At 36.2% G+C, this 57671-nt stretch carries 52 protein-coding genes, 3 pseudogenes and 2 riboswitches (1 of these 57 running past the window's edge); of the genes and pseudogenes, 32 read left to right on the top strand and 23 right to left on the bottom strand.

Going from position 1 to position 57671, the window contains the following annotated elements; genetic code table 11:
- The 4 genes from ACODS7_RS09385 to ACODS7_RS09370 all read right to left on the bottom strand — a co-directional run.
- Positions 1 to 815, bottom strand: the 5' portion of a protein-coding gene (locus tag ACODS7_RS09385; protein WP_016079702.1) for a NupC/NupG family nucleoside CNT transporter. It extends 397 nt beyond the left edge of the window; 815 of the gene's 1212 nt are visible here — the first part of the coding sequence; it begins with the start codon at positions 813 to 815; its stop codon lies beyond the left edge, outside the window.
- A 364-nt stretch (positions 816 to 1179) separates the two neighbouring features.
- Complete coding sequence (locus tag ACODS7_RS09380) at positions 1180 to 2913, bottom strand: C40 family peptidase (protein ID WP_243168341.1); 1734 nt, start codon at positions 2911 to 2913, stop codon at positions 1180 to 1182.
- 210 nt (positions 2914 to 3123) lie between these two features.
- Entirely contained in the window at positions 3124 to 4008 is an 885-nt protein-coding gene (locus tag ACODS7_RS09375; protein ID WP_080117270.1) for a D-amino-acid transaminase, read from the bottom strand.
- Between the two features lie 512 nt (positions 4009 to 4520).
- Entirely contained in the window at positions 4521 to 6449 is a 1929-nt protein-coding gene (locus ACODS7_RS09370) for an LTA synthase family protein (RefSeq protein ID WP_000665343.1), read from the bottom strand.
- A 545-nt stretch (positions 6450 to 6994) separates the two neighbouring features.
- On the opposite strand from ACODS7_RS09370, the gene ACODS7_RS09365 reads away from it, so the two are divergent.
- A complete protein-coding gene (locus tag ACODS7_RS09365) occupies positions 6995 to 7360 on the top strand; it encodes a YkvA family protein (protein ID WP_050844728.1) in 366 nt (121 codons plus the stop codon).
- A gap of 50 nt (positions 7361 to 7410) precedes the next feature.
- Complete coding sequence (locus ACODS7_RS09360; RefSeq protein WP_001139059.1) at positions 7411 to 7902, top strand: metal-binding protein; 492 nt, start codon at positions 7411 to 7413, stop codon at positions 7900 to 7902.
- A gap of 70 nt (positions 7903 to 7972) precedes the next feature.
- On the opposite strand, the gene ACODS7_RS09355 is transcribed toward ACODS7_RS09360, so the two are convergent.
- Complete coding sequence (locus tag ACODS7_RS09355; RefSeq protein WP_016079707.1) at positions 7973 to 8290, bottom strand: magnetosome magnetite crystal formation protein family; 318 nt, start codon at positions 8288 to 8290, stop codon at positions 7973 to 7975.
- 296 nt (positions 8291 to 8586) lie between these two features.
- Between ACODS7_RS09355 and lldP the strand changes: the two genes are divergently transcribed.
- Positions 8587 to 10248 carry an L-lactate permease gene (gene lldP, locus ACODS7_RS09350; RefSeq protein ID WP_016079708.1) on the top strand — a complete coding sequence of 554 codons (1662 nt, stop codon included), beginning with the start codon at positions 8587 to 8589 and terminating at the stop codon, positions 10246 to 10248.
- A 9-nt stretch (positions 10249 to 10257) separates the two neighbouring features.
- A riboswitch (TPP riboswitch) is annotated at positions 10258 to 10374 on the top strand.
- A 169-nt stretch (positions 10375 to 10543) separates the two neighbouring features.
- Here the strand turns inward: lldP and ACODS7_RS09345 are convergent.
- Both ACODS7_RS09345 and ACODS7_RS09340 read right to left on the bottom strand, forming a co-directional pair.
- Positions 10544 to 10867: pseudogene (locus ACODS7_RS09345) on the bottom strand (transposase).
- Positions 10868 to 10870: 3 nt separating this feature from the next.
- Positions 10871 to 11692: an IS110 family transposase gene (locus tag ACODS7_RS09340; RefSeq protein ID WP_243168340.1), complete on the bottom strand. Its 822-nt coding sequence runs from the start codon at positions 11690 to 11692 to the stop codon at positions 10871 to 10873.
- Between the two features lie 411 nt (positions 11693 to 12103).
- Between ACODS7_RS09340 and ACODS7_RS09335 the strand changes: the two genes are divergently transcribed.
- A complete protein-coding gene (locus ACODS7_RS09335; RefSeq protein ID WP_000717611.1) occupies positions 12104 to 12406 on the top strand; it encodes a hypothetical protein in 303 nt (100 codons plus the stop codon).
- Positions 12407 to 12886: 480 nt separating this feature from the next.
- On the opposite strand, the gene ACODS7_RS09330 is transcribed toward ACODS7_RS09335, so the two are convergent.
- On the bottom strand, positions 12887 to 13156 hold the full coding sequence (locus ACODS7_RS09330; protein ID WP_230690617.1) for a transposase: 270 nt from the start codon (positions 13154 to 13156) through the stop codon (positions 12887 to 12889).
- 45 nt (positions 13157 to 13201) lie between these two features.
- Here ACODS7_RS09330 and ACODS7_RS09325 point away from each other — a divergent pair.
- Both ACODS7_RS09325 and thiC read left to right on the top strand, forming a co-directional pair.
- Positions 13202 to 13273, top strand: a pseudogene (locus ACODS7_RS09325) (L-lactate permease); the annotation flags it as partial.
- A gap of 71 nt (positions 13274 to 13344) precedes the next feature.
- Positions 13345 to 13460: riboswitch (TPP riboswitch) on the top strand.
- A gap of 112 nt (positions 13461 to 13572) precedes the next feature.
- A complete protein-coding gene (thiC, locus tag ACODS7_RS09320; protein WP_243168339.1) occupies positions 13573 to 15333 on the top strand; it encodes a phosphomethylpyrimidine synthase ThiC in 1761 nt (586 codons plus the stop codon).
- Positions 15334 to 15587: 254 nt separating this feature from the next.
- Here thiC and ACODS7_RS09315 read toward each other — a convergent pair whose 3' ends face one another.
- The 3 genes from ACODS7_RS09315 to cydA all read right to left on the bottom strand — a co-directional run bounded on the left by ACODS7_RS09315 (position 15588) and on the right by cydA (position 19690).
- Positions 15588 to 16946 (bottom strand): arsenic transporter, encoded by a 1359-nt coding sequence (locus tag ACODS7_RS09315; protein ID WP_243168338.1) that lies wholly within the window; start codon positions 16944 to 16946, stop codon positions 15588 to 15590.
- A gap of 370 nt (positions 16947 to 17316) precedes the next feature.
- Positions 17317 to 18342 (bottom strand): cytochrome d ubiquinol oxidase subunit II, encoded by a 1026-nt coding sequence (locus ACODS7_RS09310; RefSeq protein ID WP_000544183.1) that lies wholly within the window; start codon positions 18340 to 18342, stop codon positions 17317 to 17319.
- Complete coding sequence (gene cydA, locus ACODS7_RS09305) at positions 18335 to 19690, bottom strand: cytochrome ubiquinol oxidase subunit I (protein WP_243168337.1); 1356 nt, start codon at positions 19688 to 19690, stop codon at positions 18335 to 18337. Before cydA ends, ACODS7_RS09310 begins: the two co-directional genes overlap by 8 nt.
- Before the next feature lie 254 nt (positions 19691 to 19944).
- Here cydA and ACODS7_RS09300 point away from each other — a divergent pair, with 254 nt between their 5' ends.
- Both ACODS7_RS09300 and ACODS7_RS09295 read left to right on the top strand, forming a co-directional pair.
- Entirely contained in the window at positions 19945 to 20094 is a 150-nt protein-coding gene (locus ACODS7_RS09300) for a hypothetical protein (protein ID WP_000283180.1), read from the top strand.
- Positions 20095 to 20185: 91 nt separating this feature from the next.
- Complete coding sequence (locus tag ACODS7_RS09295; protein ID WP_048564243.1) at positions 20186 to 21268, top strand: hypothetical protein; 1083 nt, start codon at positions 20186 to 20188, stop codon at positions 21266 to 21268.
- Positions 21269 to 21317: 49 nt separating this feature from the next.
- Here ACODS7_RS09295 and ACODS7_RS09290 read toward each other — a convergent pair whose 3' ends face one another.
- Positions 21318 to 22202, bottom strand: a complete 885-nt coding sequence (locus ACODS7_RS09290) for a LysR family transcriptional regulator (RefSeq protein ID WP_029443623.1) — start codon at positions 22200 to 22202, stop codon at positions 21318 to 21320.
- Positions 22203 to 22337: 135 nt separating this feature from the next.
- Between ACODS7_RS09290 and ACODS7_RS09285 the strand changes: the two genes are divergently transcribed.
- Positions 22338 to 24338: a YhgE/Pip domain-containing protein gene (locus tag ACODS7_RS09285; protein ID WP_029443622.1), complete on the top strand. Its 2001-nt coding sequence runs from the start codon at positions 22338 to 22340 to the stop codon at positions 24336 to 24338.
- A gap of 40 nt (positions 24339 to 24378) precedes the next feature.
- On the opposite strand, the gene ACODS7_RS09280 is transcribed toward ACODS7_RS09285, so the two are convergent.
- From ACODS7_RS09280 to ACODS7_RS09270, 3 genes are all read right to left on the bottom strand, one after another.
- On the bottom strand, positions 24379 to 24759 hold the full coding sequence (locus ACODS7_RS09280; protein ID WP_243168336.1) for a VOC family protein: 381 nt from the start codon (positions 24757 to 24759) through the stop codon (positions 24379 to 24381).
- Between the two features lie 40 nt (positions 24760 to 24799).
- A complete protein-coding gene (locus ACODS7_RS09275; protein ID WP_243168335.1) occupies positions 24800 to 25957 on the bottom strand; it encodes an acyltransferase in 1158 nt (385 codons plus the stop codon).
- Between the two features lie 164 nt (positions 25958 to 26121).
- A complete protein-coding gene (locus ACODS7_RS09270) occupies positions 26122 to 27339 on the bottom strand; it encodes a dicarboxylate/amino acid:cation symporter (protein ID WP_243168334.1) in 1218 nt (405 codons plus the stop codon).
- A 223-nt stretch (positions 27340 to 27562) separates the two neighbouring features.
- On the opposite strand from ACODS7_RS09270, the gene ACODS7_RS09265 reads away from it, so the two are divergent.
- Genes ACODS7_RS09265 through ACODS7_RS09255 form a run of 3 tightly spaced genes read left to right on the top strand, consistent with a single transcriptional unit; the run spans position 27563 to position 29508 of the window.
- The gene (locus ACODS7_RS09265) at positions 27563 to 27865 is read left to right on the top strand and encodes a PTS sugar transporter subunit IIB (RefSeq protein ID WP_029443620.1); all 303 of its coding nucleotides are present in this window, start codon (positions 27563 to 27565) and stop codon (positions 27863 to 27865) included.
- Positions 27866 to 27879: 14 nt separating this feature from the next.
- Positions 27880 to 29181 (top strand): PTS cellobiose transporter subunit IIC, encoded by a 1302-nt coding sequence (gene celB / locus ACODS7_RS09260; protein ID WP_000617789.1) that lies wholly within the window; start codon positions 27880 to 27882, stop codon positions 29179 to 29181.
- A 9-nt stretch (positions 29182 to 29190) separates the two neighbouring features.
- On the top strand, positions 29191 to 29508 hold the full coding sequence (locus tag ACODS7_RS09255) for a PTS lactose/cellobiose transporter subunit IIA (RefSeq protein ID WP_105434357.1): 318 nt from the start codon (positions 29191 to 29193) through the stop codon (positions 29506 to 29508).
- Positions 29509 to 29667: 159 nt separating this feature from the next.
- Here the strand turns inward: ACODS7_RS09255 and speD are convergent, their stop codons facing one another.
- Both speD and ACODS7_RS09245 read right to left on the bottom strand, forming a co-directional pair.
- Complete coding sequence (gene speD, locus ACODS7_RS09250; RefSeq protein ID WP_029443617.1) at positions 29668 to 30039, bottom strand: adenosylmethionine decarboxylase; 372 nt, start codon at positions 30037 to 30039, stop codon at positions 29668 to 29670.
- 27 nt (positions 30040 to 30066) lie between these two features.
- Entirely contained in the window at positions 30067 to 31167 is a 1101-nt protein-coding gene (locus ACODS7_RS09245; protein ID WP_029443616.1) for a polyamine aminopropyltransferase, read from the bottom strand.
- A 401-nt stretch (positions 31168 to 31568) separates the two neighbouring features.
- On the opposite strand from ACODS7_RS09245, the gene ACODS7_RS09240 reads away from it, so the two are divergent.
- The 5 genes from ACODS7_RS09240 to chbG all read left to right on the top strand — a co-directional run bounded on the left by ACODS7_RS09240 (position 31569) and on the right by chbG (position 35784).
- A complete protein-coding gene (locus tag ACODS7_RS09240) occupies positions 31569 to 31871 on the top strand; it encodes a PTS sugar transporter subunit IIB (protein WP_001023569.1) in 303 nt (100 codons plus the stop codon).
- Between the two features lie 16 nt (positions 31872 to 31887).
- Positions 31888 to 33195: a PTS cellobiose transporter subunit IIC gene (gene celB / locus ACODS7_RS09235; protein WP_001168820.1), complete on the top strand. Its 1308-nt coding sequence runs from the start codon at positions 31888 to 31890 to the stop codon at positions 33193 to 33195.
- Between the two features lie 182 nt (positions 33196 to 33377).
- Complete coding sequence (locus ACODS7_RS09230; RefSeq protein WP_000989050.1) at positions 33378 to 33701, top strand: PTS lactose/cellobiose transporter subunit IIA; 324 nt, start codon at positions 33378 to 33380, stop codon at positions 33699 to 33701.
- Positions 33702 to 33704: 3 nt separating this feature from the next.
- The gene (celF, locus tag ACODS7_RS09225; protein ID WP_000145741.1) at positions 33705 to 35030 is read left to right on the top strand and encodes a 6-phospho-beta-glucosidase; all 1326 of its coding nucleotides are present in this window, start codon (positions 33705 to 33707) and stop codon (positions 35028 to 35030) included.
- Positions 35031 to 35079: 49 nt separating this feature from the next.
- The gene (gene chbG, locus ACODS7_RS09220) at positions 35080 to 35784 is read left to right on the top strand and encodes a chitin disaccharide deacetylase (protein ID WP_016079721.1); all 705 of its coding nucleotides are present in this window, start codon (positions 35080 to 35082) and stop codon (positions 35782 to 35784) included.
- A gap of 38 nt (positions 35785 to 35822) precedes the next feature.
- Here chbG and ACODS7_RS09215 read toward each other — a convergent pair whose 3' ends face one another.
- The gene (locus ACODS7_RS09215) at positions 35823 to 37004 is read right to left on the bottom strand and encodes a chromate transporter (RefSeq protein WP_029443615.1); all 1182 of its coding nucleotides are present in this window, start codon (positions 37002 to 37004) and stop codon (positions 35823 to 35825) included.
- 179 nt (positions 37005 to 37183) lie between these two features.
- Here ACODS7_RS09215 and exsM point away from each other — a divergent pair, with 179 nt between their 5' ends.
- A complete protein-coding gene (gene exsM / locus ACODS7_RS09210; protein WP_243168333.1) occupies positions 37184 to 37597 on the top strand; it encodes an exosporium regulatory protein ExsM in 414 nt (137 codons plus the stop codon).
- A gap of 184 nt (positions 37598 to 37781) precedes the next feature.
- On the opposite strand, the gene ACODS7_RS09205 is transcribed toward exsM, so the two are convergent.
- From ACODS7_RS09205 to tagO, 3 genes are all read right to left on the bottom strand, one after another.
- Positions 37782 to 40457 (bottom strand): sigma-54-dependent transcriptional regulator, encoded by a 2676-nt coding sequence (locus ACODS7_RS09205; protein ID WP_016079723.1) that lies wholly within the window; start codon positions 40455 to 40457, stop codon positions 37782 to 37784.
- Positions 40458 to 40561: 104 nt separating this feature from the next.
- On the bottom strand, positions 40562 to 41299 hold the full coding sequence (locus ACODS7_RS09200) for a polysaccharide deacetylase family protein (RefSeq protein WP_243168332.1): 738 nt from the start codon (positions 41297 to 41299) through the stop codon (positions 40562 to 40564).
- Positions 41300 to 41499: 200 nt separating this feature from the next.
- Complete coding sequence (gene tagO, locus ACODS7_RS09195) at positions 41500 to 42573, bottom strand: UDP-N-acetylglucosamine--undecaprenyl-phosphate N-acetylglucosaminephosphotransferase TagO (RefSeq protein ID WP_000378306.1); 1074 nt, start codon at positions 42571 to 42573, stop codon at positions 41500 to 41502.
- 539 nt (positions 42574 to 43112) lie between these two features.
- On the opposite strand from tagO, the gene ACODS7_RS09190 reads away from it, so the two are divergent.
- Both ACODS7_RS09190 and wecB read left to right on the top strand, forming a co-directional pair.
- A complete protein-coding gene (locus ACODS7_RS09190) occupies positions 43113 to 44438 on the top strand; it encodes a UDP-glucose dehydrogenase family protein (RefSeq protein ID WP_098629315.1) in 1326 nt (441 codons plus the stop codon).
- Between the two features lie 74 nt (positions 44439 to 44512).
- Entirely contained in the window at positions 44513 to 45628 is a 1116-nt protein-coding gene (wecB, locus tag ACODS7_RS09185; RefSeq protein ID WP_000140121.1) for a non-hydrolyzing UDP-N-acetylglucosamine 2-epimerase, read from the top strand.
- Between the two features lie 36 nt (positions 45629 to 45664).
- Here the strand turns inward: wecB and ACODS7_RS09180 are convergent, their stop codons facing one another.
- Together ACODS7_RS09180 and ACODS7_RS09175 are read right to left on the bottom strand one after the other, a co-directional pair.
- Entirely contained in the window at positions 45665 to 46795 is a 1131-nt protein-coding gene (locus ACODS7_RS09180) for an LCP family protein (protein ID WP_243168331.1), read from the bottom strand.
- A gap of 82 nt (positions 46796 to 46877) precedes the next feature.
- Positions 46878 to 47513, bottom strand: a complete 636-nt coding sequence (locus tag ACODS7_RS09175) for a YigZ family protein (RefSeq protein ID WP_016079727.1) — start codon at positions 47511 to 47513, stop codon at positions 46878 to 46880.
- A 236-nt stretch (positions 47514 to 47749) separates the two neighbouring features.
- Between ACODS7_RS09175 and ACODS7_RS09170 the strand changes: the two genes are divergently transcribed.
- The 12 genes and pseudogenes from ACODS7_RS09170 to ACODS7_RS09115 all read left to right on the top strand — a co-directional run.
- Positions 47750 to 48592, top strand: coding sequence for a DegV family protein (locus tag ACODS7_RS09170; RefSeq protein WP_016079728.1), 843 nt, complete (start codon positions 47750 to 47752; stop codon positions 48590 to 48592).
- A gap of 172 nt (positions 48593 to 48764) precedes the next feature.
- Positions 48765 to 49079: a winged helix-turn-helix transcriptional regulator gene (locus ACODS7_RS09165; protein ID WP_000400857.1), complete on the top strand. Its 315-nt coding sequence runs from the start codon at positions 48765 to 48767 to the stop codon at positions 49077 to 49079.
- Between the two features lie 148 nt (positions 49080 to 49227).
- Positions 49228 to 50655 carry a C40 family peptidase gene (locus ACODS7_RS09160; protein WP_243168330.1) on the top strand — a complete coding sequence of 476 codons (1428 nt, stop codon included), beginning with the start codon at positions 49228 to 49230 and terminating at the stop codon, positions 50653 to 50655.
- A gap of 126 nt (positions 50656 to 50781) precedes the next feature.
- Positions 50782 to 52131, top strand: a complete 1350-nt coding sequence (gene comFA / locus ACODS7_RS09155; RefSeq protein ID WP_098138776.1) for an ATP-dependent helicase ComFA — start codon at positions 50782 to 50784, stop codon at positions 52129 to 52131.
- Positions 52131 to 52835 carry a ComFC family protein gene (locus tag ACODS7_RS09150; RefSeq protein ID WP_080681879.1) on the top strand — a complete coding sequence of 235 codons (705 nt, stop codon included), beginning with the start codon at positions 52131 to 52133 and terminating at the stop codon, positions 52833 to 52835. Before comFA ends, ACODS7_RS09150 begins: the two co-directional genes overlap by 1 nt.
- A 126-nt stretch (positions 52836 to 52961) precedes the next feature.
- Complete coding sequence (gene cspC, locus ACODS7_RS09145) at positions 52962 to 53159, top strand: cold shock protein CspC (RefSeq protein WP_001990088.1); 198 nt, start codon at positions 52962 to 52964, stop codon at positions 53157 to 53159.
- A 323-nt stretch (positions 53160 to 53482) separates the two neighbouring features.
- Positions 53483 to 54025, top strand: coding sequence for a ribosome hibernation-promoting factor, HPF/YfiA family (gene hpf / locus ACODS7_RS09140; protein ID WP_000671193.1), 543 nt, complete (start codon positions 53483 to 53485; stop codon positions 54023 to 54025).
- A 410-nt stretch (positions 54026 to 54435) separates the two neighbouring features.
- Positions 54436 to 54918, top strand: coding sequence for a DUF2712 domain-containing protein (locus tag ACODS7_RS09135; RefSeq protein WP_000023374.1), 483 nt, complete (start codon positions 54436 to 54438; stop codon positions 54916 to 54918).
- 117 nt (positions 54919 to 55035) lie between these two features.
- Complete coding sequence (locus ACODS7_RS09130) at positions 55036 to 55605, top strand: hypothetical protein (protein WP_001211060.1); 570 nt, start codon at positions 55036 to 55038, stop codon at positions 55603 to 55605.
- A gap of 31 nt (positions 55606 to 55636) precedes the next feature.
- Positions 55637 to 56425, top strand: a complete 789-nt coding sequence (locus ACODS7_RS09125) for a hypothetical protein (RefSeq protein WP_000120050.1) — start codon at positions 55637 to 55639, stop codon at positions 56423 to 56425.
- Positions 56412 to 57107, top strand: a complete 696-nt coding sequence (locus tag ACODS7_RS09120) for a hypothetical protein (protein ID WP_029443608.1) — start codon at positions 56412 to 56414, stop codon at positions 57105 to 57107. Before ACODS7_RS09125 ends, ACODS7_RS09120 begins: the two co-directional genes overlap by 14 nt.
- A gap of 71 nt (positions 57108 to 57178) precedes the next feature.
- Positions 57179 to 57640, top strand: a pseudogene (locus ACODS7_RS09115) (hypothetical protein); the annotation flags it as partial.
- Between the last annotated feature and the right edge of the window lie 31 nt (positions 57641 to 57671).

Below are 57671 nucleotides of genomic sequence, written 5' to 3'. Positions count from 1 at the left end.
AATCCATTTAATAAAGCGATTAATGCGATGAAAGCCATTAACATTGCTGCTACGTTAATAACAAGTTGCATACCTTCAGATGCACCGCGTGCAGCTGCATCGATAACGTTTGCATCTTCACGTTCTGTAGAAAGTTCAACGTTATTATCTACTTTTTCTGTCTCTGGCATGATTAGTTTTGCAATTAATAAGCTTGATGGAGCTGCCATAATTGCAGCTGCTAATAAGTGCTCTAACGGAATACCCATTGCTGCATAGCCGACAAGAACAGATCCAGCAACAGCTGTCATACCGCTTACCATAATAGTGAAGAATTCACTATTTGTTAAGCGTGCTAAGTAAGGTTTAATTAAAATTGGAGCTTCAGTTTGTCCTAAAAATACAGTCGTTACTGAGTTTAAGCTTTCTGCTTTAGAAGTGCCAAGAAGTTTACTTAATGCACCACCAACGACGCTAACAAATTTCTGCATAATACCGAAATGATATAAGATTGCTACTAATGAACTAATAAATACGATTGGAAGTAGTGCTTGAATAACGAAGATAAATCCCCAAGGGCCTTTTGCGTTGACTAAATCCCCAGCAACGAACCTAATTCCCTCGTAAGAAAAATTAATTAATCCTTGAACACCATCAGCAGCGTGTTTTAAACCTGCTTTACCAGCATCCCATCGTAACACGATAAATGAAAATGACATTTGTAATGCTAGCGCAATTAAAATTGTGCGCCAATTAACAGCTTTGCGGTTGGAAGATAGTAAGAAAGCAATTGCTAATACTCCAATCACGCCGCCAATTCCCCATAAAAGATTCATGCAGTGTATGCTCCTTCCTCATAGTAAAAAAGTGTATAAACCAGTTGTCTATACTTTTGCGAATATACATCTTAAGTAACTTATCATAATGGACATCGGAGGTCAAACGTCTAACGAAAAGTTTAAATAAAAAGAAAATTCTTCAAAAAAACACATATGAAATGAATGGACATGAAATAGGTTATGTTTTTTATGAGAATATATACATTATGATAACGTTATGGATTATTTTTGCAGAATAAAGTGTATGAAATGGAAGAATGGATACATTATTTTTATAGAGAGAAGGTAGGAGAAAGGGAGTAATATGTTGAACTCATAGCAAAAAGCCTTCTAGTAAACTAGAAGGCTTGGAAACTATTAATTAAGGTGCTTTCGTGTATCCTAAGAAGTGGCTCTTCCAATAAGAGTTACTTAATGAAGCGATTGCTACACCTTTATCTCCAGCTTGGATAAATGATCCGCCCCCAAGGTAAATACCCATGTGAGAAGGACCTGATTTATAAGTGTTTTGGAAATAAATTAAGTCACCTGGTTGTGGATTTGAAGTTTGTGGTAGGCTACTCCAATATCCTGCAACACTTTGACGGCTAATGTTATGACCAAATTTCTTAAATACGTGGTAGATGTAGCCACTGCAGTCTACGCCGTTAGCAGAAGTTCCGCCCCAAACGTATGGTACACCTTGCATTGATTTTGCATATGCAAGTACGGAAGAACTGTCGCCACTATTATTGCCTGTATTATTATTGTTGTTATTGTTTTGATTGTTATTTTGGTTATTGTTAGGCTTATTATCTACTGCGCCTCCAACTGGTGTTTTAGATAGGTAACGTGTTCCGATATAACCAGCTTGACCGTTGTAGTTAATTTTGCTCCATCCAGAGTTTTCAGAGATTACTTGAACCTTCTGACCTTGTGGAAGTGCGCCTATGATTCTATAATTTGTACCTTCGCCGCTACGTACATTTAGTGCAGAAGCATTAATGTAGTAGTCGCCAATTGCACCTTGGTTAGGTTGTTCAGGTTGTTTTGGTTGCTCAGGAGTAGTGCCACCTTTAACGAATTTTACAAATTCGCTACTAACAAAGCCTGTTTTTCCTTGGTAATTTACTTTAAACCAACCGTTTTCAGATCCAACTACGTTTAATGTTGTACCGTTTAAAACGCCACCAATTACACTATGGTAAGCGGCAGGGCCTGTACGAACACGTAAAGATGTAGCGTTAACTACGTAAGAACCGCCAGTTTGAATAGTTCCATTATTATTGTTTTGCTCTTGTTTGTTGCCTTCTGTAACGTTTTCGTTAGAGCCGCCTTTTGTTACGTAGTCTTTGCTTATATAAGCAGTTTGTCCTGCGTAATTGATTTTGAACCAATCTTGAACTTCGCCAACAACTTGTACTACTTGTCCTTTTGTAACAGAACCTACAGTTGTGTGAGAAGTACTAGGACCTGTACGAACACGAAGGGAAGATACATTTACTGTATAGTTTCCGCTTGCTGGTTTTACTTCTTGGTTGTTATTATTCGTGTTGTTGTTTGAAGAACCCGCATTAGAAGAAACGCCAGATACGAATTCGCCACTTACATAACCTACTTGTCCATTATGGTTAATTTTCACCCAACCATTTTCTTGTCCAATTACGTTTAAAGTTTGTCCTGCATATACACGTCCAGAAACAGAACTAGAAGTGTTAGGAGCTGTACGTACACGTAATACATCAGCAGTAACTTTATTGTTTCCACCTGTGCTTACATTGTTGTTTGTTGCTCCACTTTTTGATACAAATTCGCCACTAACAAAGCCTGTTTTTCCGTTAATGTTAATTTTGAACCAACCATTTTCTTCGCCAATCACGTTTAGTGATTGACCGTTATAAACGCGTGAGATGATGTCGTGAGAAGAGCTTGATCCCGCACGAACATGTAATACGCTCGCGTTTACCGTATAAGATGAGTTGTTTGATGCAGAAGCTTGGACAGTTGTAGCAGCTTTTTGTGTATTTTGTTCAGGTGCAGCTTGAACACTATCAAGTGTAGGTGCTGCTCCTCCTGCTACAGACACTGCCGCAAGACCGGCAAGATACTTTTTCATAATTTGTCGATTCCTTTCTGTCTGTAATGTAGTGAAGAAATATTTACCAACTGTTAAAAATTCTAAAGAGCATGTCGATTACTGTCAAGACTTATATAGGAATCTGAATATGACAAAAAGATTACAAGAAAAAAATCAAGGCATAAAATTCCACCTTGATTTCCATTTAAATGCATATATTGAATATGAAAGGACAGAAATTATTAGTGTTTAAGAAGATGACATATTGGATTGTAACAAGATTTTATTAAAAGATTTTTGCAGTTTTTTGGTGATAGGTCCAACTTGCCCATCTTGAATTGCGGTTCCATCAAGGTGGGTCATTGGTAAAATTTCAATCGTTGTGCCTGTGAAAAAGCATTCATCTGCTTGATAAACGTCACGAACGCTGAAAAGTTCTTCCTGTACAGGTATGTGAAGAGTATTCGCTAAAGAAAGGACATATTGACGAATAATGCCATTTAAAATAAGGTGATTGGCTGGATGTGTGTAAAGAGTTCCGTTTTTAATTAAAAAGAAGTTGGAATGGCTTCCTTCCGTTACAATACCATTCCTTACGAGAAGTGCCTCTTTACAGCCTTTCCGTTCAGCTTTCGTAGCAGCTAGTACGTTTGGTAATAAATTTAATGATTTAATGTCACAGCGTAGCCATCGAGTATCGGGTTCTGATATAGCGCGTATACCATATTCGATCCATAACGCTGGTCTTTCTTTTTTTGTAATATAGGCATAAATCGTCGGAGGGTTGTCATATGAAAATATATGTGTGCGAGCTTGTACACCGCGAGATACTTGCAAATAAATTGTGCCATCTTCGTGGAAATGGTTTCTTTCAATTAATTTGTAAAGTAAAGTGATGAGTTCAGCTTTTGAGAAAGGGAGCGATAATTCTATTTCTTCCATGGATCGATATAATCTCGTTATGTGCGGATCTAATAAGTGAAAGTTTCCTTTATATAGGCGAATAACCTCGTAGACACCATCTCCGAACTGCGAACCTCTCTCTTCAAGTTCTATGTACGTTTGTTGTTTTGTTGTATCAATAACTTCATCATTCCAAAGTACAAATTTTTCGTATGCCAATTTCCGTCCCATCCTTTCGTAAGTACGTAAGTAACGTGAAACTTTCATTCATGCGAGATAAGAATCACTATAGTAATTTTTATGTAAGTAATTCTCTACATATGCCCGTAAATGCCTGATTGGTGAGGGCTGATTAAAGTTTCACTTTACAGCATTTTGTATATACAAATTCGAAAATAAGAAATGAGAATCCTGCTTTTAAATAAAAAAAAGCAACATTCTTATGGAATGCTGCACAAGGAGGGTAGCTATCTTTCATAGGGACATTGTCTCGTTGAATGCTTTGTGTATGGAAACAAAACATGTTGAAAGACAATTATAAGAAAGTAGAAACAAAAGATTTACACATTTCTTTAAGGGATCTTACGAAAGATGAGAGATAAGAAATATGTAGAACCTTGTTTACATATTTTATTATAGAGATTCTTCATTAACACTATGTGAATATTTGGTAAAGGTTATGTAATTTTAAAGTTAATGAATATAAGTAGTTGTATGGAAGAAAATAAAAAAAGAGGCTGAGATTACTCAGCGCTCTTCTTTTCTTCTTTAATAGCTGTTTTTACTTCACCAGTTTTAATCTTATTACTTTCAGAGAAGCGAAGTAAGTCACCTTCAATGATTTTATCAGACATGTTCAATTCATTTTGGGCACGATCAATTAGTGGTTGAGATTCTTCTTTCGGTAATTGTACTACTTCGCCAGTAGCACGGTCGTAGAATGTACTGTTTGTGTACATGTATTTATCTGTAACGAAGCTACCGTCACGAAGAACAACAAATCCTTTATTATCAGGTGAGAATACATCATGACCGAATCGAACGTCATTCGTAGAATCTACACCAAGTAAGTTTAGAATAGTTGGTTTAATATCAATTTCACCAGTTGGTTTCGAAATTGTTTTACCTTCTTTTTGACCTGGAACGTGAATAAACATCGGTGTTTTTTGTAAGTTCATATGGTCAAATGCAGTGATTTCTTCTTTTCCTAAGAACTGTGCCATTGCACGGTTATGGTTTTCAGAAATACCGTAGTGGTCACCGTAGAATACGATTACGGAGTTGTCGTAAATACCTTCTGCTTTTAGACGCTCAATAAAGTGTTTCATTGCTTCGTCTAAGTAACGAGCAGTTACCATGTAACGGTCAAATACGCCATCACCAGAATTATATTCGTCGATTAATTTTGTACTGTCATCGTAAGTGAATGGGTAATGGTTCGTTAAAGTAAGGAAGCGAGTATAGAATGGTTGCTTCACTTCTTTCAACATATCAATAGATTGATCGAAGTATTCGATATCTTTTAATCCCCAGTTTAATTTTGTTTCCGGCGTAATCTTGTAATCAAGCTCGTTGTAGTAACGATCATAACCAAGTGCTGGATACATAATGTTACGGTTCCAGAATGTTGCGTTGTTTGCGTGGAATACCGACGTGTGATACCCTTGCTGACGTAAAATTTCTGGAGTTGCTGTATATTCATTGTTACCGTGTGTGAAGAATACAGCACCGCGGTCTAGTGGATATAAAGAAGTATCTACTAGGAATTCAGCATCAGATGTTTTACCTTGCCCAGTTTGATGGAAGAAGTTATCAAAGTAATAACTTTCTTTCGTAAATTGGTTTAAGAATGGTGTAACTTCTTGTCCGTTAACTGTTGCGCCAATTAAGAATGTTTGTAATGACTCAAGAGAGACAACAATTACGTTTTTCCCTTTTGCAGTACCGAACATATTTGGATCTGGTTTACTTTGTGTTGTTTTCACGTAGTTTTCTGTTTCTTGTAATTTACTACCGTCAGCGAATGCTTTTTGTGAACTTGATTTCGCTTGTAAGCCAAGATCGTATACTTGGTGTACATATAATCCTAAGTTTTTAACAAGCATAACGCGGTCGAATGAACGTGTTAATAGTTCTGGACGTTCAGCTTCTGCAAGCCCTAAGTTTGCGAAGAAAATAGCAACTGTTGATACGAAGTATAGAGAACGCATCGGGCGTGCTACACGCTCTGTAGGTGCAAAGTTTTTCATTTTCTTCAACAGAACGAAGAATATGATAATGTCTGCAAATGCAAGAATAATTTTGTAGTTAAATAATTCTTTCACACTAGAACCTAAACTTCCGAAGTTAGATGTTTGTCCGAGTACTGGTAAAGTAACGAAGTCATTGTAGAATCCGTAGAACATTACGTTACCAACAAGAACGATTGTTAAGATAAAATTAATTCCTAGTGCTATATAGTTACGTTTTTTCCCTTTTGCAAATAATGCAAGACCAACAAGCAGTAATGATGCTGCTAATGGGCTAAGGAATAAAATGAATTCTTGCATGAAAGATTCAAGTTTTAAATCAAAGCTTGTGCGTGTAATAATGTAAGTTTTCAGCCATAAGGCTAAAGCTACGAATACAGTGAAACGCACATTTTGAAATTGTGATTTCAAGGTTTCTTTCATTCATTTCCACCCTTTCTCTATCAGGCTTGGTCGATTTTGGAGCGAAAAATGCTAAAATAAAAAATACATAGTTTTCTTGGCCATAATTAAAGGTTCTATATTCACCCATATACGACTATAACTATGCATACCCTTTTGGTTTCTTTTGTTGCTCATAAGCATAACGTCATTTCTGTATTATACAACAAAATTCATTTCTGAGAAACACTATAACATTTTACATTTTTTGTATAAGATTTGTCACTACCAGAGAAAACTTTAACATTCGTTTATATGTCCGTCAACTAGAAAATATAACAAAGATAGAGCAGAATGTTAAGTAGAAGTGAAAATTTTCTTTGTTGAGAAATAAGAAATGAAGATGGGTAAGGGTTATCTAGAAATCTATTATATGAAGGAAATCGTGTAAAAATTAACGAACACTTGTTCTTTTTCGGTTTGTTTGTTACAATGAAAGTTCATTGATAGGTTTTGTGTAATTTCCATGAACTTTTACTGATAACATATTGTAGCTTATTTCTTTTTAAAAATAGGGAGGCTTTTTCATGAAACAAAAATTTTCAGTTGAAGCGTTTTGGAAGAAAGTAAAACGTGTTGCAAAGCAAGCAGGGCAGTCGGTCATTTATACAAGTTTATTACTGTTTTACGTTTTGCAAAGACCCGATGTTCCAAAACGAGTGAAAATTATTGTAATTGGAGCACTTGCTTATTTTATTGCACCGATTGATGCGATTCCAGATTTCATTGCTGGAATTGGCTATACGGATGATTTAGGGGCGTTAACGGCCGCACTAATACAGGTGTCGTTATACGTCAATGAAGATGTGAAAGATAAGGCACGAGTGAAGTTGGCAGAATGGTTTGGTTCGGATATAGACACAGCATTTATCGATCAGAAATTAGGTCAATAGGTGAAACCTGTCATAAGGTGACAGGACGAACGTAAGCGAGGAAGTGCATTATGCCATCAGGAAGAACGCATACGAAAATAAACTTAATATCCCTTCCGGTTGTTTTGTTTTTGCTCTTTTCGTATGGATTAACAAATTTTGATTTTTTATTAACTTTTGCAATTGGTTTTTTAGTAGGTACTTCATTTTTAACACCAGATTTAGATACGTACAGTAATGCTTATAACAAATGGGGTTTCTTACGTATATTTTGGTATCCTTATAAGAAAGTAATGCCACATCGATCTTTCTTTACGCATACGATTATACTTGGTGATGTGATTCGTATTGCGTACATGTTAATCGTCTTTTCTCCATTTTTATTCCTATTAAATGTAATCGCACTGGATGGTAATTTAATAGAAATTGCGAAGAAACATGAGGTTGAAATTGTAACGTTCTTAATGGGAATTGTTGTGGCAAGTACGCTTCACATTATAGCGGATAAAGTGAATACGCGCCGAAAGAAAATGATGAGAAAAAAGAAGAAACGCAGAAGATAAAGTGAACGAATCGGGAAAAGGACCCTTGCAATTTGCAAGGGTCCTTTTTTAAACAAACGTTTGTTTAAAATTAAGCTTTCAGTACTTTAATTCCTTTTACAATGTTCCAGATGAAGTAGTATAAGCTGATGATTCCGCAAATAGCTAAGACAATCATTGATCCAATTCCAAGTGTTATATCTGCTTGGTCAGATCCCATGCCCATAATTCCTAAAATGACTACGCCGATAAATGTAGCGATACTTGGAATGATGTGTGTCCATAGAGCACGTTTTGCATGTGGCTTTGTTTCAGCGTCCCCCACAATCCAAACGATAATTGGGAATAAGATAGGGGCAAATAGTACACTAAAGTACGATAAAGCAGCTAATATTTTGTTTCCATTCATATATATCACCTCATAAATAATGTCCGTTGTTATACTATTATTATGCAATAATTTTTGCAAGCTTTCTATCGATGAACATTACAGGAACATGACGATTTTGTAAGATTTTTTTGTTAAATGATAAAATTTTCAAAAAAATCTTTTTTAATGGAAATTGTTATGGTACAGTATAAATGAAAGTTGTTGAAAACGTTTTCTTAAACGTTTTTTTATTTTAGGCTTAAAGGTATGATGACCTGATAGTCTATTGATGAGGTTATTCTATTTAAAAGGGGATTCTTTAGGGGGAGAGAACAATGAACACATGGACACAAGTTTATGATCCGTTCGGTAATATTTGGATTTCAGCAGCAGTCGCACTTATTCCGATTATCTTTTTTTTCTTAGCTTTAGCGATTTTTCGCATGAAGGGGTATGTGGCAGGATTTATTACAGTTGTACTTACAGTTTTAGTAGCGTTATTCGCTTATAAAATGCCTTTCACGATGGCAATGGCAGCAACCGGGTACGGTTTTTTGTACGGGTTATGGCCGATTGCTTGGATTATCATTATGTCGGTATTTTTATATAAAATTTCTGTGAAAACAGGTCAATTCGATGTGATTCGTGCATCGGTATTATCGATTACGAATGATCATCGTCTACTCGTTATTTTAATTGGATTTTCATTTGGAGCATTTTTAGAAGGAGCGGCAGGATTTGGAGCACCAGTAGCGATTACAGCAGCGCTTCTTGCGGGTCTTGGGTTAAATCCTTTATACGCAGCAGGTCTTTGTTTGATTGCAAATACTGCACCAGTGGCGTTCGGAGCGATGGGAATTCCGATTACAGTTGCTGGACAAGTGACAGGTATTGATCCACATAAAATTGGACAAATGGCTGGACATCAATTACCGTTCCTATCATTATTTGTTCCATTCTTCATCGTATTTTTAATGGATGGATTTAAAGGGATAAGACAAACGTGGCCTGCATTACTTGTAGCGGGTAGTTCATTTGCGATTACGCAGTTCATTACAGCGACATTTTTAGGGCCAGAACTTCCGGATATTACATCGGCACTTGTAAGTTTAATTAGTTTAGCGCTGTTCTTAAAAGTTTGGCAGCCGAAAGAAATTTATCAATCCGGGCAAGCAAATAGTGAAGTAGCAGCAACAACGACAGCAGCATCGATGCCGAAATTAACGTTTGGAAAAGTAGTAAAAGCATGGTCTCCATTTATCGTATTAACGGTTATGGTAGTCATTTGGAGCCAAAGTTTCTTTAAGGCATTATTCGCTCCAGGAGGGGCTTTAGCAAGTCTTGTATTTAAGTTTGAAATTCCAGGTCTGCATAATCTAGTAATGAAAGCAGAACCAATTGTAAATAAACCAACGCCTTACGAGGCAATTCTGAAGTTCGATGTATTATCGGCAACTGGAACAGCGATTTTAATTGCTTGTATCATTTCCATGTTTATTTTGAAAATGAATGTAAAAGATGCAGTAGTGACATTTAAAGAAACGTTAAACGAATTAAAAATGCCAATTCTATCTATCGGATTCGTACTAGGATTTGCATTTATCGCAAACTATTCTGGTCTATCTTCTACGTTAGCGTTAGCATTAGCCGGAACTGGCGGACTATTCCCGTTCTTCTCACCATTCTTAGGCTGGATTGGCGTATTCCTAACAGGGTCTGATACGTCTGCGAATGCACTGTTCTCAAATTTACAAGCCATTACAGCGCAGCAAGTCGGCGTATCTGAAGTGCTTCTCGTTGCAGCAAATACAACAGGCGGTGTAACAGGGAAAATGATTTCCCCGCAGTCGATTGCGATCGCTTGTGCAGCAGTTGGTCTTGCTGGAAAAGAATCGGATTTGTTCCGTTTTACAGTGAAGCATAGTTTGTTCTTCGTAATTATTGTTGGTATTATGACTTATGTTCAGGCTTATTATTTAACGTGGATGATTCCATAAACAACAAAAGAAATAAACTAGGGGTGCCTAACGTATGCGTAGGCTGAGAGAGAAGCGCGTGAACTTCTTAACCCCTTTGGACCTAATCTGGCTCGTACCAGCGTAGGGAAGTTAACGGCTTTACATAATGATGTCTTTATGAGCCAGGTCCTTATTTTTTTATGGACCTGGCTCTTTTTATGGAAGATGCGCAAATTGGGAATACCGACAGTAGTGGATAGGGTTGTTCAACAAGCAATCAGTCAAGTGCTTGGTTCAATATTTGAAAAACAATTTAGCAAATCTAGTTACGGCTTTAGACAAGGGCTCTTTTATGTTTGTATTTCGGAACTTCATCATATTTCTTTAAATAATAAGCACGGTAAGTAGCTTCACGAAGTTGTACAGAGTTGGCAGCTTCAACCATGTAATAACGAAGATACTGGTTTCCCGTTCGTGTCATGGGTGTTCGTTCCGATTCAAAGTTTCCAGATTGCGATTTTTTCTAGTAAAGACCGGTGTATTTGGCCAATTGTGCTTCGTTCTCAAAGCGTTCAATTTGTCCAACTTCTGCAATGATTCCCGCGGCGTATACGACTCCAATGCCTGGAACACTTGTTAAATATCTCGCTTCTGGAATGGCTTAGAATAAAGCAGTAATGCTTTTTTCTATCTCTTTGATTTGTTTTTTCAATGTTTGAATCAATCGTGCATAAGTGGCTAATACAACGTCCACAGAGTCTTGAACGACCTTACCTAGTCGGTAGGAGTCACGTATGGCTTTCTTGATGGTTTTCGCTAAATCTTCTGGGTCGCTAAAGCGTCCTTTCCCCTTTTTCTGAAGAAGAGTAGCGAGTGCTTCTAGATCCATTTCTGCGATTTCATCCAACGAAAGGGAAACTGAGAGTATTTCCATCATCGTCGCACCAAAAACAGAGGTATTTAACTCTTTCGATAACGTATTACATTTGTAGTAAAGGTTCTTCAGAAAGTGTTGCTTACATTCTGTTTGCTGGTGAACGAGTTGATATCTAGATCGTGTTAAACGTTGAAGGGCAACGTATTTTTCCTCCTTGATAAGAAACTTATTATACCGTCCGATTCGTAAAAAATCGGCAATACGGAAAGCATCTATTTTATCGGTCTTATCTTCTTCAAAGAGTTTTTTATACCGATGGATGGCTTTTGGATTTTGTACGACCACTTCCACGTCTAAAGCCCTCAAATCCTTATCTTCCGTTAGGAACATGGAAGGATGGAAACTATAGACGGAAGTAGATTCCATACCAATGACAATTTTTTTATAGTTGTACAACTGATGAAAATGGAGAACATCCTCCTTAATGGCGTTGGCACCATTCACATCGTTTGAAAGACAAATTTCTTTCAAAACAGTGTCATGACTGTCAAGAAAACATACATCAAGTTTTTCAGAGCTTACATCAATAGCTACGAATAATCTCAAAGAAAGGACCTCCTTTCTTTGAATAGTATTTGGAATGAGCTTGGATACTGTGGGATCTCCCTAGAGTCCAAAACATAGCCACAACCTCGCGTATGAGTATTCAATGATTGCCTTCATCTAAGCTGCCCTCCCCACTATGAGAGGTAAGTGAAGGAAAACGATACAGCTTGTGCGTATGCAGTGCATTTTGGTCTGGGTCACAGTCTTTTAACGTGGTCGAACTACAGGAGGAGTAAGCATATTCCCGAGGGGTCCATTTCCGTACTTCCATTATCTGGGGAAATCCCCCAGTATCCAAGACTAAATTTTACCCATACATCATTTTTTTGATGTAGCTCTTGAAGATAAAAACTATTTAATTTTCAAGGAACAGTTATTAACTTAAAACTTATTATACGAGGAGGGTGTATCATGAAAAAAATATGCTTTGTATTAATTGTCGATGCTGGTATAAATTATGGTTCAATATTTTCTCTACCATTTTTAAGGAATCAGGATGATTTGAAGGAATATTTTTCTAAGTATTATGATGTTTCAATTAATTATATTAGAGATAAAAACTCAGTTGACTATTTGGTAGTTCCCAAACCGTGTCCAGCTTTCGATAATGAAAATAATCTTCCAATAATTGAAGTACCAGCAATCTTATTTATGGAAAAGAATTTTGAAAAAATAAAGACTTATATAGACAATTATTTTTCTAATAACTCATAAAGAAAATAAAAGTACAGTAAAAAGAAGTCCGATAAAAAACGAGTGGTGTAGAATATTTCTATTAATCATTCGTTTTTTATTATATTTACATATATTTTTTAAAAGAGGATTATAGACGTTCTGAAAAAAATTAATTATAACAAGAACGGTGTTCGTGCTACTATCTACGGTTATTTTTTGTACTAAGTCCCCCTTTAACTAACAAGATAACAAAAAATTAACATATTAAGGAAATAATGTTACGATAAATGTAAGAGATTTCTCTTTGAGTTTTAGCTCTGAATAATAAAGATAGTTAAATCACTAAATGGAGGAGCAGGTCAATTTTGTTCCTTGTATAGTAAATTGTTACCTATCTCTATTGCAGGTTGTATGGCAGGTAACAGTAGCAGTTGTAGCGAAATGCAGCAGAGACAAAGGCTCTTTGTCAAACGGGACTGATGAATGTATTTAGCAAGTAAAAAATGGTTCTTTCCGGAGTTAGTTGAAAAGTCTCATTCTCTCCAAAAGTAGAATCTTTGTCCGCAATGTGGAGAATTTGTATCGACCATACATGATTCTTTTAATAAGCTTTAACTTGTTTATGCTCCCTTCGGCAAGACCATTATTATTCTCATAAGTTACCGCATTTCTGACAGCTTCAATATCCCGGGCTAATCCATTCGTAAAGCTCTTAAACTCTTGTATATTAGTATTCTTAATTTTTTTAATACAATGGTCGAGATTCTCAACACTCTTTGTGGTGAAGATGTTTTTAAACTCCCATGTTAAGTTATAAACTATTTTTACAATAGGGTGTTCTTCGTAATTATTGTTGGTATTATGACGTATGTGCAGGCATATTATTTAACGTGGATGATTCCATAAACAACAAAAGAAATAAACTTTGCATTTTTCAGATTATCGTGTATGATGGGAAAGTATTGAAAATTAAATCAGTGATAAACTAGGGGTGCCTAACGTATGCGTAGGCTGAGAGAGAAGCGCGTGAACTTCTTAACCCTTTGGACCTGATCTGGCTCGTACCAGCGTAGGGAAGTTAACGGCTTTACATAATGATGTCTTTATGAGCCAGGTCCTTATTTTTTTATGGACCTGGCTCTTTTTATTTTGGCATGCGCTGGCCATATCTCGTCCTTGTCACGAACAGGGGGGCAACAAAATTTATGAAACAATCTGTTTCAGCTGAGCAAATTGAATTGAAATCGAGTTTACCAGGGAGTAAAAAAGTATATGTGAATGGACCACGAGAAGGTATGAAAGTGCCGATGCGTGAGATTGAACAAAGCGAAACGAATGGCGTTCCAAATCCGCCAATCCGTGTGTATGATACGAGCGGTCCTTATACAGATCCTGCGTATAAGGTCGAGTTGGAAAAAGGTATTCCAACACCGCGCCACTCTTGGATTATGGGGCGTGGTGATGTAGAAGCATACGAAGGGCGCGAAGTGAAACCAGAGGATGACGGTGTGAAAGTGGCTTCGAAGCATACATCTGTTTTCCCGCAAATGGATCGCCAGCCGCTTAGAGCGAAGCAAGGTGCAAACGTTACGCAAATGCACTATGCACGTAATGGCATTATTACGTCTGAGATGGAATATGTTGCGATTCGTGAAGGTGTAGAGCCGGAGTTTGTTCGTAAGGAAATCGCGGAAGGCCGTGCCATTTTACCAGCGAATATTAACCATCCGGAAGCAGAGCCGATGATTATTGGGCGTAACTTCCACGTGAAGGTCAATGCAAATATCGGAAACTCTGCTGTATCTTCTTCTATTGCAGAAGAAGTAGAGAAGATGACGTGGGCAACGCGCTGGGGTGCGGATACGATTATGGATTTATCTACAGGTAAAAACATTCATACGACGCGTGAGTGGATTATTCGTAACGCGCCTGTACCAGTTGGGACTGTACCGATCTATCAAGCGCTGGAAAAAGTAAACGGAATTGCAGAAGATTTAACGTGGGAAGTATATCGTGATACGTTAATTGAGCAAGCTGAGCAAGGCGTGGATTACTTTACGATTCACGCTGGTGTATTGCTTCGTTACATTCCAATCACGGCAAAGCGTACGACAGGTATCGTTTCACGTGGTGGTTCGATTATGGCACAGTGGTGTTTATTCCACCATAAAGAAAACTTCCTATACACTCATTTTGAAGAGATTTGTGAAATTATGAAGCAGTATGATGTTTCGTTCTCTCTCGGAGATGGATTACGTCCAGGTTCGATTGCAGATGCAAATGACGAAGCACAGTTTTCTGAGCTTGAAACACTTGGTGAATTAACCAAAATTGCTTGGAAACATGATGTGCAAGTTATGATCGAAGGACCTGGACACGTACCGATGCACTTAATTAAAGAGAATATGGAGAAAGAACTTGATATTTGTCAGGGCGCGCCGTTTTACACACTTGGGCCACTAACGACAGATATTGCACCAGGTTATGACCATATTACATCGGCAATTGGAGCTGCGATGATCGGTTGGTTTGGAACGGCGATGCTTTGTTATGTAACGCCGAAAGAACATTTAGGTTTACCGAATAAAGATGATGTACGCACGGGTGTTATTACGTACAAAATTGCAGCGCATGCGGCTGATCTTGCAAAAGGGCATAAAACGGCTCATCAGCGTGATGATGCACTTTCAAAAGCACGTTTCGAATTTCGTTGGCGCGATCAATTTAATTTATCTTTAGATCCTGAACGTGCGATGGAATATCACGATGAAACATTGCCAGCAGAAGGTGCGAAAATGGCTCATTTCTGCTCCATGTGTGGACCGAAGTTTTGTAGTATGAGAATTTCACATGATATTCGTGAATATGCGAAAGAAAATGATTTAGAAACGACAGAAGCAATTGAAAAAGGGATGAAAGAGAAAGCGAAAGAATTTAAAGACACTGGTAGTCATTTATACCAATAACACGTTACACCTCTTTACTTGATTGATCACACTGTAGTACCTAACTTAAATATAGAAGAAGCCCGCTTTGCTAAGACGGTAGCAAAGCGGGCTTCTGTCGTTTATCCCGCTATTTGTGGGCAGTAAGACCCCCTCCTCAAAATTCAGCGGAAGCAAAGAAGTTAGGTCGGGGTCGGGCTGCCCGTAAAAGCCCGATTGGTTTAACTAATAATCAGTGGGGGATGAACAAAACCCGCACTGATTAAAGTTTCACTTTATAAGGCGAAGAAGAGGTGTACCCAGTAGTATAAGAGGAATAATGTGACGACTGTTGTGAGAGGAATAACGATAAGGGATACACTTAAATAGTCTTTCCATTTTACTTTAATTTTGTTTTGTTTCAGAATATACATCCAAATGAGTGAAGCGAGTGTACCAATTGGTAGTAATAGTGAACCGATGTCACTACCAATAATGTTTGCGAGGTAGATAGTTTTTAATGTGACTGGGTCTAGTCCCATTTCTGTTAATGTGATTGTACCAATCATAAGTGCAGGATGGTTATTGAAGACGTTAGAGAGGAGGGAGACGAGTCCACCCATTGCAAAGCTAGCATAGAGTAGATGTTGACTTACAACTGGTTCAAGCCAATTTACAAGCGCCGCTGTTAATCCTGCGTTGTGAAGCCCGTAAATAATGACGTACATAGAGAAAGCGAAAATTAAAATGTGCCACGGTGTCTTTTTCAAAATATCGACAGGGTTTGTTCGTAAGTAGTACCATCTCCAGATGAGAAGAACGAGTGAACCGAGTACAGCAACAATTTCGATTGGAATCGATAAGAAGGATGCAACGAATAAAAGGCAGCGCATAAGGAAGACGAAACCTAATACTTTTAACATGAATTTTGTACGCTTTTGTTTCGTATCAACAGAATTATTTCCTTTTAGTGGATGGAAGTTTTTCGTGAAGAAAATTTCTTCAATATCATATGAAGAAACAGGTAATTTTTTCGGAAGTTTTTTCTTTAAAACTGTATACATAAGCCATGACATAAATAATAAGCCTAATGTTGCAGGTACAAACATCATAGCAGTATGCATATAAAGAGTCATATGGACGATGTTTAATGCGATTAAATTTACGATATTACTTACACCAATTGGTGCACTAGATGCCGTAGCGATTAAAGCGCCACTTAATAAATAAGGAATTTGCTGATGAGGTTTTAATTGAAGATTTTTTAGAAGAAGAATTAAAATTGGAGTTGTAATTAAAATACTACCGTCGTTATTAAATAAAAGAGTCATAAGAAAACATAGTAATTGAATATGCCAGTATAAACGGTGACCAGAACCCTTTGCTAAATTTGCTAGTTTTGCTGCGGACCAATGGAAGAAGCCGAAGCTTTCTAATATAACGGCCATAACGATGGTCGCTAATATTGTTATGGAGGCACCGCCAATTTTACTTATAATGTCCATGACGTCTGGTTTTGACACAAGTCCAGTAATCAGGATAATGCCAGCACCGATTGCTGCTGGCCATGCCTCATTTAAACCACGAGGCCGCCAAAAGATAACAATCATCGTTAAGAAGAATACAATAATAGTAATCCATATTTCAATGCTCATATTTTGCCTACCTTTCTATTTCCCCTTGAACAGATGTAGCTTGTCTCAAGTTTATATTGGTAGTATATTCAGCAAAAAATAAGAAGAACTAGACGTATAACGAGATGAAGCGAATATGTGTTTTTCAAGCTAAAGGACAAGTGTCACTAGTAGTGAAATAACTATTGTGATAGGAGTCTATAAATTGATTGGGTGGTAAGGTAGTAAATGAGACTTATATCGGTGTAACTGAAAATATATCAGCGATTATTGAAATATATCGGCGCAACTGAAAATATATCAGCGATTATTAAAATATATCGATTTACCGACAAAACATGAAAAAGGAGTCTATCCCAAAATACCTTTTGGAACAGACTCTAAGGCTATATTATTTTTCCTTCAAAAAAGTACGATCCTTCAAGAATAAATTCCAGAAGAAAATAAATCCTGGTAATAAAATTGCAATCCCAATTGCGTATAGAATGAGAAGTGCATAGAACGTTTCTGTCGTTGTAAAGCTTGTAAATACAGTTACGTCAGGATAAATAATATACGGTAAATGCGCGACGCCGTAAGCGTAGCTTGCAAATGCATATTGAGCGACGACAGCTAAAACGGCAATGCGAGGGTATCCTAGTGTATTGTACTTTTTGTTTGTCCACCAAAGGGACGAGTATCCGATAACGAATAAAACAATAGAAACTGTAAACCACGGGAATTGCTTTATTAATCCTTGCATAAGCCAATGTGTTTCTGGATCCATTACAACGAGGGCAATGATCGCCGTAACGAGCGTTGCAGGACCAAGGATGATGGCATTTCTTCTATAAATTCTATACGTATCTTCTGAACTTTGTTCTCTCGCAAAATCAGCGAGAAAGAGAGAGGAGAGAAATAGTTCAGACGTTATTCCGAAGAGCATATAGCAATAGATAACTGGGCTAGAAAGAAGTTTTCCATACAGGAGTACTTCTTTCCCTTCAGACATTGTAATATAGGCTCCCTCTGTAACGGGTAAAACGGTAATTAATAGTGCTGGAATTAAGAGACCAGTAATACCTGAAATAACCCGAAGAAGGTACTGATATTTCGGCAAGGAGTAAGCAAACACCATAAATGTACTACGTACTGCAACGAGCACTAAAATTAACATAACTGGTACGAACATTACTGTCGCAAGGGTAAAGGCCGCTTTCGGAAAGAAGCCGAGAAATGCGACAACGACGAAAACAAGAAACGTATTTGTTACTTCCCAAGTAGGTGATAAGTACCGATTCGCAAGTTTGGCAGCGAGCGTTGGATGTTTTGCGTATACCATGCCCCAAAAACCAGCGCCAAAATCGATGGACCCTAATATACTGTATACGAAAATAAGGGCCCATAAGATGATGATTGCAATACTTTCCTCATGCATGAGAATCGCCTCCTTGGTGTTGTAAATCATTCTTTAATGGATGTCTTCTAAAGAATGTCCGTAGAACAAAGACTGTTAAAATAGCGAGTCCAATATATAAAATGATGAACAAAATAAATAAAGGACCGACGAAATCAGCGCGTGTAGATGCATCGACGGTACGCTGCATACCATAAATTGTCCATGGTTGACGACCGCTACAACTGAAAATCCATCCGAATTCAATACCGAGCATCATAATTGGTCCGCATGCGGCAGCCCCCCAAAGTAGCCACTTCGGTAGTTCTGTTCCCTTTTTTCGGTAAACGAAGTACCAATATAAGAGCGCAATTGCTGCAACTGCAAAGGTAAACGCAGCAGTGCCGACCATTAAGTTGAACAGTGTATGTGTATAAAATGGTGGCCATGTTTCTTGTGGGAATTCCTTTAAACCTTTTACGACAGTGTTAGGGTCTAGTCCCACTAATAAGCTAAGCATGTTTGGAATTTCAAGTGCATAGTTTAGTTCAAGTGTATTAGGATCCACAACTCCGCCAATGGATAGCGGTGCGTGTGATGTCGTTTCAAATAAAGCTTCAGCAGATGCAAGTTTTTCAGGTGAGTGTTTATGTAAGGCAATCGCTGATTCATGTCCTGAAAGCCACATCGTAGCGCCTGTAATAAATGTAACGACAAGCCCTAATAGTAGCCCTTTTTTATGATAAGCAATTTCACGTGTACTTAAATTTTTCTTCAATAATTTAAATCCAGCGATAGAAGCAATGACAGCCGCACCAGTTGCATAAGCCGTAATAACGACATGGAATGCACTTGTGCCAAAACTCGGATTAAAGAAAGCTTTCCACGGATCAACGTTAAAAACAGATCCATCTGGATTCATTGAAAAGCCTGCCGGTGTATTCATCCATGTATTTGCTGATGTAATGAGCACGGCGGATGCCGTGGCACCAAGCATGACGAAAAATAGCGAGATTAATCTCATAAATGGAGGAAGTTTATCAGCTGCATATACGTAAATCGACATGAATAAAGCCTCCAAAAAGAAGGCGAAAATCTCAATTTGGAAGGGAACAGAAATAACTTGCCCGACAATTTTGGCAAAACCAGGCCAAAGAAGTGAGATTTGTACACCAACAATTGTTCCAGTTGGAATTGCTACACCGAGAAGAATAGCAAACGCCTTTGTACATCTTTTCGCCATAATGGCATAGTCGGAGTCTTTCTTCCAGTGATAGAGTACTTCGCTTATAAAAATCATCAATGAAAGTCCGACACCAAGTGTTGCAAAGATAATGTGGAATGCTAATGAAGAACCAAAAAATGCTCTTGCTAATGTTACCGTATCCATATGTAAACTCCTCTTCTTTTTTGCCATTATTTTCTGATTGAATTGGAAGATTTATTCAAAAAAACTACCAAAAATATATATGTATTTAAAAAGTGAATATGATAATATAATGTTGTAATATTTTGAATAGAAAGAAATAAATAGTTGCTCATGTTTTGTTTGTTTTTTGCGCAGGAATATTTTATAATCTTTTATGCGAACATAAGTTCTGTTTTCGGAATGAAGAAGTTTATGTGAAATGGAGAGGGTGTTTTATGTATCCTGAAGTCATTAAAAAGATGGCATTTTCAAAAGAGCATAGAGATTTATTATTGAAGCTATATAATAAAGAGATTACACGTCGTGAATATGATCGACTTGTACAATCGCTATATAAACCTTCTAAAGAGGTTTGCGGGGGATAGAAATGTGGGAGACAATCTAATAGATTGTCTTTTTTAAATTTATGTATGTTCTGATAAAATTAAGGTTAGCCTTACTAGGGAGGTGAAAAGATTGCGGAAACGTTTATATATAGGGATTGGAGTTATCTTCTTAATCGCTTTAGGTGGAATTGTATTTTGGTCAGCTTTACAAGGAAACCGTACAGAAAATTTTATTTTAAGACATATGGTGAATGAAAATGGAACGCTTGCCACGTATCGTTTAGTAGATACTAAGGCAGGTACGGGTGAAGCAAAGGGACGTGAAGCTTTATCAGAATCGGCGGGATTATGGTTACAATATACACTTGATAAAGATGACCAGGCGTTATTTGATGAGCAAGTAAAGGTTATTCAAGATAATTTCGTATATAAGAATCATATCGTTTTATGGAAACTCTCTGAAAAGGGAGAGAGGCAGTCAGCTACAAATGCACTTATAGATGATCTTCGTATTATAGAACAATTATATCGTTCTTATGAAATGTATAAGGAAGAGCGTTATAAAAACCTTGCTGATCAATTAAGTGATGCTGTACTTCGTTATAATAAAAAAGATAATTATTATGTTGATTATTATGATGCAGATGCAGGGAAACAAAATAATTTTGTAACAACATCATACATAAATCCGCGTGCATTCTCCTATATGAAGAAGTACGGCAAAGTTTCTGCTCAGCAATATCAGGAAGTCGTTCAATTTTTAGCGGATTATCCAAGGCATGGCTGGGCATTCCCAAAAGAGTATAAAGAAGATGGTACATTTACGTACGATAAAGAAGTGAATCTTATTGACCAATCATACGTTGCATATCATCGGAGTTTAGGAGGTCTTTCATCAGATGCTTATTTGGAATTTATAAAGAAGAAGTTCCAAGAGGATGGAAAGCTATACGGTCGTTACAATTTAGAAACGGGAAAACAAACTGTGAATTATGAATCGCCGGCCGCGTACGGATTAACGATTTTGTACGTACTACAAACAGGTGATACAAAGTTTGCGAAGGAATTGTATGATCATATGTCCACATTCCGAAATGACAACGTATTTAGTAGATATTACGGTGGATATGTAACAGGTGAAAATAATAATACGCATATTTTTGATAATGTACTACCACTTTTAGCTGAAATGGAATTAAAAAAGAGTGAATAATAAAAGGTGCCACCATATGAGGGTGGCACCTTTTATTATTCATATAATTTTACGTCCTAATATTAGAAAAGTAGTCAATCACGAATTCACGGAATTGCTGAGCTGTTTTTGATAAGTAACGTTTTTTGGACCAACTTAATCCGATGGTTCGCTGACAATTGGGTTCAATAATACGCAACTTGCTTGATGCTAAAGTAGAGTTTTTTAATAAAGTTAAACTTGGAACAAAAGCGATGCCGAGCCCTTGCTTAATGAGGTCGCTAATCACTGTCGGTTCATCTACTTCAAAAGCAATATGCGGAGTGAAACCAGCTTCTTTACAAAATTCATCCGTTAAGTGCCGAAATCCATAGCCAGTATTCATACTAATAAACGGTTCGTCTTTTACTTCATGCAGGTGGATGTTTTCTCGGCCGGATAAACGGTGGCCTGAAGGGACGACTAAGAAAATTTCTTCTGTAATAAGTGGTTCCCAAACAATCTCCTCACCTGCAATTGGCACAGAGGAGATACAAAAGTCAATTTCTATATTATCTAGTTGTCGTTTCATAGAAGGAGTAGATGCAAGAAATTGTTGGAATCTAACGTTAGGATGTTCTAGTAAAAAAGAGCCAAGTAGTTCCGGTAATATTCTTGGAATAGAAACGGCCAGTGTAATAGAGCTTTTTTGTAATTCGGCTAAATCTTTAATTTCTCGTTCCCCTTCACTTAATTCATGAAAAATACGTTCTACCCGTTTTAAAAATACTTTTCCGAAAGAATTTAAAGTAATCTGTCGGCCTTGGCGATCAAATAAAGGGACACCTAAATCCTTTTCAAGTCTAGCAATTGTTTTGCTGAGTGAAGGTTGCGCGATATGCAATTCTTCAGCTGCCTTTGTCATATGTTCTAGTCGTGCGACTGTCTGAAAGTATTTTAACTGGAGCAGTTCCATTTCGAATCCCCTTTCTATAGACCAAAAGGAATGAATTGATAATTAAAGATGTATTATACAGTATGGAAAGTGACGTGTATAGTAAATCTGTTAAACCATTCTAATGGTGTTAAATTCGGAGAAGGAGTATGTTTCATGAAGGGAATTAAACTTATATTTAAAGATTGGAAAGCGATGTGGCACCATAAACATGGACGTATCGCTTTAATTTTTTTGTTAATCGTTCCTTTAATTTATTCAGGATTCTTTTTAGCTGGATATTGGGATCCGTACGGAAAATTAGATAAATTACCTGTTGCGGTTGTGAATTTAGATAAGGGTGCTGCGATGGATGAAAAAACAATTCATGCAGGAGACGATTTTGTTAAAAATTTAAAAGAGAATAAGGAACTGGCTTTTCATTTCGTATCAGAAAAAAATGCAGATGAAGGGTTAAAAGAAGATAAATATTATATGGTTGTTACGATTCCGGAAGATTTCTCTAAAAAGGTAAGTACACTTATGGATAAGAAACCAGAGCCGGCAAAGTTGCAGTACAAAGTAAATCCAGGTAAAAACTTTGTAGCAGCTCAAATTGGAACGACAGCTGTTGAAAATATGAAAACAAAAATCTCAAACAGTATTACGAAATCTTATACAGAAGGTGTCTTTTCAAAGTTTCAAGATTTGGCACAAGGATTGAGTGATGCAAGTAATGGTGCTGGGAAGTTACATGAAGGAACGACCGATGCAAAAAATGGAGCGAATCAGCTTGCGGATGGTATTGATCGTTTAAGTGATGGAACATCGAAATTGAAAGAAGGAAGTGAAAAGCTTGCATCCAGTCAATCTGCTTTAACCGGGGGAGCAAATGAGCTGAGTCAAGGAGCGACATCACTTCATAGTGGTATGGAGTTATTAGCACAAGGTGAAAAAACGTTACAATCAGGAGTTAGTGAATTAAGTGCTGGTACAAATGAATGGGTGAGCGGAAGTGAGAAGCTTGCTGAAGGGCAAGCGAAAGCGGACAATGCGGCAAATAATGTGAAACAACAATTAGAAGAGTTCGTGAAAAATCATCCAGAAGTGCAGCAAGATCCCGCTTTTCAAAAAATTGTTGCTACGTCTGATGGACTAGCTAAAGCAACAAGTACTTTAAATAATAGCCAACAACAATTGACACAAGGTGCGAAGAAGCTTACTGACGGTCAACATAAGATTGAAGAAGGCATGAATACATTCGGAGTTAAGTTAAATGAAGCTACTGCTGGAACGCAAAAGATAGCAGATGGTGCATCGAATTTGGCTGATGGATTTACGAAGTGGGGAAATGGATTTACATCATTGCAAGAAGGTGTAAATCAGCTTGCAAGTGGTGGAACGGAGCTGAATAATGGTGCTAGTAAATTAACAAATGGACTTGTTAAACTTGATGATGGTGCGAAAGAACTTTCTACGAAATTGGGAGAGGGCGCAGAGAAGATAGCGGATGTTCGTAATGATGATGCACGTAATACGATGTTCTCAGAGCCAGTTCAGTTAGTGAAGTCAACAGTTTCTGACGTTCCTAACTACGGTTCAGGCATTGCGCCATATTTCTTATCACTTGCATTTTATGTTGGCGGAATTATGGCATCGAATATTTTACCGCTTGGCCGCAGACAAAATATGAAGGTAAGCGGAACGGTACATTTTATTAATAAACTAGGATTGGTATATTTAATTGGAATTATTCAAGCGCTACTCGTAGATGTAGTTGTGCTAGGTGTTATGAAATTAGAAGTCGCAAGTGTGCCACTCTTTGTTTTATCAAGTATTGTTATTTCCTTTACGTTCATGACATTTATTCTTATGTTAGTAACAGTATTTGGTCTCGTTGGAAAGTTCTTAGCGGTAACGCTTCTTGTCTTGCAATTAGCGACGAGCGGAGGTACTTTCCCAGGAGAATTAAACATAGCTGTTCTTAGCAAAATTGGACAGTTTCTCCCAATGTCTCATTCTCTTAGAGGATTACAAGATGTTATTTCTTTAGGAGATTGGTCGCAATTACAAATGCAAATTTTAATATTGTTATGTTATCTCGTTGTTGCCGGTGGAATTGCTTGGATCACGAGCCATATACAGCATAGAGAAACGAATGTAGAACAAGTTTCTTAAAATGAAATAAGCTATCCGATTTTTTCGGATAGCTTATTTTTTATTTGCGTTCCATTACTGCAAAGTAATTATTTTCATTATCAGCAAAGTTGAATGCTCTACCAGTAGGTAAATCTACAACCTGTCCAACTGTGACATTTTTCTCAGAAAGATCTTTATATAGACGGTCTAAGTCATTTGAGAAGAACATAAGTGAAGGTGTATTAAGGTTTAGTTCAGGTTGCATCTTCGCGATTAACGCTTTATCGTGAAGGACGATGCTTGTTCCTGCTTCTTTCGCCGGTGCAATTTCAATCCAGCGGAATCCGTTTCCGTTATTTTCTTCCGCAATGATTTGGAACCTTACTTTTTCTGTCCAAAATTGTACTGTTTCGTCTTGGTTATTTACATATAGCATAATTTGTCCAACTTGATTAATCATAGGTGTCTCTCGCTTTCTTTTTTATATGCATATTATTATATCAAATATATGGTTTGAATAGTTTTTTATGATTTTTTCGGAATACAACCTTCGTCCATTCCATCTTTGTTGTAGGAGAAGGCCCTGTAATCCAAGTATGAAATGGTATTGTGCTACAAATGACCATTGTTGAAATAGAGATAATGACCGTTAACACAAATAGTAATAGGCTATATAATATAGTATTTTCTTGCAGCGTAAATAAGGAAAGAAGTTTTGTACATAGTTGCAAGAAGAATAAATGAGCTAAATAAGCACCATACGTGTAATTTCCAATGAAACGTAACGTTTTATATAAGAAACCACGACGCTGTACTATCATAATAGATAACACATACAGTATGATAATTTCGCAGACGATATATAAAAACATAGATGGTTTTAAATAGGTAGAAACAGTTAAATGAATAGAGTTTGCTCCGTAAAAACTAAACAACTCATAATTGATGAATAAAAATAAGATGAAAAATAATATTGTTATAAGCGGGATATGTTTCATGACGAATAGACGCCAAGTTTTTAGTGCTACAGCGGCAATGCCACCCATAACGAAATAGAATGAGTAGAATAGAAATGATCGATCTGTATAATGTAAAATTGTTGAACTTGTTAATTTTTCTCCATTAAAAATATAGTGAGAAGAGAACCACATTAATAGAAAATATAGGCACGCGAAAAAGGTCATATATTTATATATGTCTTTTTTATTTTCTGTTCGTTTTTGAAACCAATAAAAAAGTGTGCATAGTAAAGGGAACAATAAGTGAATTTGGAACATCATAATAACGTACCAAAGATGGGGCGCGGCTGTTCCGAGTAATAAACTTTTTATTCCGCCTTGTAATGTAATAAGATCGTTTGTTGTTAATAAGTAAAGAATAGACCAAAAGAAATAAGGAATGAGTAAGTGTATCGCTTTTTCAGAAATATATTCTTTATATACTAATTGCTTCGTATAGTGACGAATTAAGTGAAATCCAACGATAAATATGAATGCTGGTGCTGAGAATTTTGCAAGATTAAATAGCATGCCCATAATGAGGGATTGCTCAAGTAAGACATTTCCTTGATTCATTGTATATAATAAGGAACTTTGCAAAACGACAGCGAGAAATGCAATGCTTTGCAAAACTTTAAATTCAGGTGCGCTTTGTGTCATCGTGTCCATCTCCTTTTCCATACATGATTATAGTACGGAGAATGGATAATGGATGTGGAATATTTGTGAAGATTTTAACAAATTTGTGGCGAGAGGAGATATCAACTTATCAACAAATAACGACAAAAAGAGGATGCTCGTTTAGAGCATCCTCTTTTTAGCTATTAAGCAAACTTGTTTTTGATCCAATTCTTACCTTCTACAAGGCGAGCTGTCATTACGGCACAAGCGTTATCTGCTGTTACGTTTAACACTGTTGCAGGAGGATCAATGATTGTACTAATTGCTGCGATAATTGGCAATGCTTCTGGCGGGAAGCCGTATAGAGAAACGATTAACATTTCACCAATCATACCGCCGCCTGGAATAGCGCCCATTACTGTTCCTACTAATAGAGAAACAACAAGTGCGATTGCTAATGTTTTCGGTCCTTCGAATTCCATGTTGAAAATACCGAATAAGAAAGCAATTTTTAGTACGCCGCCTAAAACAGATCCGTCTTTATGAAGTGTAGATCCAAGAAGGACAACTGTTTCACGAACGTCAGAAGAGATACCCATTTTCTTCGTTGCTTCCAAGTTCGCTGGAATACTAGCAGCACTACTACAAGTTGCAAGTGATGTAACTGTAGGGGACACCATGTTCTTCCAAAATACTTGTACACCTTGTTTACGACCTGCAAGGTATGCATAGAACGTGAAGAATACAAAGAAGTAAATGAGAGACGCTGGATAGTATACCATTGCTGCTCGGAAGTAAGTTCCAAGAAGTTGTGGTCCGAATTCACCAACTAATGCTGCGAAGTAAGCAGCAAGTCCGATTGGAGCGTAGTACATAATGAAAGATACAACCTTCATTGAAATCTCTGCACCAGCTTGTAGGAATGTAGCGAATGGCTTTCCTTTTTCACCAACTGCTGAAGTTGCAATCCCCATTAAGATAGAGAAGAAAATAAGAGCTAACATATTTTCACGAGATAGTAACTTCGAGAAGTCAGATACTGTTAAAATACCGACGATTTGATCTGCAACACTAACAGCTTTGCCGGCTTTGTCAGGTTGTGTTAGTTCTAGTACAACACCTTGTGCTGGCGGGAATACTTTCACGACAATAATCATAAAAATAGCAGCTAAAATACTTGTAAATAAGAAAGTCCCAGCCATACTAGACATAATTTTACCGAAACGTTTTAATCCATCCATATTAGCAATAGACGATGCGATGCTAAAGAACACTAGAGGTACAACAATCGTAAACATTAAGTTTAAGAAAATGTCACCAAGCGGCTTTAAAGCAACTGCATCGGCACCCATGAAATAACCAATGAAACCACCAATTAGGATAGAAGATAATAAAATAAGTGGAAAGCGATATGCCTTCATAAATATATCCTCCTATCAATTAAAAAAATCATACTGAATCATTATAGCGAGTTAGAGTCCTCTTTACTAGGAGAATACGGATAAATGGAATAGCGTGAAAACGAAGAAATTTTTGTTTTTAAGCTCGGCATACAGCAGGAAATCTAGACATATATATTTGTAACCTAGTGGTGGCAAGGGGTGCACCGTAAGTTAGGTTTAGAAAAAGGGGGAGGGAAGCGGGATGAATATTTTACTTTGCTGTGCAGCGGGAATGTCTTCCAGTTTGATTGTTACAAAGATGGAGAAAGCAGCAGAGGCAAGAGGGATAGAGGTAAAAATCTGGGCAGTATCAGGTTCTGAAGTAAATAGTCACATTGATAAAGCTGATGTCCTTTTACTTGGACCGCAAGTACGTTATTTATTACCGAAAATGAAAGAATTATGTAAAGAGAAAGGGATACCTGTTGATGTCATTCAATCCGTTCATTACGGACTTTGTAATGGGGAAGCTATCTTGCAAGCAGCTTTGTCAATGAAACTATGAGGAGAGTGGGATAGATGATACGGTTTTTAGAGAAGTATGTAATGCCGGTAGCAGGGAAGGTTGCAGAGCAGAGGCATTTACAAGCAATTCGAGATGGAATTATTTTAACGATGCCTTTCTTAATTATTGGATCGTTTTTCCTCATTATTAGTGCGCTGCCGATACCGGGATATAACGAGTTTATGGCAGGTTTGTTTGGTGAGAATTGGCAGAGAGCTTTAGGGTATCCAGTTAGTGCAACTTTTAATATAATGGCTTTAATAGCTGTTTTTGGAATCGCTTACAGGCTTGGTGAGTATTATAAAGTGGATGCTTTAGCATCCGGGGCATTGTCGCTTGTGACGTTTTTACTTGCGACTCCATTTCAAGTTGCATATATTATACCAAGTACAAAAGAAAGCGTACTTGTAGAAGGCGCAATCCCAGCTGCATTAATGGGAAGCCAAGGGTTATTTGTAGCAATGATTATTGCACTTATATCTACTGAACTTTATCGGTTTATTGTACAAAAAAAGATAATTATAAAGATGCCAGAGACAGTTCCACCAGCTGTCACGCGTTCATTTGCCGCACTTGTTCCAGGATTTATTGTTGTAACGGTTATTTGGATTTTGCGCTTAATTATAGAAAACACTTCTTTTGGCAGTATCCATAATATCGTAGGACAAATTTTACAGGAACCACTTAGTGTACTTGGTGCTAGTCTTTGGGGCGCAATAATAGCAGTTATTCTCGTTCATGTTCTTTGGTCTTGTGGAATTCATGGTGCTACTATTGTTGGTGGTGTAATGAGCCCTGTTTGGTTGTCGTTAATGGATCAAAACCGAGTTGCTTTTCAAGCTGGGCAAGATGTACCAAATACCATTACGGCACAGTTTTTTGACCTATGGATTTATATGGGCGGTTCTGGTGCAACGCTTGCTCTAGTTGTCGGAATGTTACTATTTGCACGAAGTCAACAATTAAAAAGTTTAGGGAGATTGTCAATTGCACCTGGTATATTTAATATTAATGAGATGGTAACTTTTGGTATGCCGATTGTGATGAACCCACTTTTACTAATTCCATTTATATTAGTTCCAGTTGTGTTAACAATTGTTTCTTACTTTGCAATGGAATGGGGATGGGTCGCACGTCCAAGTGGGGCCGCTGTACCTTGGACGACGCCTATTCTTTTTAGTGGATATTTAGGATCGGGCGGGAAAATTTCAGGTGTTATTTTGCAGCTTGTTAACTTTGCGCTAGCATTCTTCATTTATTTACCGTTCTTAAAAATATGGGATAAACAAAAATTGGCGGAAGAAAAGGGGGAGTAAAGAACTAAAATGGATACGATAGAGACGAAAGCTTTTCATTTAATCTTGCATGGAGGAAACGCGAGAAGTTGTTCAATGGAAGCAATTGATTGTGCGAGGCGTGGGGATTTTACAGAGGCAGAAGCTAAATTACAAGAAGCACTAGATGAATTAAAAGAGGCGCACCGTGTACAAACGGAGCTTATCCAGAAAGAAGCTGGTGGCGAAAAGACAGAAGTTACTCTTCTGATGGTACACGCGCAAGATCATTTAATGAATGCAATTACGGTGAAAGAATTAGCGAGTGAGTTTGTAGAGTTATATAGGAAGATGTCGGTGGATGAATGAACCTTGCTTATGCAAGGTTTTTTTATCTCGAATTAACGGGCAGTAAAACTCCCACTAATTAAAGTTTTACTTTATGTATGTGCCTGTACCATCAGTGGAATGTTCACCCCACTGATGGTATTTACAATCCTCCTTTTTCTGGATGAGTAAGAGTGAAAATTAATCAGTAGTAACGATTTCTCCTATACCACGGATTAGTTTTTTTATATGCATCTGCACCGGTTTTAATATGTTTACGATATAATCAATCGCTATTTGCGGTTCAACGGTTGTACCACAAGTATAACAGTCAATAGCTGCAAAATTTTGTTCCGGGTAAGTGTGAATGGAAAGATGACTTTCTGATAATAACACTAATACAGTAACACCATATGGCTGAAACTCTTTTTTACTTACGTTTAACACATGGGCACCAGAGTAGTTTGCAGCTGTAACTAGATGATATTCTAAAAAGTACATATCATCTAGTAGGGAACAATCTACTCCCCATAAATCTACTATTATATGCTTGCCAAAAGTAGAATATTCCATAGGGTAGCACTCCTTACTATAATATCGTTAAAACTCCATTTCCTGTTTGTAGCATTGATGTAGGATAAGATTCGATTCTGAATTTAAAGGAGCGAGGTTACGTTGTTCTACATGTTCTTCTTGAAATTGAAATAAAGGAAAAAGAAGAGCAGGCAATGTTCGAGGAGTTGGTACTACATATAATTGCTCAATTTGATTGAGTACATGTGCAGAGCTAGCCGCAATATGAAATCCCCAGTCAGTTCCGAAAGAAGGAACGATTGTATGATAACTTTTCACAGTTAATCCAGCATGTTCAATTGTATTACCGATACTCCAATATACTAGAGGTGCATCAGCAGGTGAATTAGATTGACAGACAAAAGCACCATCTTTTGTTAAGAATGTAGCTATACGAGCAAATAGTTCGCTTGTATATAAAGTACTTAATAATTCTGTCGCTGGATCAGGAAAATCAATAATGATTACATCGTATAAAGATGAAGGCGAATTTAGAAATTCTTTTGCATCGCATACGTGTACGTTCACTCGATTATCAAAAAAAGCGTTTTTGTTTAAAGATACTATTTCTGGAACATTACGTGCCATATTAATCATTGCTTCGTCTAGGTCAACAAGGTCTACATGTAGCACAGTTTCATATTTCAAAACTTCTCGTAAGGCAAGACCATCGCCACCACCTAATATGAGAACACGTTTTGGATCAATTACGTTTGCCATAATTGGATGTACAAGCGCTTCATGATAAATTTGCTCATCAACGGAACTGAATTGTAGTTGCTTGTCCAAGTATAAGCGAACATCATTTACTTGGACTAAATTAATATTTTGATAATTACTCTTTTCTTCAAATAAATTCGTATGTTCACCAGCTTGTATTTCCTTTAGAGAAATTTCATCCCACACATCTAAGCTGTGTGAATCTGTGGGTACTATAATTACATTTTCTGATTGTACTTGCTTATCCTGTGCATCTTGTTCTTCTTGTTTACCATGCTTGTCCTGCTTATTTTCTATTTCCTGCTCTTCTAGTTCAAACTTGTCAGAGTCTAATTCAGAACGTCTATCTTTTTTACAGCATGTTATTTTATAAATCGTCATTTTGTTCTTTTTTCTATGTTTTGGCATAGGAATCTCCTTTCAAAGTGTGTGATTTTATTCTATTTTATGTAATCTAGTAGAGTTTGCTTGGACAAAAGATAGAAGAGTGTGTTCAAGAGTATGTTGTTTTTTTACTAGATTTCTAAGATGAAAAAAATTTTTTAGTGTTTTTTTATGTTAAACATAACTAGACAACTAAACACTAATCTATTTTCATACAGTTATGTGTTAAAAGCGTGTTGTTTTATAACACACTGTGTGTTTTTTGAGTAACACACTAATTGAAAGCGTTAACACACAAAGAAAATGCTCGAAAAAGCACTGATTTTAGTGGTTTTAAAAAGTTGGCACGCTAATTGCATTAATAAATAGCGTAAAGAAAAATAAATAAACATAAATTTTTTATACTACACAAGGGGGATTTTCAAATGAATATTTTATTATGTTGTTCAGCAGGGATGTCTACAAGTTTACTAGTTACAAAAATGGAAGCGGCTGCAAAAGCTCGCGGTCTAGAAGGAAAGATTTGGGCTGTATCTGGGGATGCAGTAAAAACGAATATCGATCAAGCAGATGTGTTATTACTAGGACCACAAGTTCGTTACATGCTTTCTTCAATGAAAACGCTTGCTGATGAGAGAAACGTTGGAATCGATGTTATTAATCCAATGCACTACGGCATGATGAATGGAGAAGCAGTTTTAGATCACGCATTAACACTTAAAAAATAATTAGGGGGGAAGCGAAATGCAAAAGTTTATTGCATTTATGGAGAAATATATTGTTCCTGTCGCTGGTAAAATCGGATCGCAACGTCACTTAGCTGCGATCCGTGACGGATTTATTGCAGTTATGCCACTTATTTTAGTTGGTGCACTGGCATCACTAATTAATGGTTTTCCGTCTGAAGCTTTCCAAGATTTCATGAAAGGTTTGTTTGGTGAAACGTGGAAACAAGTCGGCGGTGGAATGTGGACTGGTTCTTTCGCGATTCTAGCACTAATCATAGCATTTACAACAAGTTATAACTTAGCAAAATCTTACGGCGTTGATGGTTTGTCAGCAGGTATTATTTCATTTGGTGCGTTAATTATTCTTACGCCAACAACACCGAAAGAAGGCGGATTGAACTTAGCTTGGACAGGTGCACAAGGGTTATTTGTAGCAATTATCGTGGCGCTCCTTGTTACTGAAGTATTCCGTTTCTTTGTACAAAGAAACATTACTTTTAAAATGCCTGATGGAGTACCACCAGCAGTTTTAAGATCTTTCGCAGCTATAGTTCCAGCATTTGTTATCTTAACAGTAGTTGCAGGTATTCAATTAGCAGTGAAATTAGCTGGTACAAGTGTTCATGAATTTATCTTTAATACGATTCAATCACCACTACAAAGTTTAGCAGGGACATTACCAAGTGCAATTGTCATTGTACTCCTTGTTCATCTTCTTTGGTTCTTCGGCTTACATGGTCCAAATATCGTTGGTGGTATTATTGAGCCATTATATTTACCGGCATTAGAGAAAAACATGAAGTTATTCCAAGGTGGTACATCTGCATTTGATGTTCCAAACATTATTACAAAACCATTCTTTGATACTTTCGTATATCTTGGTGGTTCTGGTGCAACATTAGCATTCTTGGTAGTGGTATTACTTGTAGCAAAAAGTGCACAGTTACGCGGTGTATCTCGCTTATCAATTGGACCAGGTGCATTCAATATTAATGAACCGGTAATATTTGGTACACCAATTATTTTAAATCCAGTGTTATTCTTACCGTTTATCATAACACCAATTGTATTAGTAATTACTTCTTATACAGCTATATCTATTGGCTGGGTACCAAAAACAGTTGCGATGATCCCATGGGCAACACCACCAATTATTAGTGGTTATCTTGTAACAGGTGGACATCTTTCAGGTGCAATTCTACAGTTATTCAACTTTGTAATTGCGATGGTAATCTATTATCCATTCGTTGTATTATGTGACCGTTCAGTTGTTCGTACTGAAAAAGAAGCAGCGCAAGGAAACAACAACTCTGTACCTATGTAACATAGAGATTGTTCTCACAGACAACGGTGTCTGTGAGAACAATTACCTTTATATCATGTTCAAAAAGATGAAAAACATCTATATGAACACTAAACTATCATTAATAAATTCATACTTTAATAGACATGTTCAAACTGAAGGGGTATTTAAATCGGTTGAACCTTATAGAGAGGGCGGTAATTATGATGACTACAGCAGAACAAATTCCATTCCAATTGATTTTAAATAGTGGTAACGCACGAAGCTTTGCGATGGAGGCACTTCAATTTGCCAAACAGGGGAAAATGGCAGAAGCAGATGAAGCGATGGTAAAGGCGAAAGAAGCGATTAATGAAGCGCATCATTTTCAAACAGAGCTCATACAATCAGAAGCAAGAGGAGAAAAAACAGAGATTAGTGTTCTTTTAATTCACGCACAAGATCATTTAATGAATGCGATTACAGTGAAAGAATTAGCAGCAGAGTTTATTGATCTTTATAAAAAGCTTGAAGCGAAAGGGGAATAAAGCATGACTGGAATTAAAATTGCTACAATCGGCGGTGGATCTAGTTATACACCAGAGTTAATTGAAGGATTTATTAAACGTTATGATGAGCTTCCTGTTCGTGAAATTTGGTTAGTAGATATTGAGGCAGGAAAAGAAAAATTAGAAATCGTTGGTAACTTAGCGAAACGTATGGTGAAAAAATCAGGTTTACCAATTGAGATACATTTAACACTTGATCGCCGTGAGGCATTAAAAGATGCTGACTTCGTAACAACACAACTTCGTGTTGGTTTATTAGAAGCACGTGCAAAAGATGAAGCAATCCCATTAAAATATGATGTAATCGGTCAGGAAACGAATGGTCCTGGTGGTTTATTCAAAGCGTTGAGAACGATTCCTGTTATTTTAGATATTTGTAAAGATATGGAGGAGCTCTGTCCGAATGCATGGTTAATTAACTTTGCAAATCCAGCTGGTATGGTAACAGAGGCAGTTCTTCGTTATACAAATATTCAAAGAGTAGTTGGTCTATGTAACGTTCCAATCGGAATCCGCATGGGTCTTGCAAGATTACTTGAAGTAGATGCGAGTCGTGTTCACGTTGATTTCGCAGGTTTAAATCATATGGTATACGGACTAGATGTATACTTAGATGGCGTAAGTGTAATGGACCGTGTGTTAGAGCTTGTAACAGATCCAGAAAAGCAAATTACGATGGAAAATATCGCAGCGCTTAACTGGGAGCCAGACTTTATTCGAGGACTTCGTGCGATTCCATGTCCATACCATCGTTACTACTACAAAACACGTGAAATGTTAGAAGAAGAAAAAGAAGCTTCTGTTGAAAAAGGTACACGTGCAGAAGTAGTAAAACAATTAGAAAATGATTTATTCGAGTTATATAAAGACCCGAACTTAGATATTAAACCACCACAATTAGAAAAACGTGGCGGCGCTTATTATAGTGACGCAGCATGTAGTTTAATTACGTCTATTTACAATAATAAAGGTGATATCCAGCCTGTTAATACACGAAACAACGGAACAATTGCAAGCTTACCACATGATTCAGCTGTTGAAGTGAACTGTATTATTACGAAAGAAGGTCCAAAACCAATTGCAGTTGGAGATCTTCCAGTACCAGTTCGCGGTTTAGTACAACAAATTAAATCATTCGAGCGCACAACAATTGAAGCTGCTGTTACAGGGGATTATCATAAGGCGCTGCTTGCTATGACAATTAATCCACTTGTACCATCAGATAAAGTTGCAAAACAAATTTTAGATGAAATGTTGGAAGCACATAAAGAGTATCTTCCACAGTTCTTTAAAAAGGTAGAGAAGTAAAAGCGGCGCTATTTAGCCCGCTTTTTTTATTCTATTAGGAGGTATTATGATGATTAAGTTAATTGTAAATGCAGATGATTTCGGTCTTACAGAAGGTACAAATTACGGCATTATTGATGGGCATATAAATGGACTTGTAAATTCAACGACGATGATGATGAATATGCCAGGAACAGAGCATGCGGTACGCTTAGCGAAAGAGTACAACCTACTCGGAGTAGGCGTACATCTCGTATTAACAGCAGGGGAACCACTTCTTGGAGACGTACCATCACTTGTAGGTAGCGACGGATCGTTTCATAAACAAAGTGTTGTAAGGGAAGGGAATATAAATCCAGAAGAAGTTGAGAGAGAATGGACTGCTCAAATTGAGAAGTTTTTATCTTACGGATTAACACCAACTCATTTAGATAGTCATCATCATGTGCATGGTTTACCGATTTTACATGATGTTCTTGAGAGATTAGCGGCTAAATATAATGTTCCGATTCGTCGTTGTGAGGAAGATAGAGCGGTGCATCCATTTTCTGATGTGTTTTACAGTGACTTTTATGCGGATGGTGTGACGGAAGATTACTTTGTGAAGTTAAAAGAAAGAGTACAAGGTGAACAAACGGTAGAAATTATGGTTCATCCAGCTTATATTGATCCAGAGCTTGTGAAGCGTTCTTCTTACGTAATGGATCGTGTGAAGGAATTGCGTATTTTAACAGAGAGCGAATTACCAGAAGGAATAGAGCTTGTGAAGTTTTAATAGAAAAACGACGGCTACATCATGCCGTCGTTTTTTATTTATAAAATGGATAGAGCGTATCCGCCAAAGGCTCCCAGTATAACGATAACCCAAGGTGGTGTTTTCCAAAAAGCGAGCAAGCAAAATAGAAGAGACGCAAAAACAAAATCTACAGCATTCATAATTGTGCTTGTCCAAATAGGATCATAAAAAGCGGCAATTAAAATACCAACAACAGCGGCGTTAACACCAAGTAGTGCGTCTTGTATGAATGATATTTTTCTCACGCTGTTCCAAAATGGTAAAACACCAATAACGAGTAAGAAAGCAGGGAGGAAAATCGCAATTGTTGCGAGTATTGCCCCAAGCGTCCCGTTTAACACTGCTCCTATATAAGAGGCGAATGTAAATAGTGGTCCTGGTACTGCTTGTGTTAATCCGTATCCAGCTAGGAACTGTTCTTTCGTCATCATGCCGTTTTGTACAAACTCACCTTCAAGAAGGGGCAGCACGACGTGTCCTCCTCCAAATACAAGTGCGCCAGAGCGATAGAAACTATCAAATAAAGCGATGTAATAAGAGAACGGTCTTAATATTGGTAGCAGTAGTAATAGTCCAAAGAATAAGACGAGACAAGAAACTGCTATCTTTTTTGAAATAGGTACTTTTATATGCTGAGATTGGCTAATTGGTTGGTTACGATATAAAAACCAGCCGATAAAGCCACATATTATAATGAGGATCACTTGCGTCCAGCTACTTGGCCATAATAAGGCGATTGCGGCAGTTACAATCGCAATCGTCGCACGGTTGCGATCTGGAGTTAACTTTTGCGCCATTCCCCATATTGCATGAGCGACAATTGCGACTGCTACAAGTTTGAGTCCATGAATCCATCCTGTACTTCCAATTTCGAATTGAGTAAGGAATGAAGCAAAAAAGACTAAAACGAGAACAGATGGAAGGGTGAAACCAATCCAAGAGGTAATTGCTCCTAAAAGCCCGCCCCTTAATAATCCAACTCCCATACCGACTTGACTGCTAGCGGGTCCAGGAAGGAATTGACACAGTGCTACTAAGTCTCCATAACTTTTTTCATCCATCCATTTTCTTTTTTGCACGTATTCGTGGTGGAAATAACCAAGATGAGCGACAGGACCGCCGAATGAAGTAAGTCCTAATTTAAATGAGACGAGAAAAATCTCTAATAATATTTGAAAAGTGTATTTGTTAGTTTTCAATGGAACCCCCCATAATGTTTTTTCTATGTGCATTATACAAGAGACTGTAAATCTAAAGGAACAATTTCAATGTAAAGATTTTGTGAATCTTTTCTTTGTAATTAAAATTGAAAAAGTCATAAATGATTATGTCTAAACCATAAAGTAGTGCTGGGAAATTTATATAAGGAGAATGCCTTATGACAACACATTTCTTTGCCAGGTTAACAGGTAAGAGGGAAGTGCCTCCTGTAAATACAGAAGCTTTTGGGGTAGCAGAGTTTATTTTTAGTGATGATTTAACGAAATTGCATTACAGAGTCATACTAAAAAATATAGAAAAGGTTACATCGTGTCAAATTCATTTAGGGAAGTCTACTCAAATTGGTCCTGTTGTTTTATATTTGTATGGTCCACTGGAGCAAGGTATTAGCTTGAACGAGGGAAGCATTACTGGTGTAGTGAATGTGGAGGATTTTGAGGGACCTTTACAAGGGAAATCATTTGTACATTTACTTCAAGAAATTATTCAAGCAAACGTATATGTTAATGTCTATACGAAATCACAAAAAAGAGGAGAAATAAGAGGGCGAGTTAGAAAAGTAAAGAAGTAGAGGAAAAGGCTGTCCATATGTTGGAACAGCCTTTTCTCATTATATAAGGTGCTAGTTTTAGCGATTATTGTCGGTAAATCGATATATTTTGAAAATCGCTGATATAATCTGAGTTACGCCGATATATTTCAATAATCGCTGATATAACTTGCGTTACGGTCGATATATTTAAAAACTGCCTCGATTAATTTTTCACAGGTTGATTTTTAATAAAGAAGTCCATAACGTAAAATACTTCGTCATCTGGTATTTGTATTTCAAATGTATTTTCAATTGGTTGCAATGCTTTTTTTACTTTCATATACATCCAGTATTCATCTTGTCTTCTTTTCTCTTTATCAGGATGAGGAAGAAGGCTTTCTCCTTTTTGAAGACGGTCAACCATACAGCTCATATGCAGAATAACACCCATTAAGCTATCAGGAGTTAGCTGTAAGGAAATTAATTCTTGGATTGTATTTAATGCGTAACGAATTGTTTTGATCAGTAATGCCCCATCGTTACGCTGCATTTGTTGTTCAAGAATATCCGCCATTTTTGCATATGTTTCTTCATACGTAATTAATTCTTGAATGGGCTGAATTGCTGTGTAGTTTACGATGTCTTGGAAATGATATGTTAAGCATGGTACTTGCACATCGAAATTCGTAACGATACAAATGATGTTACGCTCTTTTTTTATGTTCTCGATCATTTTCGTTAAATCTTTTTCATGGACGATACTAATCGGAATAATTTCAATTAAGTCTTTATCAAATCTTAAATAGTTTTCTAACATTTTTTGAATAGCTAAAGCACTTCCTTCACCAGTTAAACAAGCTGTTAAAATAACAGATTTCATTGGAGAGAGAGGTTTTTTCTTTTCTTCTTGTACGTTTAAGTAAAACGGTGTTAAATTTTTTACTGTTTCATATAGCGCATCTAATGAATAACCGAGCTGAGCTTTTCGAGCTGCTTCTAGTGCATGTGGTGTGCTCGTCATCGAGAGAACACGTACAGGAATTTTGAACTCCGTTTCTAATATGTCACCGATATAAGCAAGTGACCCCATATCAACAAGTAAGAGAAGCCCATTTACATTTTGTAGTGTTTTCATATACACTTTTACACGCTCTAAGAAATCTTTCGGTGATTCGTGTAACGGCATATCAATACCGGTTACTTCCTCAATGCCGAGAAGTTCGTTTGCAACGTTTGCCATTTCAGTTGCGATGCCATTACCGTGTGCTAATATTAATACTTTTACTTCTGTTTGTGAGGCAGGAATTGGATCAACAACGAAGAACATTGTTAAAAAGCCAGCTTCATCAATAGGCATTGTTATTTGTAATTCTTCTTCCAGTAGTTGAATGCCTTGCATAGCGACGGAAAAGGCTTCTTTATATTTCGTACGAATTTGATTTAATTGCGGGTGATGTATTTGTTTTCCGCTTTGTAAACGTTGTAGAGTTGTCTGTACATGTAAACTTAAAGCGAGAAATACTTTTTCATCAAACGTCTTAGATAAATGTTTTTCCGCAAGTTCCGCTATTTTTTCACATACAGACACGATATTACGATCCACAATTTTAAAAACATTTTCATGGCTTGTTTTTTTTGATATTTGGTTAAAATATTGTACGAAAAAGCTTTGAACATCATTTTCTATTAGTAATTCTAATTCTTCCTCTTCAATACCACGTGCTTGAAGTTCTTCGTATTTATAATCAATATAATCGTAAATAGAAGAGCGTTTTTCATCTTCTGTTTTATGATTACTCCAACCTTCATCACCTGTAAATACAAATGTTTCATTTGGTATTTGGTATAAGTGACGGCTCTTTCTTTCAATGAACAGCCCTTCTTTCATATACCAAGGTAAGTCTGTACTTGAAACATAGACAGAATCACGTTTCTTTGTCACGAAGTCAGAATAGGCTTTTGCACAGGCGATTTGTACATCCGTTTTTAATTGACCGATGTTATTGGGACAATTATAAAAGACGAAAGCACGCATTGCATTTGGGCTAACATGAATTTCTTTTCGCAGACGAATTGCTTCATTTGTGAAAAATAGCTGTAGTAAAGCAAAGCGCTCTTTATGTGTACGCTCACGAAGTGGTGGCAGCGTAACAGTCATCGGTATACGTCTTGTAAATGTTTTTAATAAAAATGAATTTGGTTCTTCTGTTGTTGCAGTAATGATTAATACTTGTGCTTTACGTTCGTTTTCTGTTTCTCCAAGGCGGCGGTATACTCCGCGGTCAATAAAGGTGAAGAGCATTTCTTGTCCCTCTGGAGGCAGACGATGTACTTCATCTAAGAAAAGAATCCCTTCATGAGCTTTTTCAATTAATCCTTTTTGATCACTCGCACCTGTGTAAGCCCCTTTTTTAATCCCAAATAACTGTCCGAGTAGTAGTTGTGGATTGTTTGCGTAATCAGCACAGTTAAAGACGATAAATGGTGCATTTTTGGGAAGCTGTTCAACTTCAATTGCATATTCGTGCATTAAAGAAGCAAACATAGACTTTCCGACCCCTGTTTCTCCTAGTAGTAAAGTATGCATACCGTTTGGAGGGTAGAGAATAGAAGCTTTCGCTTTTTCAATTGCGATTTTAAGGCTCGTATTTTCAATTGCAAATGTATCTAATGAAGTTACTTCTTTTGAATGCGTTTCCAACGAAGTGTTCGTTTCGATATAAAAACGAACAGGACGCGTATTTGTTTTTAATAAACGTTTATCTTTTACAAGTTTGTTTAAGTCGCTACTTACATTAGCGCGATCTAGTTGCAGAAATGTAGCGAGTTCTGACGCGGTTACACCTTCTGTATAATTGCCTTCTTGTATTGCATTAAAAATGAGATCTATTCGTTTCATTTCTATTCACCTCGAAACTTCATCACTATTTAAAATTTTACACAAAAATGGGAAGGGTGGGAAGAGAAAAATAAAACAGCTTTAGCATATAGGCACTAAAGCTGTTACAATCTTGTGTCTTTCCAAAAGTTTACTTCGAGATGGGAAGATGGATTATAGGGAAGAAGTTTGTATCCTTGTGACTGTAAGTAATCAATTACTTGTGGCAGTATTTGTACGGTTACACTCGAATCATGCATTAAAATTACTTCGATTTGTTCGTCGCTCTGATTACGTACTCTTTCTAGTATGGCAGAAGGATTGTCATAGCTTTTCCAGTCGTATGTATCGATTGTCCAATCCCACATTTTATACTGGGCTGATACAAGTGCATCACGGTAATTCTTTTTTAAGTAAGGCATGCTACCATACGGGACACGAACGAGATGTGTATTTAATTTTGTAACTTGCTGGACAATGGTTTGTGTTTGTTCCATTTCTGTAATTAAAGCAGATGGATCGCCAGTGTAAAGGCGTTTTACATCGTGTGACATACTGTGAAGTCCGATATAATGTCCGTCTTTAATCAATCGTTGCATTGTCTTTTTGTAATGTGGTACTTTTCCACCAATAACAAAGAAAGTTGCTTTTCCGTTCTTTTCTTTTAAGATGTTTAAAATTTGTGTAGTATATTTGTTTGGCCCGTCATCAAATGTTAAGTACGCAATTTTTTGTGTAGGAGAGTTCGTTTCAGTATTTGGATAATGTTCAGCAGGAATAACAGTTGTTGCTTCAGTATTAGATGATGCGTACATAGTAATTGTTAAGAATAAAATAATACATTGAAATACTCGCTTGATCATAACATTCACCCTCAGTTTGACAATCAAGATGTAAAAAAGAAAACTTGATACGTTTCTTATTATGTATATCTTTCTCCAATAGAGGAACTCTCAAACAATCTATATTTTGGAAATATAAAATAAGGAATAAAAAATAGCATCCTCTTGTAAGAAAGAGGATGCTATTTGAATATTTCATAATGGTAAAGGCTATACTACAATTAGTCTTCGCGTTTTTTCACTTTTTTATAAAAGGAAATAAGTGGTTTGTAACGTTCATGTACAAGCCCGATTATTTCAGCAATGATTTCTGTGAAGAAAATCAAAGCGAAAAGAAGAATAATGGATAACCATAACGTTGCACTAGTGAAAATAATGGCATTTACACTAAAGAAAATACCGAATGCGTATATAATTAGTACCGTTTTACGATGAGAGAATCCCATTGCAAGTAAGCGGTGATGTAAATGCGATTTATCTGGTGCTGAAATAGGTTTTTTATTTACGATACGACGGATGATTGCAAATATCGTATCAAATATAGGTACACCTAAAATGATAATTGGAACGATAAAACTGAATAACGTTACACTTTTGTATAATCCAAGTAACGATATAACAGAAATACAGTATCCTAAAAATAGTGCTCCTGTATCTCCCATGAAAATTTTTGCTGGATGGAAGTTGAAGAATAAAAATCCAATTGTACTTGCTAATATAATTAATGCGAGTGGCAAGATAATAGCTGTTCCAGTACCCCATGGGCTAGTGAAGGCCATATATGCTAGCGTTGCAAGTACGATAGATGAAATCCCAGCAGATAATCCATCTAAGCCGTCAATTAAGTTGATTGCATTCGTAATACCTACAAGCCAAAATACTGTAATGGGATAAGCAAGCCATCCAAGTTCAGTATCCCCAAGGAATGGGATATATAATACTTGCACTAATAATCCACTTTTTACAATCATAATGGCAACTAACAGTTGTCCACCGAATTTTACTTTCGCAGATAACTCGTACATATCATCTAAAATTCCGATGATTACAATGATAATCGCACCTAGCGTTATCGATAACATTCTTTGCTCATATAAGCCGCCGACAACAAACCCTACAGCTACACCGATAAATATTGCTAACCCGCCAAGACGAGGCATAATTTTTTGGTGTACTTTACGTGCGTTTGGCTTATCTGTCGCTCCTATTTTAAAAGCTAATTTAATAACTAAAGGAGTAACGACGAGTACAGTGATGAAAGATGCCAAAATGGCATAAATCACTTGTGAGTCCATTAATACCCCACCCTTTATATTCTAACGTAATTTTTTTTTTGAAAATATATTTATCTGAAAATTATGATGTTTATTTACAGGCTCATAACATATGGTATCACAAAAAGATTAGAATTCAATCTTTTTTTCTCTTTACGGTTAATGGAAGCGGATAGAATATATGACAATTGTATATAGAATGTTGCATCATATGAGAAGGTTAATCGTACTGGACTTTGGAATATGACATTTCCTCTTTTTCTTCGATAGTGAATACTTTTAGTTCAGTATTATAAGTGTTACACGTAGAAATGAGTAAGTTTCATGTTAAAATGTGGGAATTTATCTCGTATCAACTAGTAGCCCCATTCCTACTAATTAAAGTTTCACTTTATATTATAGTGCATTTAATTTTACAAAAACTTTAAAAAGAATGAGGGAAGTAATTCATATAATGAAGAAAGAAAAGGGTTTTCTCATTTTTAATGTGAGAGGGGGAAGCACAGGGAGAATTCTGTATTTCATATCTTTTCTATTGTAAATTCCTGTGCGAAAAGGAAATGAAAATTACGATAATAGGTACTGGATATGTTGGATTGATTACAGGAGTAGGATTGGCAAAGTTGGGGCATTCAGTTACATGTTTTGATATAGATGATGAAAAAATTGAACGGATAAAACAAGGGGATTTACCTATTTATGAGGTTAGATTACATGAATTAATAAATCATGCATATGAGAATAATGCTTTAACTTTTACATCAAATAAAGAAGAGGCATTTGATGATGTAGAGTTTATATTTATTGCAGTTGGAACCCCATCTTTATTAGATGGGACGGCGGATTTAACGTATATTCAGAGTGCTTGTAACGATATTGGATTATATGCGACGAACGATATTATTGTTGTTACGAAAAGTACAGTTCCAGTAGGTACAAATGATGTAATGAAGGGATGGATTGAGGAGAAGTTAAAAGGGAGGCATACAGTACATATTGTATCGAATCCAGAGTTTTTGCGTGAAGGTTCAGGTATTTATGATTTCTTTCATGGAGATCGTATTGTAATTGGAGCCGATAGTGAGGAAGTAGCAAGAAGAGTAGAGAGTTTGTATAGTAAATTATGCTTAGAAACGTACGTTACAGATATTAAAAGTGCAGAGATGATTAAATACGCGTCGAATGCCTTTTTAGCTACAAAGATTAGTTTCATTAATGAAATTTCAAATATATGTGAGAAGGTAGGCGCAAATGTATTGGATGTTGCCAAAGGAATGGGAATGGATAAGAGGATTGGTGCATCTTTTTTAAATGCAGGTATTGGATACGGGGGATCATGTTTTCCAAAAGATACGAAAGCGCTGGTGCAAATTGCGGGAAATGTTGCTCATGATTTTCGTTTGTTAAAAGCGGTTATTGAAGTAAATAATAAGCAACAGCTGCTATTGATTGAAAAAGCGAAAAAAGTTATGAACATGAATAAAAAGCGGATTGCAGTTCTTGGCGCATCCTTTAAACCGAATACGGATGATATAAGAGAGGCATCATCTCTTATTATAATAGAAGCATTACTTAATATAGGTGCAGAAATTGTTCTGTACGACCCAAAAGCAATTCAATATGTGAAAAATATATTTGGAGATGCTATACAATATAGTAGATGTATAGATGAATCGATTAGAGATGTGAGTGCGGTTTTTATCGTAACAGAATGGGAAGCTATTCGAGTGTACCCGTTAGAAAAGTACGTACAACTTATGAGAGAGCCTATTTTATTCGATGGGAGAAATTGTTATACTGATGAAGATGTTAAGAAACAAAAGATAGATTATTACTCGGTGGGCAGAAAAAGTATTTGTAATAGAAAAGCTTCTGTTATGCGTTAAAAAGGGATGTACTCATGCATATTTTTATATGTCATAATAGAAGCTGTAATTAGTGAAAGAAAAGAGGCAATCATATGACTGAACGTTTAAAAGTAATGACAATTTTCGGGACACGTCCAGAAGCAATTAAAATGGCACCTCTTGTATTAGAGTTGCAAAAACACCCAGAAAAAATTGAATCGATTGTGACTGTAACAGCACAGCATCGCCAAATGTTAGATCAAGTATTAAATATCTTTGGAATTACGCCAGATTTCGATTTAAATATCATGAAAGACCGCCAAACTTTAATTGATGTTACAACGCGTGGTTTAGAAGGTTTGGATAAAGTAATGAAAGAAGCGAAGCCGGATATTGTACTTGTACATGGTGATACAACAACAACATTTATTGCAAGCTTAGCTGCTTTTTATAATCAAATTCCAGTAGGTCATGTTGAGGCGGGACTTCGTACGTGGGATAAGTATTCTCCATACCCAGAAGAGATGAATCGTCAATTAACAGGTGTAATGGCGGATCTTCATTTCTCACCAACAGCAAAATCAGCAACGAACTTACAGAAGGAAAATAAAGATGAGTCACGTATTTTCATCACAGGAAATACAGCGATTGACGCGCTACAAACGACTGTAAAAGAAACATATAGTCATCCTGTACTAGAGAAACTTGGAAATGATCGTCTTGTACTTATGACAGCTCACCGTCGTGAAAACTTAGGTGAACCTATGCGTAATATGTTCCGTGCAATTAAGCGTCTTGTTGATAAGCATGAAGATGTACAAGTTGTGTACCCTGTTCATATGAACCCTGTTGTTCGTGAAATAGCAAATGAAATTTTAGGTGAACATAATCGTATTCATTTAATTGAGCCGCTAGATGTAATTGATTTCCACAATGTTGCAGCTCGTTCATACTTAATGTTAACGGATTCTGGTGGTGTACAAGAAGAAGCTCCATCACTTGGGGTACCAGTTCTTGTTCTTCGTGATACAACAGAGCGCCCTGAAGGTATTGAAGCAGGTACGCTGAAATTAGCAGGAACAGACGAAGAGACAATCTTTGGTCTTGCTGATGAGTTGTTATCAGATAAAGAAGCTCATGATAAGATGGCGAAAGCATCTAACCCTTACGGTGATGGTCGTGCATCAGAGCGCATTGTAGAAGCGATTTTACAACACTTTAATAAGTAAATAAAAAAGGCCCAATCGATAGATTGGGCCTTTTTGTTACGGCTGATTGCGCATAATCCACTCTGCATGAGCATTTGTAGAAGGTGGCGGATCAGTTGGTGTTTTATTTTGGTTTGTTTCTTTTTTTGCTTGTTCGTTAGAATTAGAACTTGAACTTGCATTTGAATCAGGATTTGAGTTGTTTTTTGTAGTTGGATTTTTTGCTTTTTCTCCTAATTCTTTTTCAATTTCGTTACGCACCGTTTCTACACTGATTGGATCTGGAAGGAAGTAATAAATACCGCCTATCTTTTTGTCTTCGCCTTCAAGCTTTAACGTTTGCATTGTAGAAGGGTCAAATCCAGAAAGCTTATTGTAAAGAGCAAGTCCGTCTGAAATAGGAATGTCGGTTTTTATATATTTTCCAACGACAGCTGTTAAATCTTTAATTTTAAATACAGTAGAGGTTGAGTTTAGCTTTTGGGCAACAGCGGCTAGTAATTGTCTTTGTCTAGCAGCTCGACCATAATCGCCATTTGGATCTTGCTTTCGCATACGGACGTAAGCAAGTGCTTCTTCACCGTTTAAGTTTTGCTGTCCTTGCTTAAATTGAATTTTTTTGTAGTAATCTACGTCAGAGCGCTCCCAGAAATCGAAGGGTACGTCAACAGTAACGCCGCCAACAGCATCAACGATACCTTTAAAGCCTTGGAAATCAATTTTAAGATAATGGTCTACAGGAACTTTTAGAAAGCCTTCGACAGTTTTGATTGCCATTTCTTCTCCGCCGTAAGCATGGGCAGCGTTAATTTTGTCTTCCTTATTTTTACCAACAATTGTAACTCGAGAATCACGAGGAATACTCATAAGTGAAATCTTTTGAGTTTTCGGATTGACTGTTGCAAACATTAATGAATCTGTACGACCATTTTGACCGTCTGTCGCATAATCTTCTATCCCCATAATGAGAATTGTAAAAGGTTCTTTTGTAATTTCTACATCTTTGTTTCTTAAATCCGATTTTTCACGAGTAAAACCACTATACATCCCCGTAAGAGAAGAGTAAGAATTTAACACATAAACTCCTATACTGCCAAATAAAAATGCGAAAATAAGGAAGAAGAAAAGTTTCCTTCTTCGCTTCTTTTTTATTCTGCTATTTTGGAGATGATAATAACGTTCTTCCATATATAATCTCCTTAGTTCGTTAGTTCATTTGTAGGGAAGTAATTCACTACATTAATCTTTGAAGGTGATAAAAGAGTTATGCTTAGATAACATCTTGTTCTAAGTACAACATATCTCCTTCTGTAATTGTACATTTCCCGTTTGTTAATTCAATCATCCAATCTGTGAATGCTTGTTTGCCGTCTTCTTCTACATAAGTATCAAATGTGACATTTTCTAGATAATGTATATCTTTAATGGCATATTTTGAATTACGTAATTCATTTTCTACTTTGCCAAGTAATGTGTAATCAATCTCGGTTTGCATCACACGCATTAGTTTTCGCTGGACAACACCGACATGATTAATGCCTTCGCTTGTACACTTTCCATATGCACGAATTAATCCACCTGCGCCAAGTTTAATGCCACCAAAATAGCGTGTTACGACAACGACGGTATCTTTTAGCCCACGTTTTTTAAGTACTTCTAGCATTGGTACGCCAGCTGTGCCGCTAGGCTCGCCGTCATCATTTGCTTTTTGAATATGATCTTGTTCGCCAATTAAATAAGCGGAACAATTATGTGTTGCATTCCAATGCTGTTTTTTTATTTTTTGTATAAATTCTTGAGCCTCTTCCTCAGTCGTTGCTCGGCTAACATAACAAATAAATCTTGATTTTTGAATGACGATTTCGTGTTCGCCGTAGTCTTTGATTGTTAAATATTGTAATAGCACTTGTATACGCCCCTATCTATCAAAATGACTAGTACTTTCCATTTTAAAAGCGAGCCTTTTTATATTCAAACATTTTTTCTAAATAGGCTGAAGTTTTTGGTGAGTATTTTATCTTTTTGTTGTAATTTGTCGAGATGGTGAGTATAATTTCAACCGGCATTTCCCTGTATGGATGCACCATTTGTAGTTTTCGTGTAAAATTAGGAAATAAAACTTTTTATAAGGCAGGTACGAAAATGAAAATAGCTATTGTTACTGATAGTACAGCATATATACCGAAGCAAATTCGTGATGAACTCAATATATATATGATTCCATTAAACGTTGTGTTTGGAACAGAATCTTATCAAGAAGAAGCTGAAATTTCAGCAGATGATTTTTATGTGAAAGTACGTGAACAAGAGGAACTTCCAAAAACTTCTCAACCAGCAATCGGAAAGTTTGTTGAGCTATATGAAGAACTAGCTAAAGATTATGATGCAGTTATTAGTATTCACCTATCAAGTGGAATTAGTGGTACATATCAAACATCGACGACAGCTGGACAGATGGTAGAGGGTATTGATGTATACACGTATGACTCTGAAATTAGTTGTGAAGTACAAGGATTTTATGTGCGTGAAGGTGCAAGGTTAGCAAGTGAAGGAAAGAATCCAAAAGAGATTATTGCTCGTTTTGATGAAATGAAGAAAACGATGGACGCCTATTTTGTAGTTGATGATTTACATCATTTACAACGTGGTGGTCGATTAAATAGCGCGCAAGCTTTCATCGGCAGTCTGTTACAAGTGAAGCCAGTTTTATATTTTAGAGATAAAATCATTATTCCGTTTGAAAAGATTCGTACACGTAAAAAAGCATTAAAACGTATCATTGAAATTTTTGATGAGCAAGCAAGTAAAGGTGTACCTATGGAAGCAGTTATCATTCATGCGCAACGTGAAGAGGAAGCGAATGAATGGAAGAAAGAATTAGAAGCAAAATATCCTCACGTCACAATTCGTACAGGTTATTTTGGAGCTGTAATTGGTACGCACTTAGGTGAAGGTGCATTAGGTCTTGGATGGTATACGAAGTAATAAAGATATAAAAAGCTCTCTTTTTAAGAGGGTTTTTTTACGGGTATGTTACGTTTAGTTGACAAGTTAATATTTGGAAATGGTAAAATGTACGTAAAATAAAATAATGAGGAAAGTTTTATAACTTACTTTTTACAAGAAACTATATTATAATAGAAGAGAGGTGAAACATATGGAGCATAATTCTTGTTTATGTCCAAAGTTTGAGTCAGCTTTTACTTTGCTTAGTAAGAAATGGACTGGCTTAATTATTAAATCTTTGCTTGAAGAGTCGAAACGTTTTAGAGAAATCGCAGATATTATCCCAAATATGAGCGATCGTATGTTGTCAGAGCGTTTGAAGGAATTGGAAAGCGAGGGCATTGTAGTTCGTAATGTCTATCCAGAAGTACCAGTTCGAATCGAGTATGGCTTAACTGACAAGGGAAAAGCGTTAGAAAGTGTTATGGATGAGGTCCAAAATTGGGCTGAGAAATGGATGAAGTAGCATTTCATTTGTATTCGTATATTTAATAAAACGTAAGGGATTCCTTACGTTTTTTCTTTGTTTATAGAAGTAAGAAAAGTATATAAATTTCTACACACACATACAAAAATATACGAATTTTGCGCTAGAGCTACATATAATATTACATTTGTTTTACAAAAACGTAACATTAGCAAAAAAAATCCCGAATTATGGTATAAATTTTATAGGTTATATACGGAAAAAGAAAAAAGAAAGCGGTGTAAAAAATAAAATGAAAAAGCTAAAAATGGCATCTTGCGCTTTAGTTGCAGGGTTAATGTTTTCAGGGCTAACACCAAATGTATTTGCAGAAGATAAAATTTCTGACGTGAAATCACAAATTAATACACAAAATGACACTTTACATAAACAACAACAAGAACGTGATGAATTACAAAAACAAATGAATGACTTAAACAAAACAATTCAAGGTTTAGATAAGTCTGTTCAAGAGAATGCTGCAAAACTTGATGAAACAACGAAAAAAGTTTCTGATACTGAGCAATTAATTGAAAAGAAAAATAAAGATATTGCAGAATTACAAACGAAGATTGCAAAACGTGAAGAGTTATTAAGAAAGCGTTTAGTTGCACTTCAAGAACAGCCAAATACGAACGTTGTAACAGAAGTTCTTGTAAACTCTAAAAACGTTGCAGATTTAGTTGATCGTTTAACTTCTGTTTCTAAAATTCTTGAGTCTGATGAAAATATCATGAAAACACAGCAAGAAGACCAAGCTAGTGTGAAAAAAGATGTTGCAACGGTAAAAGAGAAACAAAAAGAATTAAAAGAAGCACAAGCTCAAATTGAAACTGCTAAGAAAGAACTTGACGCTGAAAAAGAGAAAAAAGCAACAGCGGTAAATGATTTAAGCGGTAAAATGGATACAGTTGTAACTACGATGACAAGTACGGAAAGCCAATTAAAAGAGCTTGAACAACAAGCATTAAAATTACAACAAATTGCTGAAAAAGAAGCGCAAGAAAAAGCTGCACAAGAAGCTGCTGCTCAAAAACAAGCAGAGCAAGCTGCACAACAACCAGCAGCTCAACCAGCACCAACACAAGCTCAACCAGCAGCTCCAGCAAATAATGCTGTACAAGCTCCGAAAGAAGAGTCTAAAAAAGAAGAGCCTAAAAAAGAAGAAGCGAAAAAACCAGCTCCAACTCCAGAAGTACCAGCTGATACTAAAGGTGGCAGACAAGATGTTGTCGAAAAAGCTAAAGGTTTAGTAGGACTAAAATACGTATGGGGTAGTGCATCAATTTCAAACGGTGGTTTTGACTGTAGTGGTTTAATCTCTTACGTTTACGGTTTAGGTCGTCAAGATACTAGAAGTCTGTGGAGTTCTGTACAAAAGATTAGCGCATCTGAAGCGAAACCAGGAGATCTTATCTTCTTACAAGGTACATATAGAGAAGGTGTATCTCACGTTGGTATTTATATCGGTGGCGGTCAAATAATTCATGCTGCTGATGAGTCAACAGGTGTTACTTACGGTAGTGTAAATAGCTCTTACAACCAAAAACATTTCTTAGGTTACGGAAGATTATAGAATTATAATTCAATAAAAAACGTGTATAAAGTCGATAGCTTACTATTTTATAAGTAGGTTATCGGCTTTTTTGAGTTTTTACGGGATTTGAAGAAGGGTTTATAGTAGTGATGGAGGTGATTGTCGATGCTAGCGGGGAAACAGTTGCTATTAGACGAACTTTCTTCAGATTTACAGAGGGAATTAAATGATTTGAAAAAGAAGGGAGAGGTCGTTTGTGTACAAGGTGTAAAAAAGAAGGCTTCTAAATATGTATGTCAGCGTTGTGGAAATATAGAACAGCGGCTATTTGCGTCGTTTTTATGTAAAAGGTGCAGTAAAGTGTGCACATATTGCCGGAAGTGTATAACGATGGGGAGGGTAAGTGAATGTGCTGTACTTGTTCGCGGGATTGCTGAAAGAAAGAGAGAAAAGAATTTAAATTTGTTACAGTGGAACGGGAAGTTGTCTACTGGTCAGAATTTGGCAGCACAAGGTGTTGTAGAGGCTATTAAGCGAAAAGAATCATTTTTTATTTGGGCTGTATGCGGGGCTGGGAAAACAGAGATGTTGTTTTACGGTATTAACGAAGCGCTTCAAAAAGGAGAAAGAGTTTGTATCGCAACGCCGAGAACGGATGTTGTTCTGGAATTAGCACCGAGATTACAAGAAGTATTTCCATATATAAAGGTAGCGGCTTTATATGGAGGGAGTGTGGATAAAGAAAAAGATGCAGTACTAGTCGTTGCGACCACGCATCAATTATTGCGTTATTATAGGGCGTTTCATGTCATGGTTGTAGATGAGATAGATGCTTTTCCATATTGTGCAGATCAAATGTTACAGTACGCGGTAAAACAAGCGATGAAAGAAAGGGCGGCGCGTATTTATTTAACTGCGACTCCAGATGAAACGTGGAAGCGGAAATTTAAAAAAGGTGAACAAAAAGGTGTTATTGTTTCTGGACGATATCACCGTCATCCTTTACCAGTTCCTTTATTTTGTTGGTGCGGGAATTGGAAAAAAAGCCTCATTCATAAAAGAATTCCTCGAGTTTTACTACAGTGGTTACAAACATACTTAAATAAAAAACATCCTATTTTTTTATTTGTCCCTCATGTGCGATATATAGAAGAGATAAGCCTGTTGTTAAAATCATTAAACAAGCGAATTGAAGGTGTACATGCAGAAGATCCGGGGAGAAGAGAAAAAGTAGCGGCTTTCAGAAAAGGAGAAATCCCATTATTAGTTACAACGACAATTTTAGAGCGAGGCGTAACGGTGAAAAATTTGCAAGTAGCGGTTTTAGGGGCGGAAGAAGAAATATTCTCAGAAAGTGCACTCGTACAAATTGCGGGCCGAGCAGGGCGGAGCTTTGAAGCACCGTATGGAGAGGTCATTTATTTTCACTATGGTAAGACAGAGGCGATGGTGCGCGCGAAAAAACATATTCAAGGTATGAATAAAAATGCCAAAGAACAAGGATTGATCGATTAATGCATTGTTTACTTTGTGATGAGTGTTGTGTAGAAAAGGTTAGTTGGTACAATTTTTTGGTAAAGTGTCATAGAAAATATATATGTGATAGATGCGAGCAGAAACTTTCCTATATTATAGGAGAAATTTGCATGGAGTGTGGGCGGCCTTTAGAATATGTTCCTGTCTCATTTCAAGAAGAAGGTATTTGTATAGATTGTCTAAGGTGGATGAAAGAGGCGAAGTATCGTTCTTTTAAAAACCGTTCGTTATATATGTATGATGATGAGATGAAAGAAATAGTAGCGCAGTTTAAGTTTCGGGGGGATGCAGAGTTAGTGCGCATTTTTTATCGTCCTTTTCGAAGTTTATTTCAAGAGTATTTTGCTAATGTTTCAACCGTTATCGCTGTTCCGCTTAGTAAGGAAAGGGAAGTTGAACGTGGTTTTAATCAAGCTGAGTTATTAGCAACTTGTTTACCTGTCAAAATTTCTTATCCATCATTAAGAAGAAGGGAAACAGAAAAGCAAAGTAAGAAGACACGTAAAGAAAGGATGTCAGGAAGCAATCCTTTTTATTTTCAGGGAGAAGAGATATTTTCTGAGCAACATATTTTACTCGTTGATGATGTGTATACGACTGGAATTACAGTTAGGCAAATCGGAAGTTTGTTATATGAAAGAGGGGCAAGGGAAGTATCTAGTTTGACACTTTGTAGAAGTTAATATGGCAGTGTCGAAAGGGATAATAAAAAGGCGATAAGTCTTCTTTGACTTCATATGTTGTCATTCGTTATAGTCAAAATATGGGGCGGATGCCCTGATTTTTAGAGTGAAGGGAATGGAATGAACATGCAAGGAAGAGTGAAATGGTTCAATGCAGAAAAGGGATTTGGGTTTATTGAGCGTGAAGATGGTGACGATGTATTTGTCCATTTTTCTGCTATTCAACAAGATGGGTATAAGTCGTTAGAAGAAGGGCAACAAGTAGAGTTTGACATTGTAGATGGAGCACGTGGACCACAAGCAGCTAATGTTGTAAAACTGTAGGAATATTGTTTTTGGGAAGAGAAAGCTGCATTTGTGGCAACGTTATATATATGTAGTAGAACCTCTTGTTTTTCGCAAGAGGTTTTTTGTTATAGGGTAAGTTGTCAAAAAGTTTTTTCTTTTCTGTAACGAATTGTCCACAGTTATATTCGTTATTCACGATGTTAATAGGATAAAATAAAGATAGAAACGATGCATCTTTTCATTTCAACAAAAAACGATAAAAAAATCGCAATTCCACTAATTTTTTTAAAAAAGTTAGAAGGAGTTTTTAAGCCAGTGTCGAAATTATAGTACATAGGCTTGAAAGGAGGAATTCATCTATGAAATTCAACATTCGTGGTGAAAATATTGAAGTAACTCCAGCATTAAAGGAATATGTAGAGAAAAAACTAAGTAAGTTAGAGCGTTATTTTGATACATTCCCAGAGATTAAAGTTAATTTAAAAGTATACTCTGACAAGCAACGTGTCGAGGTAACAATACCATTTACTGATTTATTACTTCGTGCAGAAGAAACTAATAGCGATATGTACGCTGCTATCGATTTAGTAGTTGATAAACTTGAGCGACAAATTCGTAAACATAAAACAAAGGTAAATCGTAAGTTACGTGAGAAAGGTTCTGTGAAAACGAACTTTATCCTTCCAGAAGCAGTAGCTGTTCTGGATGCGGTAGAAGAGGATGAATTAGAACTTGTACGTACAAAACGATTCGATTTAAAACCGATGGACGTTGAAGAAGCGATCCTACAAATGGATATGCTAGGACATAATTTCTTCGTCTTCACAAATGCTGATACAAATGAAACTAATGTTGTATACGGCCGTAAAGATGGGAAATACGGTTTAATCGAAACTAAATAATAATTCAAAAGCGCAGCCGAATGAGGCTGCGCTTTTTTTGTATTTTTCGTAGCAAGGTTAAAAAAGTTTTATAAGTAGTCAATTTCATTAAGAATTGATTTTTAGGCGGTGTTTCCTCAAAAAAACAGGAGAAAATTCGAAACTTAGAGAGGTGAGTTATTCTTTATTATTTGGAACAAGCATAGGAATGTAGTTATCTCTACAAGTAATTCTTTGTTAGGAGTATATTATTATTTTTAAAAATTTAACAAAATGTTCGCAAGTGTAAAAGTAATATTAAATGTTCTGAAATATATTTGAGGTGTATCGAGGGGGTGTTATTATAATATAGTGTTATATAGATTTTATATTGTTCCTTCAGTAAAAAAATAAAATCGATATAATGCTACAAATTATCGGAGGTGCTTTTAGTGAGCATTAAGAAAAAAAGTCGTTTTATGTTTGGATCTGTTTTATCGTTAGGTATTTTAGCTAGTACTTTTGCTTTAACCGAACCTGCTAAGGCTGATACAAAGGATGATCATGTAGAATTTACCTTTAGACTTTGGAATGCATATGATTTTACTAATGCACGTCCTAAAGAGACACCTACTTCTATGTATATGCGTGTAAAGAGTAGTGAGAAGGGCGGTGGTTCTTTTAACGTTTGGACAGAAGCTGATAAAAATAAAGGTAAAGGTAATAGAGATTGGGTAAATGTTTCAGGTGAGTCGGGTAAGCATGAAGGAACGGTGAAACCAGGTAAAACGTATCTTTTCCAAAATTACGCATATGAAAACTATGGAAAAAATGTACCTGTGAGATTTGGTGGTTATTCTAGAGAAAATAATGCTTATCCTACTGCTTGGAGTCCTGATAGTGTAAGACCGAGTGGACCTTACACTGAATATTGATTTAGAAATTATAAATTGAAATTATTTATTGTGTAGTACTAGAAAAAGTCGTATAGTTCCGAGTCTTGATTATACGGCTTTTCCTGCTATTTCATTTTTAAAATAGGAGGAGTTGTAATGAGGTTTATCTCAAGATATATTTTAGTTTGTTTTTTTATATTGAGTATTAGTTTCTTAGTTTCTTGTCAAAAGAAAGTAGATGAACCGATTGTAAATATTGAAGATACTTTAACGGAAAAAGATAATTTGAAAAGTATTCAGTTACAAGAAATTAAGAAAAATACTATTGTTGAACAAGTGTTTTTAAAAAGTGAAAATGGTCATGATTTCTTTCAAGGTCAAATAGAAAGAAATGATAGTTTAATAGAGGATAAGCTTTCAAATAAAAAATTAAAGTCAGGAGTTATACCAGAAAATTATTATGTTTTTTTAACGGGTGTGACGAATAAGAAAAAACCAACGTATCTTTTGGGACGGATTGAACAAATTGATGGAAAAATAATTCAGTGGAAACAAGAAGTTAAGAGTGTAAAAAGAAAAGGTACAAATGATGTTTATCAGTATGAAGTTGAGTTTCCTAAATTTGAAGGAGAGAGAGCAAATGTTTCTTTTCGTTACATTTGGTTAAATAAAGAAAATAAATGTTATGGTGTTGCGGATCAACTGTTCATATTAAAAAAGATTTAAATTTCATTAATGCTTTATGGAGGAGTTGTAGATGAGTTACTTTTTAGGAAGGATTTTAAAAGGTAGGATGTTTTGGTTGTCTGTATTTATTATGTTAGTAATTGTCATTGCTCAATATATTGCTATGTGTGTAACAACGAAAGGATTTAATGATGCTGGGATTATAAAGGTATCTCCATATTTATCTAACATTTTACATTTTAATAGATTACCATTTTATAGTGAATTTTATCTACTTATATTCCCTATGATTTCTGCAATGGCTGTAGCTGGGATTTATAGAATTGATAAAAATTATGGATTTATTTATCCTGTCATTTCTAAGATGGGAACGCGTCATTATTTTAGATTACTTTATTGTATTAATTTTATAGTATCTTTTTTTATTATAAGTGTCCCTTTACTATTTCATTTTTATTTATATGCGATGACTTATCCGACAGTTGCTCCGCATCCGATATTAAATTATATGGCGGCTACTGTTTCACCAACAGCTCAATTTAATACGGTTTATTATGAGTATCCTACTTTATATTTTCTAATGTATGTATTTTTAAATAGTTTATACGGTGCGGTTTTTTCGAGTTTGGCTTTATCAATTTCGTTTTTTATAAAACGAGTTTATTTTATTTATTTAGTTCCATTTGTTTTACATATTTTTTGGCTTGGTATTGGAAAAGGGATTCTCAATCCTAAAGATTATTTAATTAAAGATTTCGGCTTTTTTGAATTGCAAATTTTTCTTAGTGTCCTGTTATGTATTTGGTTTTGTTCTGTAGTTCTTTATTTACGGGGGAGTAGGAAGCATGTTCTTTTATAATGTAATGAAAGAAACTATAAGGATGAAATATGTTGGGTTAAGTATTCTCTTTTTACTTAATCTTAGTATCATTGGTTGCTTGTTCAATTATTTTGAACGGGGCATTGTAAAAGAGAAAATGAACGAATTGGAAACTTTGTATAAGGTTATGTCGTTTTATAATTTGTCGACTATATTTATTCCTTTAACAATTGTTTTTTCTGTATATTCTATGTCGAATTTTTTTAGTATTTATGTTGTTTACAGAGTGAATAATGTATTGAAATTAGTTTCCATATATTATATAAAGTTATTCGTTTTTGTTTCCTTTTTTGCTGGGAGTATGATTTTACAGTTGTTTTTGATGTCAAATAGGATGGCTGTAACTAGTGTTGATGTAAATTATCCATTATTATTTTGCATTCAATTATTTGCGAGTGTTTTTATATGTATGATAAGTGCTTTATTGCAATTATTTTTACCTAGTTTACTTGTAATAATATGTATGATTACTGCTGTTTTATTAGATAGATTTATATTACATGGATTTTTATTTACAAATGCTTTTTATATAAATGTGTTTGAAGATGCTACTGGTTTATTTATACGCTTATTTGGCTGTTTTTTTATCTTTTTTATAAGTGTATGGATTTTATCTAAAAAAAGTTATATTTCTATGAATGATGAGACAGAGGTGATCTAGTTTACATTATGATCTTATATAATTTGTTAAAAAGAGATTTACATGTAAGGTTTCGAGATTCCAGCAAGATAATGGCTTTTTTATTCTTAATTTACGCTATTATTGCAATTGCTTTTTTATACAATCAGCCTCTTAGTAATGGTAAAGAATCTGTATTAGTAGATGTTACCTTTTATCGATTTTTTCATGGAGTAGACTTTGTGGATTTATCTTATTTTTATAAGGAGGGGCGATTTTCTATTCCTTTTTATTGGATATTCTTTCAAATCACTCCTTTGTTGCTTGTAGGGAATTTTGCTTTTTCAGATATTCAACAGAATGGTGTTTATTTACTTCCTCGTGTTAAGAAGAAGCATTTTCTGTGGTTAACGAAAATGCTATCTTTGTTTTTTTACATAGTTTGTATTTGGGTTGTTATGTATTTTATTTGGTTTACGGTGTACTATTTGCTTACTTTTGGCGAGAGTTCTTTATATAGTCAATTTTCTTATAAAATATTAGGTACTATGCTATATAAGTTCCGTTTAATGTTTTAACATCGATAAAAGTGTCTATACTGCTTAT

It is taken from the genome of Bacillus sp. FG16 (assembly GCF_057809515.1).
The sequence above is the reverse complement of the archived record's forward strand: the minus strand, read 5'-3'. Positions and strand labels throughout refer to the sequence as shown.

Coding starts and splice junctions, on each gene's coding strand:
- speD (WP_029443617.1), bottom strand. CDS start 30,039: ATGGAATATTCTACTTTTGGCAAGCATATAATAGTAGATTTATGGGGA.
- wecB (WP_000140121.1), top strand. CDS start 44,513: ATGACTGAACGTTTAAAAGTAATGACAATTTTCGGGACACGTCCAGAA.
- ACODS7_RS09230 (WP_000989050.1), top strand. CDS start 33,378: ATGATGACTACAGCAGAACAAATTCCATTCCAATTGATTTTAAATAGT.
- comFA (WP_098138776.1), top strand. CDS start 50,782: ATGCTAGCGGGGAAACAGTTGCTATTAGACGAACTTTCTTCAGATTTA.
- ACODS7_RS09270 (WP_243168334.1), bottom strand. CDS start 27,339: ATGAAGGCATATCGCTTTCCACTTATTTTATTATCTTCTATCCTAATT.
- ACODS7_RS09280 (WP_243168336.1), bottom strand. CDS start 24,759: ATGATTAATCAAGTTGGACAAATTATGCTATATGTAAATAACCAAGAC.
- ACODS7_RS09120 (WP_029443608.1), top strand. CDS start 56,412: ATGTTCTTTTATAATGTAATGAAAGAAACTATAAGGATGAAATATGTT.
- ACODS7_RS09150 (WP_080681879.1), top strand. CDS start 52,131: ATGCATTGTTTACTTTGTGATGAGTGTTGTGTAGAAAAGGTTAGTTGG.
- ACODS7_RS09130 (WP_001211060.1), top strand. CDS start 55,036: ATGAGGTTTATCTCAAGATATATTTTAGTTTGTTTTTTTATATTGAGT.
- chbG (WP_016079721.1), top strand. CDS start 35,080: ATGATTAAGTTAATTGTAAATGCAGATGATTTCGGTCTTACAGAAGGT.
- ACODS7_RS09200 (WP_243168332.1), bottom strand. CDS start 41,299: ATGATCAAGCGAGTATTTCAATGTATTATTTTATTCTTAACAATTACT.
- ACODS7_RS09365 (WP_050844728.1), top strand. CDS start 6,995: ATGAAACAAAAATTTTCAGTTGAAGCGTTTTGGAAGAAAGTAAAACGT.
- celF (WP_000145741.1), top strand. CDS start 33,705: ATGACTGGAATTAAAATTGCTACAATCGGCGGTGGATCTAGTTATACA.
- ACODS7_RS09355 (WP_016079707.1), bottom strand. CDS start 8,290: ATGAATGGAAACAAAATATTAGCTGCTTTATCGTACTTTAGTGTACTA.
- ACODS7_RS09165 (WP_000400857.1), top strand. CDS start 48,765: ATGGAGCATAATTCTTGTTTATGTCCAAAGTTTGAGTCAGCTTTTACT.
- ACODS7_RS09245 (WP_029443616.1), bottom strand. CDS start 31,167: ATGCCAAAACATAGAAAAAAGAACAAAATGACGATTTATAAAATAACA.
- ACODS7_RS09370 (WP_000665343.1), bottom strand. CDS start 6,449: ATGAAAGAAACCTTGAAATCACAATTTCAAAATGTGCGTTTCACTGTA.
- lldP (WP_016079708.1), top strand. CDS start 8,587: ATGAACACATGGACACAAGTTTATGATCCGTTCGGTAATATTTGGATT.
- ACODS7_RS09285 (WP_029443622.1), top strand. CDS start 22,338: ATGAAGGGAATTAAACTTATATTTAAAGATTGGAAAGCGATGTGGCAC.
- ACODS7_RS09310 (WP_000544183.1), bottom strand. CDS start 18,342: ATGCATGAGGAAAGTATTGCAATCATCATCTTATGGGCCCTTATTTTC.
- ACODS7_RS09255 (WP_105434357.1), top strand. CDS start 29,191: ATGGATACGATAGAGACGAAAGCTTTTCATTTAATCTTGCATGGAGGA.
- hpf (WP_000671193.1), top strand. CDS start 53,483: ATGAAATTCAACATTCGTGGTGAAAATATTGAAGTAACTCCAGCATTA.
- exsM (WP_243168333.1), top strand. CDS start 37,184: ATGACAACACATTTCTTTGCCAGGTTAACAGGTAAGAGGGAAGTGCCT.
- tagO (WP_000378306.1), bottom strand. CDS start 42,573: ATGGACTCACAAGTGATTTATGCCATTTTGGCATCTTTCATCACTGTA.
- celB (WP_001168820.1), top strand. CDS start 31,888: ATGCAAAAGTTTATTGCATTTATGGAGAAATATATTGTTCCTGTCGCT.
- thiC (WP_243168339.1), top strand. CDS start 13,573: ATGAAACAATCTGTTTCAGCTGAGCAAATTGAATTGAAATCGAGTTTA.
- ACODS7_RS09300 (WP_000283180.1), top strand. CDS start 19,945: ATGTATCCTGAAGTCATTAAAAAGATGGCATTTTCAAAAGAGCATAGA.
- cydA (WP_243168337.1), bottom strand. CDS start 19,690: ATGGATACGGTAACATTAGCAAGAGCATTTTTTGGTTCTTCATTAGCA.
- ACODS7_RS09240 (WP_001023569.1), top strand. CDS start 31,569: ATGAATATTTTATTATGTTGTTCAGCAGGGATGTCTACAAGTTTACTA.
- ACODS7_RS09335 (WP_000717611.1), top strand. CDS start 12,104: ATGAAAAAAATATGCTTTGTATTAATTGTCGATGCTGGTATAAATTAT.
- ACODS7_RS09290 (WP_029443623.1), bottom strand. CDS start 22,202: ATGGAACTGCTCCAGTTAAAATACTTTCAGACAGTCGCACGACTAGAA.
- ACODS7_RS09125 (WP_000120050.1), top strand. CDS start 55,637: ATGAGTTACTTTTTAGGAAGGATTTTAAAAGGTAGGATGTTTTGGTTG.
- ACODS7_RS09380 (WP_243168341.1), bottom strand. CDS start 2,913: ATGAAAAAGTATCTTGCCGGTCTTGCGGCAGTGTCTGTAGCAGGAGGA.
- ACODS7_RS09190 (WP_098629315.1), top strand. CDS start 43,113: ATGAAAATTACGATAATAGGTACTGGATATGTTGGATTGATTACAGGA.
- ACODS7_RS09315 (WP_243168338.1), bottom strand. CDS start 16,946: ATGAGCATTGAAATATGGATTACTATTATTGTATTCTTCTTAACGATG.
- celB (WP_000617789.1), top strand. CDS start 27,880: ATGATACGGTTTTTAGAGAAGTATGTAATGCCGGTAGCAGGGAAGGTT.
- ACODS7_RS09170 (WP_016079728.1), top strand. CDS start 47,750: ATGAAAATAGCTATTGTTACTGATAGTACAGCATATATACCGAAGCAA.
- ACODS7_RS09205 (WP_016079723.1), bottom strand. CDS start 40,457: ATGAAACGAATAGATCTCATTTTTAATGCAATACAAGAAGGCAATTAT.
- ACODS7_RS09265 (WP_029443620.1), top strand. CDS start 27,563: ATGAATATTTTACTTTGCTGTGCAGCGGGAATGTCTTCCAGTTTGATT.
- ACODS7_RS09360 (WP_001139059.1), top strand. CDS start 7,411: ATGCCATCAGGAAGAACGCATACGAAAATAAACTTAATATCCCTTCCG.
- ACODS7_RS09275 (WP_243168335.1), bottom strand. CDS start 25,957: ATGACACAAAGCGCACCTGAATTTAAAGTTTTGCAAAGCATTGCATTT.
- ACODS7_RS09375 (WP_080117270.1), bottom strand. CDS start 4,008: ATGGGACGGAAATTGGCATACGAAAAATTTGTACTTTGGAATGATGAA.
- ACODS7_RS09180 (WP_243168331.1), bottom strand. CDS start 46,795: ATGGAAGAACGTTATTATCATCTCCAAAATAGCAGAATAAAAAAGAAG.
- cspC (WP_001990088.1), top strand. CDS start 52,962: ATGCAAGGAAGAGTGAAATGGTTCAATGCAGAAAAGGGATTTGGGTTT.